48 protein-coding genes, 3 pseudogenes and 2 riboswitches (1 of these 53 running past the window's edge) are annotated in these 57,671 nt (G+C 71.4%); of the genes and pseudogenes, 28 read left to right on the forward strand and 23 right to left on the reverse strand.

Features of this window, described 5'->3' with window-relative positions:
• Positions 1–757, reverse strand: a 757-nt coding sequence (locus RM812_RS03755) for a maltotransferase domain-containing protein (RefSeq protein WP_311570948.1), incomplete at its 3' end; no start/stop codon positions are given.
• A gap of 312 nt (positions 758–1,069) precedes the next feature.
• Between RM812_RS03755 and RM812_RS03760 the strand changes: the two genes are divergently transcribed.
• Entirely contained in the window at positions 1,070–3,688 is a 2,619-nt protein-coding gene (locus tag RM812_RS03760) for a glycosyltransferase family 1 protein (protein WP_311570949.1), read from the forward strand.
• A gap of 4 nt (positions 3,689–3,692) precedes the next feature.
• On the opposite strand, the gene RM812_RS03765 is transcribed toward RM812_RS03760, so the two are convergent.
• The 9 genes from RM812_RS03765 to glgX all read right to left on the reverse strand — a co-directional run bounded on the left by RM812_RS03765 (position 3,693) and on the right by glgX (position 18,379).
• The gene (locus RM812_RS03765; RefSeq protein ID WP_311570950.1) at positions 3,693–4,202 is read right to left on the reverse strand and encodes a DUF1990 family protein; all 510 of its coding nucleotides are present in this window, start codon (positions 4,200–4,202) and stop codon (positions 3,693–3,695) included.
• Positions 4,203–4,347: 145 nt separating this feature from the next.
• Positions 4,348–6,390 carry a M4 family metallopeptidase gene (locus RM812_RS03770; RefSeq protein WP_311570951.1) on the reverse strand — a complete coding sequence of 681 codons (2,043 nt, stop codon included), beginning with the start codon at positions 6,388–6,390 and terminating at the stop codon, positions 4,348–4,350.
• Between the two features lie 290 nt (positions 6,391–6,680).
• Positions 6,681–8,483, reverse strand: coding sequence for an ABC transporter ATP-binding protein (locus RM812_RS03775; RefSeq protein ID WP_311570952.1), 1,803 nt, complete (start codon positions 8,481–8,483; stop codon positions 6,681–6,683).
• The gene (locus RM812_RS03780) at positions 8,480–10,426 is read right to left on the reverse strand and encodes an ABC transporter ATP-binding protein (RefSeq protein ID WP_311570953.1); all 1,947 of its coding nucleotides are present in this window, start codon (positions 10,424–10,426) and stop codon (positions 8,480–8,482) included. Before RM812_RS03780 ends, RM812_RS03775 begins: the two co-directional genes overlap by 4 nt.
• Before the next feature lie 28 nt (positions 10,427–10,454).
• A complete protein-coding gene (locus tag RM812_RS03785) occupies positions 10,455–12,323 on the reverse strand; it encodes an ABC transporter ATP-binding protein (protein ID WP_311570954.1) in 1,869 nt (622 codons plus the stop codon).
• A complete protein-coding gene (locus RM812_RS03790) occupies positions 12,320–14,278 on the reverse strand; it encodes an ABC transporter ATP-binding protein (protein ID WP_311570955.1) in 1,959 nt (652 codons plus the stop codon). Before RM812_RS03790 ends, RM812_RS03785 begins: the two co-directional genes overlap by 4 nt.
• 171 nt (positions 14,279–14,449) lie before the next feature.
• Positions 14,450–15,850 (reverse strand): sulfatase family protein, encoded by a 1,401-nt coding sequence (locus RM812_RS03795; RefSeq protein WP_311570956.1) that lies wholly within the window; start codon positions 15,848–15,850, stop codon positions 14,450–14,452.
• 95 nt (positions 15,851–15,945) lie between these two features.
• On the reverse strand, positions 15,946–16,041 hold the full coding sequence (locus tag RM812_RS43010) for a putative leader peptide (RefSeq protein ID WP_394816419.1): 96 nt from the start codon (positions 16,039–16,041) through the stop codon (positions 15,946–15,948).
• Positions 16,042–16,096: 55 nt separating this feature from the next.
• Complete coding sequence (glgX, locus tag RM812_RS03800; RefSeq protein WP_311570957.1) at positions 16,097–18,379, reverse strand: glycogen debranching protein GlgX; 2,283 nt, start codon at positions 18,377–18,379, stop codon at positions 16,097–16,099.
• A gap of 347 nt (positions 18,380–18,726) precedes the next feature.
• On the opposite strand from glgX, the gene RM812_RS03805 reads away from it, so the two are divergent.
• From RM812_RS03805 to RM812_RS03820, 4 genes are all read left to right on the forward strand, one after another.
• Positions 18,727–19,983 carry a L,D-transpeptidase gene (locus RM812_RS03805; RefSeq protein WP_394816420.1) on the forward strand — a complete coding sequence of 419 codons (1,257 nt, stop codon included), beginning with the start codon at positions 18,727–18,729 and terminating at the stop codon, positions 19,981–19,983.
• A gap of 152 nt (positions 19,984–20,135) precedes the next feature.
• Entirely contained in the window at positions 20,136–20,903 is a 768-nt protein-coding gene (locus tag RM812_RS03810; RefSeq protein ID WP_311570958.1) for an enoyl-CoA hydratase/isomerase family protein, read from the forward strand.
• A 295-nt stretch (positions 20,904–21,198) separates the two neighbouring features.
• Complete coding sequence (locus tag RM812_RS03815) at positions 21,199–21,702, forward strand: ATP-binding protein (protein ID WP_311570959.1); 504 nt, start codon at positions 21,199–21,201, stop codon at positions 21,700–21,702.
• 98 nt (positions 21,703–21,800) lie between these two features.
• A complete protein-coding gene (locus tag RM812_RS03820; protein WP_311570960.1) occupies positions 21,801–22,412 on the forward strand; it encodes an ADP-ribosyltransferase in 612 nt (203 codons plus the stop codon).
• A 54-nt stretch (positions 22,413–22,466) separates the two neighbouring features.
• Here RM812_RS03820 and RM812_RS03825 read toward each other — a convergent pair whose 3' ends face one another.
• Positions 22,467–23,105 (reverse strand): GNAT family N-acetyltransferase, encoded by a 639-nt coding sequence (locus RM812_RS03825; protein WP_311570961.1) that lies wholly within the window; start codon positions 23,103–23,105, stop codon positions 22,467–22,469.
• Positions 23,106–23,151: 46 nt separating this feature from the next.
• On the opposite strand from RM812_RS03825, the gene RM812_RS03830 reads away from it, so the two are divergent.
• From RM812_RS03830 to RM812_RS03840, 3 genes are all read left to right on the forward strand, one after another.
• Positions 23,152–24,066: a helix-turn-helix domain-containing protein gene (locus RM812_RS03830; protein WP_311570962.1), complete on the forward strand. Its 915-nt coding sequence runs from the start codon at positions 23,152–23,154 to the stop codon at positions 24,064–24,066.
• 70 nt (positions 24,067–24,136) lie between these two features.
• On the forward strand, positions 24,137–24,349 hold the full coding sequence (locus tag RM812_RS03835) for an EF-hand domain-containing protein (protein ID WP_311570963.1): 213 nt from the start codon (positions 24,137–24,139) through the stop codon (positions 24,347–24,349).
• A 50-nt stretch (positions 24,350–24,399) separates the two neighbouring features.
• Positions 24,400–25,188: an NADPH-dependent F420 reductase gene (locus RM812_RS03840; RefSeq protein ID WP_394816421.1), complete on the forward strand. Its 789-nt coding sequence runs from the start codon at positions 24,400–24,402 to the stop codon at positions 25,186–25,188.
• Here the strand turns inward: RM812_RS03840 and RM812_RS03845 are convergent.
• From RM812_RS03845 to RM812_RS03865, 5 genes and pseudogenes are all read right to left on the reverse strand, one after another.
• Positions 25,185–25,742 carry a glycoside hydrolase family 25 protein gene (locus RM812_RS03845; RefSeq protein WP_311570965.1) on the reverse strand — a complete coding sequence of 186 codons (558 nt, stop codon included), beginning with the start codon at positions 25,740–25,742 and terminating at the stop codon, positions 25,185–25,187. The genes RM812_RS03840 and RM812_RS03845 overlap by 4 nt on opposite strands.
• A 145-nt stretch (positions 25,743–25,887) precedes the next feature.
• Positions 25,888–27,306, reverse strand: coding sequence for an MFS transporter (locus tag RM812_RS03850; RefSeq protein WP_311570966.1), 1,419 nt, complete (start codon positions 27,304–27,306; stop codon positions 25,888–25,890).
• A 109-nt stretch (positions 27,307–27,415) separates the two neighbouring features.
• Positions 27,416–27,568 (reverse strand): hypothetical protein, encoded by a 153-nt coding sequence (locus RM812_RS03855; RefSeq protein WP_311570967.1) that lies wholly within the window; start codon positions 27,566–27,568, stop codon positions 27,416–27,418.
• Positions 27,569–27,613: 45 nt separating this feature from the next.
• Complete coding sequence (locus RM812_RS03860) at positions 27,614–29,995, reverse strand: NACHT domain-containing protein (RefSeq protein ID WP_311570968.1); 2,382 nt, start codon at positions 29,993–29,995, stop codon at positions 27,614–27,616.
• Positions 29,996–30,180: 185 nt separating this feature from the next.
• Positions 30,181–30,333: pseudogene (locus RM812_RS03865) on the reverse strand (IS5 family transposase); the annotation flags it as partial.
• A 325-nt stretch (positions 30,334–30,658) separates the two neighbouring features.
• Between RM812_RS03865 and RM812_RS03870 the strand changes: the two are divergent.
• A complete protein-coding gene (locus RM812_RS03870) occupies positions 30,659–31,267 on the forward strand; it encodes a hypothetical protein (protein WP_311570969.1) in 609 nt (202 codons plus the stop codon).
• Between the two features lie 206 nt (positions 31,268–31,473).
• Here the strand turns inward: RM812_RS03870 and RM812_RS03875 are convergent, their stop codons facing one another.
• From RM812_RS03875 to gcvT, 4 genes are all read right to left on the reverse strand, one after another.
• Positions 31,474–32,841 carry an L-serine ammonia-lyase gene (locus RM812_RS03875; RefSeq protein WP_311570970.1) on the reverse strand — a complete coding sequence of 456 codons (1,368 nt, stop codon included), beginning with the start codon at positions 32,839–32,841 and terminating at the stop codon, positions 31,474–31,476.
• Between the two features lie 99 nt (positions 32,842–32,940).
• Complete coding sequence (glyA, locus tag RM812_RS03880) at positions 32,941–34,203, reverse strand: serine hydroxymethyltransferase (RefSeq protein WP_311570971.1); 1,263 nt, start codon at positions 34,201–34,203, stop codon at positions 32,941–32,943.
• Between the two features lie 14 nt (positions 34,204–34,217).
• Entirely contained in the window at positions 34,218–34,595 is a 378-nt protein-coding gene (gcvH, locus tag RM812_RS03885) for a glycine cleavage system protein GcvH (RefSeq protein WP_311570972.1), read from the reverse strand.
• Positions 34,596–34,720: 125 nt separating this feature from the next.
• A complete protein-coding gene (gcvT, locus tag RM812_RS03890; protein WP_311570973.1) occupies positions 34,721–35,839 on the reverse strand; it encodes a glycine cleavage system aminomethyltransferase GcvT in 1,119 nt (372 codons plus the stop codon).
• A gap of 40 nt (positions 35,840–35,879) precedes the next feature.
• Positions 35,880–35,996, reverse strand: a riboswitch (glycine riboswitch).
• Positions 35,997–36,091, reverse strand: a riboswitch (glycine riboswitch).
• A 156-nt stretch (positions 36,092–36,247) separates the two neighbouring features.
• Between gcvT and RM812_RS03895 the strand changes: the two genes are divergently transcribed.
• The 9 genes from RM812_RS03895 to RM812_RS03935 all read left to right on the forward strand — a co-directional run bounded on the left by RM812_RS03895 (position 36,248) and on the right by RM812_RS03935 (position 46,262).
• Positions 36,248–36,916, forward strand: coding sequence for an AAA family ATPase (locus RM812_RS03895; RefSeq protein WP_311570974.1), 669 nt, complete (start codon positions 36,248–36,250; stop codon positions 36,914–36,916).
• Positions 36,917–36,991: 75 nt separating this feature from the next.
• Positions 36,992–37,759 carry an enhanced serine sensitivity protein SseB gene (locus RM812_RS03900; protein ID WP_311570975.1) on the forward strand — a complete coding sequence of 256 codons (768 nt, stop codon included), beginning with the start codon at positions 36,992–36,994 and terminating at the stop codon, positions 37,757–37,759.
• 163 nt (positions 37,760–37,922) lie between these two features.
• Positions 37,923–38,720 (forward strand): enhanced serine sensitivity protein SseB C-terminal domain-containing protein, encoded by a 798-nt coding sequence (locus tag RM812_RS03905; protein WP_311570976.1) that lies wholly within the window; start codon positions 37,923–37,925, stop codon positions 38,718–38,720.
• 314 nt (positions 38,721–39,034) lie between these two features.
• Positions 39,035–40,042 carry an ABC transporter permease gene (locus RM812_RS03910; RefSeq protein ID WP_311570977.1) on the forward strand — a complete coding sequence of 336 codons (1,008 nt, stop codon included), beginning with the start codon at positions 39,035–39,037 and terminating at the stop codon, positions 40,040–40,042.
• A gap of 70 nt (positions 40,043–40,112) precedes the next feature.
• Positions 40,113–41,909 carry an ABC transporter substrate-binding protein gene (locus RM812_RS03915; RefSeq protein WP_311570978.1) on the forward strand — a complete coding sequence of 599 codons (1,797 nt, stop codon included), beginning with the start codon at positions 40,113–40,115 and terminating at the stop codon, positions 41,907–41,909.
• A 108-nt stretch (positions 41,910–42,017) separates the two neighbouring features.
• Complete coding sequence (locus RM812_RS03920; protein WP_311570979.1) at positions 42,018–43,016, forward strand: ABC transporter permease; 999 nt, start codon at positions 42,018–42,020, stop codon at positions 43,014–43,016.
• Entirely contained in the window at positions 43,013–44,110 is a 1,098-nt protein-coding gene (locus RM812_RS03925; protein WP_311570980.1) for an ABC transporter ATP-binding protein, read from the forward strand. Before RM812_RS03920 ends, RM812_RS03925 begins: the two co-directional genes overlap by 4 nt.
• Positions 44,111–44,172: 62 nt before the next feature.
• On the forward strand, positions 44,173–45,531 hold the full coding sequence (locus RM812_RS03930; protein WP_311571167.1) for an ABC transporter ATP-binding protein: 1,359 nt from the start codon (positions 44,173–44,175) through the stop codon (positions 45,529–45,531).
• Between the two features lie 71 nt (positions 45,532–45,602).
• Entirely contained in the window at positions 45,603–46,262 is a 660-nt protein-coding gene (locus RM812_RS03935) for a trimeric intracellular cation channel family protein (RefSeq protein WP_311570981.1), read from the forward strand.
• 4 nt (positions 46,263–46,266) lie between these two features.
• Here RM812_RS03935 and RM812_RS03940 read toward each other — a convergent pair.
• Positions 46,267–46,425: pseudogene (locus tag RM812_RS03940) on the reverse strand (erythromycin esterase family protein); the annotation flags it as partial.
• A 1-nt stretch (position 46,426) separates the two neighbouring features.
• On the opposite strand from RM812_RS03940, the pseudogene RM812_RS03945 reads away from it, so the two are divergent.
• Positions 46,427–46,813, forward strand: a pseudogene (locus tag RM812_RS03945) (TioE family transcriptional regulator); the annotation flags it as partial.
• A gap of 45 nt (positions 46,814–46,858) precedes the next feature.
• On the forward strand, positions 46,859–47,719 hold the full coding sequence (locus RM812_RS03950; RefSeq protein ID WP_311570982.1) for a thioesterase family protein: 861 nt from the start codon (positions 46,859–46,861) through the stop codon (positions 47,717–47,719).
• 58 nt (positions 47,720–47,777) lie between these two features.
• Here RM812_RS03950 and RM812_RS03955 read toward each other — a convergent pair whose 3' ends face one another.
• Positions 47,778–48,404, reverse strand: a complete 627-nt coding sequence (locus tag RM812_RS03955) for a TetR family transcriptional regulator (RefSeq protein WP_311570983.1) — start codon at positions 48,402–48,404, stop codon at positions 47,778–47,780.
• Between the two features lie 115 nt (positions 48,405–48,519).
• On the opposite strand from RM812_RS03955, the gene RM812_RS03960 reads away from it, so the two are divergent.
• The 3 genes from RM812_RS03960 to RM812_RS03970 all read left to right on the forward strand — a co-directional run bounded on the left by RM812_RS03960 (position 48,520) and on the right by RM812_RS03970 (position 50,307).
• Positions 48,520–48,687 carry a hypothetical protein gene (locus RM812_RS03960; RefSeq protein WP_311570984.1) on the forward strand — a complete coding sequence of 56 codons (168 nt, stop codon included), beginning with the start codon at positions 48,520–48,522 and terminating at the stop codon, positions 48,685–48,687.
• Between the two features lie 84 nt (positions 48,688–48,771).
• On the forward strand, positions 48,772–49,041 hold the full coding sequence (locus tag RM812_RS03965) for a DUF4190 domain-containing protein (protein WP_311570985.1): 270 nt from the start codon (positions 48,772–48,774) through the stop codon (positions 49,039–49,041).
• Positions 49,042–49,137: 96 nt separating this feature from the next.
• Positions 49,138–50,307, forward strand: a complete 1,170-nt coding sequence (locus RM812_RS03970) for a cysteine desulfurase family protein (protein WP_311570986.1) — start codon at positions 49,138–49,140, stop codon at positions 50,305–50,307.
• A 28-nt stretch (positions 50,308–50,335) separates the two neighbouring features.
• Here the strand turns inward: RM812_RS03970 and RM812_RS03975 are convergent, their stop codons facing one another.
• A complete protein-coding gene (locus tag RM812_RS03975) occupies positions 50,336–51,058 on the reverse strand; it encodes an N-acetylmuramoyl-L-alanine amidase (protein ID WP_311570987.1) in 723 nt (240 codons plus the stop codon).
• 60 nt (positions 51,059–51,118) lie between these two features.
• Here RM812_RS03975 and mnmA point away from each other — a divergent pair, with 60 nt between their 5' ends.
• From mnmA to RM812_RS04000, 5 genes are all read left to right on the forward strand, one after another.
• On the forward strand, positions 51,119–52,249 hold the full coding sequence (gene mnmA / locus RM812_RS03980) for a tRNA 2-thiouridine(34) synthase MnmA (protein ID WP_311570988.1): 1,131 nt from the start codon (positions 51,119–51,121) through the stop codon (positions 52,247–52,249).
• Positions 52,250–52,369: 120 nt separating this feature from the next.
• Positions 52,370–53,665: an AAA family ATPase gene (locus RM812_RS03985; RefSeq protein WP_311570989.1), complete on the forward strand. Its 1,296-nt coding sequence runs from the start codon at positions 52,370–52,372 to the stop codon at positions 53,663–53,665.
• Between the two features lie 22 nt (positions 53,666–53,687).
• Entirely contained in the window at positions 53,688–54,455 is a 768-nt protein-coding gene (locus RM812_RS03990) for an RloB family protein (RefSeq protein ID WP_311570990.1), read from the forward strand.
• 121 nt (positions 54,456–54,576) lie between these two features.
• The gene (locus RM812_RS03995) at positions 54,577–57,174 is read left to right on the forward strand and encodes a type I restriction-modification system subunit M (protein WP_311570991.1); all 2,598 of its coding nucleotides are present in this window, start codon (positions 54,577–54,579) and stop codon (positions 57,172–57,174) included.
• On the forward strand, positions 57,164–57,671 hold the start of the coding sequence (locus RM812_RS04000) for a restriction endonuclease subunit S (protein ID WP_311570992.1). It continues 695 nt past the right edge of the window; the window shows 508 of its 1,203 coding nt (coding positions 1–508); its start codon is at positions 57,164–57,166; the stop codon falls past the right edge of the window. Before RM812_RS03995 ends, RM812_RS04000 begins: the two co-directional genes overlap by 11 nt.

Here is a 57,671-nt window from a genome sequence, read left to right on the forward strand (position 1 = left end):
GGAGGTAGACGACGTCGAAGCCCATCGCGGCGATGGCGGGCAGGCGGCGGGCGGCGGTGCGGAAAGTGCCGTGGGGCCGGTCGGGGGTGCCCTCGGAGCGGGGGAAGAACTCGTACCAGGCGCCGTAGAGGGCGCGTTCGCGTTCCACGAGCAGGGGCAGCGGGTCGGAGGTGGTGACCAGCTCCCGCAGCGGATGCCTCGCCAGGACCGCGTCCACCTGGGGCGTCAACGCCGCCGCCAGCCGCGACGCGGCCGGGCGGGTCTCGTCCCGCAGCGCGTCGACGGCGGCGAGGAGTTCGCGCCGGTCCGCGCTCGTCGGTACGTCCGCGGCGGCGCGCTCGTACAGCCGGGCCCCCTCCTCCAGGACCAGGTCCGTGTCCGACCCCGCCGGGATCTTGATCCCCGCGTGGTGCCGCCAGGTGGTGACCGGGTCGCCCCACGCCTCCACGGTGTACGACCACGGTCCGGGCTCACCGGCGGTGACGGTGGCCCCCCAGCGGTCGGTGCCGGGGGCCAGCTCCCGCATCGGCGTCCACGGGCCCGGCCGGCCCCGTGGGTCTCTGAGGACGACGTTGGCGGCGACCGCGTCGTGGCCCTCACGGAACACGGTGGCCGAGATCTCGAACGACTCGCCGGTGACGGCCTTCGCGGGCCTGCGTCCGTGCCGGACGATCGGGCGGACGTCCAGGACGGGGATGCGTCCGACGACGGTGGTGCCGTCCGAGGGGGGTGCTGACGAGTGGTGCGTGGCGGGCATGACCGCTCCTGTCCGCGTCAACGTGGGTGGGCGGATGACTCTGGGGAGGTGGGTCCTGCTGGGGTGCACGTGGGGTGTACCGCAGGAGCCTTCCCACACTCCTCGGGTGGGCAATCCGGCACTTTGTTAACTACTCCCGCGTATGTCGACACACGCGGCGACGCTGACCGGACACCTTCCCCGCCCGGAGATCGTCACGCCGGTGGTTATTAGCCCGTCCGGCGATCGGGGACGACGCCTTTCAGGCCGAATCGGAGGTCTTGGGGCGAAGCCCCCGGCGAGGGACACATCAACGCCGGTAACGTCGGGAGGGTGAAGGCGATCCGTCGACTGACCGTCCGTCCCGTTCTCCCCGACCCCCTCCGGCCGCTCAGTGATCTGGCCCGTAATCTGCGCTGGTCCTGGCATCCGGACACCCGCGACCTCTTCCAGTCCGTCGACCCCGAGTGCTGGGCCTCGTCCGCCTGCGACCCGGTACGGCTGCTCGGCACCGTCGCGCCCACGCGCCTCGCGGAGCTGGCCGAGGACCGGCGCTTCCTGCGCCGGCTGACCGCGGTGGCCGACGACCTCGACCGCTACATGACCGGCGACCGCTGGTACCAGGCCCAGTCCGGCCGACTCCCCGCCGCCGTCGCCTACTTCTCCCCCGAGTTCGGCATCACCGCCGCCCTGCCCCAGTACTCCGGCGGCCTCGGCATCCTGGCCGGCGACCATCTGAAGGCCGCCAGCGACCTGGGCGTGCCCCTCGTCGGCGTCGGCCTGCTCTACCGCCACGGCTACTTCCGGCAGACCCTGTCCCGGGACGGCTGGCAGCAGGAGCACTATCCCGTCCTCGACCCCCACGAGCTGCCCCTCGCCCTCCTCAAGGAGCCCGACGGCACCCCCGCCCACGTCGCGCTCGCGCTGCCCGGCGGCCGGGAGCTGCGCGCCCGCGTCTGGCTGGCCCAGGTCGGCCGCGTCCCGCTGCTGCTGCTGGATTCGGACGTGGAGGAGAACGACCTCGGCGAACGCGGCGTCACCGACCGGCTCTACGGCGGCGGCAGCGAGCACCGGCTGCTCCAGGAGATGCTGCTCGGCATAGGAGGTGTCCGGGCGGTACGGACGTACTGCCGGCTCACCGGCCACGCCGCGCCGGAGGTGTTCCACACCAACGAGGGCCACGCCGGCTTCCTCGGTCTGGAACGCATCGCCGAACTCTGCGACGACGGGCTCGCGTTCGACTCCGCGCTGGAGGCGGTGCGGGCCGGGACCGTCTTCACCACCCACACCCCGGTCCCGGCCGGCATCGACCGCTTCGACCGCGAACTGGTCGCCCGCCACTTCGGCCCCGACGCCGAACTCCCGCGCATCGACGGCGAACGCGTCCTGCGGCTCGGCATGGAGTCCTACCCAGGCGGCGAGCCGGGCCTGTTCAACATGGCCGTGATGGGCCTGCGCCTGGCCCAGCGGGCCAACGGCGTCTCCCTGCTGCACGGCGGGGTCAGCCGGGAGATGTTCTCCGGACTGTGGCCCGGATTCGACGCCGACGAGGTGCCGATCACCTCCGTCACCAACGGGGTGCACGCCCCGACCTGGGTCGCCCCGGAGGTGTTCCGGCTCGGCGCCCGGCAGATCGGCGTCCAGCGGGCCGAGGACGCGCTGACCGTCGGCGACTCGGACCGCTGGGACTCGGTCGCCGACATCCCCGACCAGGACATCTGGGAGCTGCGCCGCACCCTGCGCGAGCAGTTGGTGGCGGAGGTGCGGGAGCGGCTGCGGGTCTCCTGGCGGCAGCGCGGCGCCGGGACGGCCGAGCTGGGCTGGATCGACGACGTCCTCGACCCCGACGTCCTCACCATCGGGTTCGCGCGGCGCGTCCCCTCGTACAAGCGCCTCACGCTGATGCTGCGCGACCGGGACCGGCTGACGGACCTGCTGCTGCACCCCGAACGGCCGGTCCAGATCGTCGTGGCGGGCAAGGCGCACCCGGCGGACGACGGCGGCAAGCGGCTGGTGCAGGAGCTGGTGCGGTTCGCGGACGACCCCCGGGTGCGGCACCGCATCGTGTTCCTGCCGGACTACGGCATGGCGATGGCGCAGAAGCTCTACCCGGGCTGCGACATCTGGCTGAACAACCCCCTGCGGCCCCTGGAGGCGTGCGGGACCAGCGGCATGAAGGCGGCGCTCAACGGCTGCCTCAACCTGTCCGTGCGGGACGGCTGGTGGGACGAGTGGTTCCAGCCCGACTTCGGCTGGGCGATCCCCACCGCCGACGGCGTGGGCACCGACCCGGACCGGCGCGACGCCATAGAGGCCGCCGCCCTCTACGACCTTCTGGAGCAGCGGATCACCCCCCGCTTCTACGAGCGGGACGCGAGCGGGCTGCCCGACCGGTGGATCGAGATGGTGCGCCGGACCCTGAGCCTGCTCGGGCCCAAGGTGCTGGCCGGCCGCATGGTCCGCGAGTACGTCGAGCGGCTCTACGCACCGGCGGCCGAGGCGCACCGCGCGATGGACCCGGACGCCGCCCGCGCACTCGCCGAGTGGAAGGCCCGGCTGCGAAGGGCCTGGTCCGGGGTGAGCGTCGACCATGTGGAGACGACCGCCGCCACCGCCCTGGCCGAGCTCGGCACGACGCTCGGACTGCGGGTGCGGGTGAACCTCGGCGACCTGGCGCCGGAGGACGTGGAGGTGCAGGCGGTCTCCGGCCGGGTGGACTCCGAGGACCGGATCACCGACGCGGGGACCGTGCCGCTGAAACCGGTGGGCGGACCCGACCTGGAGGGCCGCTGGGTGTACGAGGGGCCGCTGGCCCTGGACCGCACCGGCCCCTTCGGCTACACGGTCCGGATCCTGCCCGCACACCGGCTGCTGGCGTCCGGCGCGGAGGCCGGGCTGGTCGCGGTGCCGTCGGACGAACTGGCCCAGGCGGCGGGGCTGCTGATGAGGTGAGCGCTCAGTCCGTTTCGTCGCCGCCGCTCAGCCGCCGCAGGACGGCGCCGCAGCGTCGGGCGTACGCGTGCTGGAAGGCCCGGTTGGCCGGTCCGCCGGCCTTGGCGTACCACTTCGCCGGGCGGCTGAAGGCGTTCACGGTCAGCCAGACCGTGCCGTCCCCGGTGCGGTCCACGACGAAGGCCTCCTCGCCGGACTCGGGGTGGCCGGGCAGCGTGCCGTAGGCCCAGCCGGCCCGGCGGGGCTCCTCCAGCGTCCACACCACCCGGCACGGCGCCTTGATCATCCCGGCGAGGGTGACGGTGACGTCGACGCCGGGCGCGGCACGCTCCGCGCTCGCGTCGATGCCGACGCCCATCTCCCGGTGCATCTGCCAGGTCAGCACGGCCTCGACCGCGCGCTGGAACACCGGTTCGCCCTCCCCGAGGCGCGTGCGGACGTGCAGGGGGCGAAAGCCGGGCGGGCAGTGGCCCGGCTCGCGGGTGGCGCCGACGTCGTCGTACGTGAAGGACATGGGCACCAAGGGTAGGGCGGCACCCTGGAACCTGTGGTTCCGGGTGCCGCCGACAGGCCGTGGAGAGGGCGCCGCCCCGGGAGTCGAACCTCCGGAGACGGCGCCCCGTCTGGGTGGACCACTACGGGCCCACGGTCCTGCGCGCCTACGGGAAGGTGAGGCGCCAGGCGTCGATGTAGCCGGTGTCCTGCGCGCCCTTGTCCTGGACACGCAGCTTCCACGTGCCGTTGGCCGTTTCGGACGAGGCGTTGACCGTGTAGGTCTCGTGCACGTCCTCCGCCGGGTCGTAGCCGCTGTTCTTCAGGCGGTACGTCGACCCGTCGGGCGCGACCAGGTCGATCTGGAGGTCACCGCGCCACGAGTGCACGATGTCCACGCCCACCTGGAGGTTGCTCGGCGCGTTGCCGGTGCGGCCGGAGACCGTGAGCGAGGAGGTCACCGCCGACCCGTAGTCGGGGATGTTGACGTCGGTGGTGCTCTCGAAGGTCGTGCCGTCGCCGCCACCGCCGTCACCGGGGCGCGCACCGACGTTGATGCCCGCCCACGCGTGCTGGACCGCCGTGTACTCGGCGCTGTCGGTGCCGTACAGCTCACCGGCGGCCGCGAGGGTGCCGGTGCGGGCGCCCGCGTAGTTGGTGGTCGACGTGAACTTCGTGGTCAGCGCGCGGAACCAGATCTTCTCCGCCTTGGCGCGGCCGATACCGGTGACCGGGAGGCCGTCCGAGGTGGGCGAGTCGTAGGTGACACCGTTGATGGTCTTGGTGCCGCTGCCCTCGCTCAGCAGGTAGAAGAAGTGGTTGGCCGGGCCCGACGAGTAGTGGACGTCGACCCCGCCGATCCCCGAGTACCAGTAGTCCTTGGACGCGCCGTCCTTGCTCGGCTTGTCCATGTAGCGCAGCGGGGTGCCGTCACCGTTGATGTCGATCTCCTCGCCGATGAGGTAGTCACCGACGTCGGAGGAGTTGTTCGCGTAGAACTCGACGGCCGCGCCGAAGATGTCGCTGGTGGCCTCGTTGAGGCCACCGGACTCGCCGCTGTAGTTGAGGCCCGCGGTGTTGGAGGTGACGCCGTGCGTCATCTCGTGCGCGGCCACGTCGATGGACGTCAGCGGGTTGGCGTTGCCCGAGCCGTCGCCGTACGTCATGCAGAAGCAGCTGTCCGACCAGAAGGCGTTGACGTAGTTGTTGCCGTAGTGGACGCGGGAGTAGGCGGCCACCCCGTCGCCGCGGATACCGGACCGGCCCTGGACGTTCTTGTAGTAGTCCCAGGTGAGCGCGGCCCCGTAGTGGGCGTCGGCGCCGGCGGTCTCCGCGTTGGAGGCGCTGCCGTTGCCCCACACGTCGTCGGAGCCGGAGAAGAGCGTGCCGGTGCCGGAGGTGCCCCGGTTGAGGTTGTACGTCTTGTGGTTGCCGCGCGTGGTGTCGGTCAGGGTGTACGACGACCCGGACTGCGCGGTGCCCAGCGTCACCGTGCCGCTGTACAGGGTGTTGCCGGTGCCGTTGTGGATCGCCTGGTACTCGTGGAGCTTCGCGCCGGTGGCGGCGTCGGTGACCACGTGCAGTTCGTTCGGGGTGCCGTCCTCCTGGAGGCCGCCCACGACCGTCTCGTACGCCAGGACCGGGGTGCCGTTCGCCGCCCAGATCACCTTGCGGGGGGCGCGCTCGGCGTCCGGCGCCTTGGCACCGGCGGCCTTCGCGGCGGACACGGCCTGCGTCTCGGCCTTCGCGGCGGAGATCTTCGGCGTCACGGTGGCCGGCTTGATCGCCTTCTGCGTGGCCTTCACGACCCGCTCGGTCTTGCCGGCGTCGGTGGTGACGACCAGGTCGCCGCCGAGGACGGGCAGTCCGTCGTAGGTGCGCTCGTAGCGGGTGTGCAGGGTGCCGTCGCGGTCCTTGAGCACGTCGCGGACGACCAGCTTCTCCTTGGCGCCCAGCCCCAGTTGGTCGGCGGTCCTCGCCGTGGTGGCCTGGGCGTCGGCGATCAGTTCGGCGCGCTGGGCCGGGGTGAGCTTGACCGACTCGGCGCCCGGCACGGGGGCCTGCCCGGGGGCCGCGGTGGCGGCCCCGGACTGGACCGCCGTGGCGATCAGCGCGGCGACACCGGCCAGGGCGACGGCCGCGGCGCGGCGGTGCGTGGTGCGGCGGGACGGGGTGTGGGAGGTGCGTCTGTGGGGAGTACTGCTGCTCAACACTGACTCCTTCTGCGTGGCCGCGGGTCGCGCGGCCAGGGAAGACCGGACGGCGGGTGGGCCGGCCGGGCGGTACTGTGCGGTACGCAGTAACCACGTGCTGTGAGCCGGCCGCGGCACAGCGCTGGTGAGGAAGCTGCGGGGCGCTGCGGAGCGGCCGTGGGAAGACTGGCAGGAGAACGACACTCTTGTCAGGAGCGCGTCAGCAAGTTGGCCGGAAATCGTTCGTTGTCCGGGCGTTCATGTTCGATATACGAAACAGATGCCTTGATGTCGTACTGACTGCCCGGTCAGTCAGTAACCGGCTGGGGCGACGGTTCCCCGTGCCAGGACCCCCACAGGGCCGCGTACGCCCCGCCGGCCGCCACCAGCTCGTCGTGCGTGCCCAGTTCGGTCAGCCGGCCGCCCTCCATCACGGCCACCCGGTCGGCGTCGTGCGCGGTGTGCAGGCGGTGCGCGATGGCGATGACCGTACGGCCCCGCAGCACGGCGGCCAGGGCGCGCTCGGTGTGCCGGGCCGTCGCCGGGGCCAGCAGGGCGGTGGCCTCGTCCAGGATCAGCGTGTGCGGGTCGGCCAGCACCACCCGGGCCAGGGCGAGTTGCTGGGCCTGCGAGCCATCCGTCCGGTGACCGCCCGTGCCCAGCTCGGTGCCGAGGCCGTCGGGCAGCTCCCGCACCCACTCCTCGGCGCCCACCGCGGCCAGCGCGGCCCACAACCGCTCGTCCGTGGCCGCCGGTTCGGCGATCAGGAGGTTGTCGCGGACCGTGCCGAGGAAGACGTGGTGCTCCTGGGTGACCAGCACGACCTGGCGGCGCAGCCGCTCCGGCCCGAGGCCCGCCACGGGCACCCCGCCCACCGTCACCGAGCCCTCGGTCGGCGCGTCGACGCCCGCCATCAGCCGGCTCAGCGTTGTCTTGCCCGCCCCGGACGGCCCGACGACCGCCAGCCGCTCACCCGGCCGCACGGTCAGGTCCACGCCGTGCAGCACCTCGCCGCCCCGGTCGTAGGCGTACCGCGCGCCGCGCACGTCGATCCGGTCGTCCGCCGGGACCAGCGAGTCGTCCGGCGTCGCCCGCGGGGCCCGCGCCAGCCCCTCCACCCGGGCGAAGGAGGCGCCGCCGCTCTGCAACTGCTCGATCCGCATCAGCACCTCGTCGAGCGGCCCCGCCAACTGCTGGAGGTACACGGCACACGCCACCACCGCCCCGAGGCTCACCGCCCCGTGCCTGAGCAGCGCCCCGCCCACCAGCAGCACGCCCGCCACGGGCAGGACGTACGACACGTCCACCGTCGGGAAGAACACGCTGCGCAGGTACAGGGTGTGGAACCGGGTCCGCCGCGAGACCTCCAGCGCCTCCCGGTTGGTCGCCACGCGCCGGTCGCCCAGCCGGAACGCCTCGACCGTACGGGCCCCGGCGACCGTGGCGGCGAGGCTCTCGGCGACGTCCGAGGTGGCCGCGCCCTCGGCGAGGTAACCGGCCCGCGCACGGCGCAGGTACCAGCGCAGTCCGAAGCCGACCGGCGTCAGCCCCAGCACGCCGACCAGGCCGAGCAGCGGGTCGAGGAAGAACACCGCCACGGTGAGGAACAGGGCCTGCACGGCGTTGACCAGCAGCTCCGGCCCGGCGTCGCGCAGTGTGGTGCCGACGGTGGACACGTCGCCCGTGCCGCGCGTCGTCAGGTCCCCGGTGCCGGCCCGTTCCACCACGGAGGCGGGCAGGGCCAGCGCCCGGTCCACGAACCGCTCCCGCACGCGGGCGAGCGTCCGTTCACCGAAGCGGTGCCCCACGTACCGTGCCCAGCGGGCCAGCAGCAGCTGGGCCAGCGAGCACGACAGGATGGCGAGGGCCATCCGGTCCACGGCGTCGACCCCGGCCCCGGCGCGCACCTCGTCGACGATCCGGCCGAGCAGCCACGGGCCCGCGAGCCCGGCCAGGGCCGCGAGCGCGTTCAGGCCGAGGACGAGCGCGAAGGCCCGGCGGTCGGCGCGCACGAGCCGGGCCGCCGCCCGCCGCACGTCGGCGCGCTCGGCGACGGGCAGTTGTCCCGGCGCGTCCCGCGCGTCGGGCGTACCCGGTGCCCCCGAGGTCATCGGACCGCCTCCTCTTCCTCGCCGCCCCGCGCGACGAGGGCCCGGTAACCCGGCTCGGCGTCGAGGAGTTCACGATGGCTGCCGGTGGCCGTGACCTTGCCGTCGACCAGGTAGTGCACGACGTCCGCCCGGTCGAGCACCAGCGGCGAGGTGCCGGCCACCACGGTCGTACGGCCCTTGCGGGCGTCCCGGAGCCGGTCCGCCACGGTGGCCTCGGTGTGGGCGTCGAGCGCGGAGGTCGGTTCGACGGCGAGCAGGACCTCGGGGTCGGCCAGCAGGGCCCGGGCCAGCCGGACGCGTTGGCGCTGGCCGCCGGAGAGCGTCCGGCCCTGGGCGGCGACGGGGGTGTCCAGTCCGTCGGGGAGGCCTCGGACGATGTCGTCGGCGGCGGCCGCGTGGACGGCTCGGGACAGGCGCGCCGTTGAGTGCGCTTCCCCGGGTCGTCGGGCGGCCACGGGCTCGTTCTGGCCGGACGCGCCCACGCGGCGGCGCCGCAGACCGCCCTGGCCCGCGCCCCCGCCGAGGCTTTCCACCGCGCCGATCAGAGCCGGTTCCCCGCCCGTGTGGGTCTCGGTGTGTCGTTGGGCGGGTGTCGGTTCGTCGTGGGGGGTCGTCGCCGTGCGGCGGGGTTGTGCGTCGGTGCGGCCCACGTCGTCCGGGTGCGGTGCCGGCGCGCCGATCACCTCCCGCAGTGTGCCCGCGAACAGGTCGGCCTCCGCGTCCGCGACCAGGATGCGTTCCCGCACCCGCGCGAGCGGCACCTCGTCCAGCCGTACCTCGCCCCAGGTGACGTCGGACGGCGCGTACCGGCCGAGCCGGTCGATCACCGCGGCGGCGTCGGCGGGCCGCGCACCGGCCAGCGCGGTCAGCCGGCCCGGCGGTACCCGCACACCGGAGACCGGGTCGTACAGCGCCGAGGGCTCCGCGGGGGCGTCGCGCGTGCCGTCGTCCGCCTCGGGCTCCAGCCGCAGGAAGGCGACGACGCGCCGGGCGGCCACCACACCCCGGCTGAGCTGGTGGCCCATCTCGATGAGGAACGCCACCGGCCAGCCCAGCGCCACGACATAGCCGTACACCGAGACCAGTTCGCCCACGCTGATGTGCCCCTGCGCGGCCAGCCGGGCCCCCAGCCAGGTCACCAGCGCCAGGAACAACATCGGCAGCCCCACGCCGAGGGCCTGGATCCAGCTCGTCACCGCCCCGACCTCGTAGCCCTGCGCCCGCAGCCGCGCCGAGTCCCGGCGGAAGGCGTCCGCGACGAGGCCCTTGCCGCCCAGCCCGTTCAGCACCCGCAGACCGCCCGCGAGGTCGCCGATCCGCGCGGTCAGCACCGCCTGCCGCTCCCGGTACTCGGCCTCCCTGCCCTGCAACCGTCCCATCAGCGGCCCCAGCAGCACACCGAGGACCGGCACACCGAGCAGCACCACGAGCGCGAGCTGCGTCGAGACCGACAGCATCAGCGTGCCGACGGCCGCGTAGGCGACGACCGCTCCGACGCCGGGCCCCACGGCCGTCAGCGACTGGCTGATCGTCTGCACGTCGCCGACCCCGATCGTGACGACCTCCCCGGTCCCCACCTGCCGGCGCAGCGCCGCACCCAGCCGCACGGAGTGCCCGACGACGACCTTGACCGTGCGGAAGTTGGCGTCCATCCGGACCCGCGTCATCACGCGGTGCCGCATGACGCCCAGCCAGGCGTTGAGCACCCCCACGACGACCAGCGCCCCGGTCCACAGCGCCAGCGCGCCCGGGTCACCGGGGACCAGACCGTGGTCGATCGCCCGGGCCATCAGATACGGCGTCGCCGCCAGCAGCACCATCCAGACACTGGCGAGCACCGCGCCCGCCGCGCACCGCCGCCACTGCCGCCGGACCAGCCACCCCAGATAGCGCCAGCCGCCCCGGGGGTCGGGCGTGCCGGGGTCCTCGTACGCGTCGATCACCGTGCCCGCCCGTCCTCTCGGCCGCCGCTCACGCCAGACTGTCCCGCCACGCCCGGTGCAGGTCTGCGAACCGGCCCGTACCGGCGATCAGTTCGTCCGGCGCACCGTCCTCCACGATCCGGCCGTGCTCCATCACGAGCACCCGGTCGGCGATCTCCACGGTGGAGAGCCGGTGCGCGATCACGACCGCCGTACGGCCCTTCAGCACCGTCGCCATCGCCCGCTGCACCGCCCGCTCCCCGGGAACGTCCAGCGAGCTGGTCGCCTCGTCCAGGATCAGCACCGCCGGGTCCGCGAGCAGCGCCCGCGCGAACGCCACGAGCTGCCGCTGGCCGGCGGAGATGCGGCCACCCCGCTTGCGTACGTCGGTGTCGTAGCCGTCGGGCAGCGCGCCGATGAAGTCGTGCGCGCCGATCGCCTTCGCGGCGCGCTCGATCTCCTCCCGGGTGGCCTCCGGCCGGCCGATGGCGATGTTCTCCGCGACCGTGCCGGAGAACAGGAACGCCTCCTGCGTCACCATCACCACCCCGCGCCGCAGCTCGGGAACGGCCAGGTCGCGCAGGTCGGTGCCGTCCAGCAGGACCCGCCCCTCGGAGGGGTCGTAGAACCGGGCGAGCAGCTTGGCCAGCGTCGACTTGCCCGCGCCGGTCGAGCCCACGACGGCGACCGTCTGCCCCGCCGGCAGCGTCAGGTCGAAGCGGGGCAGCACCTCGCCGCCGGTGCGGTAGCCGAAGCGCACCCCGTCGAAGACGACCTCGCGCCCGGGGTGCTGCGACTTCAGCGGCGGCAGCTCCTTCGGCGCGGTCGGCTCGGGCACCGACGGCGTCTGGGCCAGCAGCCCGGCGATCTTCTCCAGGGAGGCCGCCGCCGACTGGTAGGAGTTCAGGAACATGCCGAGCCGGTCGATCGGGTCGTACAGCCGGCGCAGGTACAGCACCGCCGCCGCCAGCACGCCGAGCGCCAGCGTGCCGTCGGCGACCCGGTAGGCGCCCCACAGCACGATCCCCGCGACCGCCGTGTTGGCGACCAGGCGCGAGCCGACGACGTAACGGGCCATCTCGAGCAGCGCGTTGCCGTTGGTCCGTTCGTGGCGCCGGTTCAGTACGGTGAAGTCGGCGTCGTTGGCGGCCTCGCGGCGGAAGGCGCGCACCGGCCGGATGCCGTTCATCGTCTCCACGAACTTCACGATCACCGCCGCGATCGCCGTGGACCGCTCCCGGTACACCCGGTCCGCGCGCCGCCGGTACCTCCGCACCAGCCCGTACAGCGGCACGAACGACGCCACCGCGAAGGCGCCCAGCCCCAGGTCCAGCCAGAGCAGCAGCGCCGCGATGTAGACGAAGGAGAGGACGACCGTCACCAGCTCCTGCAGCCCCTCGTCGAGCAGCTCGCGCAGCGACTCCACGTCCGTGGTGGAGCGCGAGATGAGCCGCCCCGAGGTGTACCGCTCGTGGAAGTCGACGCTCAGCGCCTGCGCGTGCCGGAAGATCCGGCCCCGCAGATCCAGCAGCACGTCCTGGCTGACGCGGGCCGCGACGGTGACGAACGCGTACTGCAGCCCGCCCGCGCCCAGCGAGCAGAGCAGATAGCCGGCACCCACCGCGACCAGCGGACCGTGGTCGTCGTCCCGCAGGGCCGGCACGGCGTGGTCGATGGCGTACGCCACCAGCAGCGGGCCCGCCTGCACGGCCGCCTGCTGGAGCAGCAGGAGGAAGGTGGTGAGGGCGACGCGGGCCCTCAGCGGCGCCAGCAGGGAGCGCAGCAGGGCGGCGGTCGCGCCAGGCGGGCTGGGCAGGACGTCCCGGTCGAAGTCGTCGCCGGTGTGCTCCGCGCCCCGGGACCGGGGCGGATCCTCCGCCTCGCCGGGAGCGGGCGGGGACGTGAGGGGGGCCGTCATCGCCGGTCGTCCTCCTGTTCCTCGGCGCCGGACATCAGGTGGGCGTACTCGGCGTTCGTACGCAGCAGTTCGTGGTGGGTGCCGACGGCGGCGATACGGCCCCGGGACAGCAGGGCCACCCGGTCGGCGAGCAGGACCGTGGAGGGACGGTGCGCCACGATCAGGGCGGTGGTGTCGGCGAGCACGCGGCGCAGGGCGGCCTCGACGGCGGCCTCCGTGTGCACGTCCAGCGCGGAGAGCGGGTCGTCCAGGACGAGGAACCTCGGCCTGCCGACCACGGCCCGGGCGAGGGCGAGGCGCTGCCGCTGCCCGCCGGACAGGCTCAGGCCCTGCTCGCCGACCTGGGTGTCGGTGCCCTGCGGGAGGGCGTGCGCGAAGTCGGCCTGCGCGACGGCGAGCGCCCGCTCCAGCGCGTCGGGGCCGGTGCCCTCACCGGCCCCCATGAGCACGTTCTCGCCGACGCTCGCCGAGAAGAGCGTGGGCTCCTCGAAGGCCACGGCGACCATGGCGCGCAGCTCCTCGCGGGGCAGGGCGGTGATGTCCTGGCCGTCCAGCGTGATCCGTCCGGACGTCACCTCGTGCAGACGAGGGATCAGCGCGGTCAGCGTCGTCTTGCCGCTGCCGGTCGCACCGACCAGCGCCATGGACTCGCCGGGGCGGATGTGCAGGTCGATGCGGTCGAGGAGGGGCGGGGAGCCGGGGGGTGCGTCGGGGTAGCGGAACCGGACGTTCTCGAACCGCAGGCCTTCGAGGCGCCCCGCGTCGCCGCCGGCCCGCGGGGTGGCGCGCTGCCCGGCGCCGCGAGGTGCCTTCTCCCATGCCTGAACGGCCTGGGGGGTGCCTCCCTCGCCCGCCCTCCCCGGCTCCCGGTCTTGGTCCCGGTCCCGGTCTCGCTCGAGCGGGGGAACCCCCGTCGGCCCGGCGGCACGACTGCCCGTAGCCGCGTCGGACTCGACCTCCGCGTCCAGCACCTCGAAGTACCGGTCCGTGGCCGTCGCCGCCTCCTGACTCATCGCCAGCAGGAAGCCGATCGACTCCACGGGCCACCGCAGGGCCAGCGCCGTCGACAGGAACGCCACCAGCGTCCCCGCCGACAGCGACCCGTCCGCCACCTGCACCGCCCCCACCACCAGCGCGGCCCCGATCGCCACCTCCGGCAGCGTCACGATGACCGCCCAGATGGCCGCCAGCAGCCGTGCCTTGCGCAGCTCCGTCCCGCGCAGCGTGTGCGACAGCTCGTGGAAGGCCCGTGCCTGGCTGCGGTGCCGCCCGAACCCCTTGATGATCCGGATGCCGAGCACGCTCTCCTCGACCACGGTCGTCAGATCCCCGACCTGGTCCTGGGCGCGCCGCGCCACCGCGGAGTACTTCTTCTCGAAGACCGCGCAGGTGATCACCACGGGCACGGCGGGCCCGAGGATGACCAGCCCCAGCGTCCAGTCCTGGACCAGCATGATGCCCACGCCGACCAGGATCGTGACCCCGTTGACCAGCAGGAACGTCAGTGGGAAGGCGAGGAACATGCGCAGCAGCATCAGGTCCGTCGTCCCGCGCGACAGCAACTGCCCCGAGGGCCACCGGTCGTGGAAGGCCACCGGCAGCCGTTGCAGATGCCGGTACAGATCCGCCCGCATCCCCGCCTCGACCCCCGCCAGCGGCCGGGCCACCAGCCACCGGCGCAACCCGAACAGCAGCGCCTCCGCCAGTCCGAGGAGCAGCAGGTACAGCGCGCCGAGCCACACCCCGGCCGGGTCCCGGTCGGCGACCGGCCCGTCCACCATCCACTTCAGGACCAGCGGGATCACCAGCCCCACACAGGAGGCGAGGACCGCGACGAACGCCGCGGACCCCAACCGCGCCCGCACGGGCCGCACATACGGCCACAACCGCAGCAGCGCGCGCACGGTGGAACGGTCCTCGGCGGGATCCTTGCTGGGGGCGAGTGTGGTGGGCATCAGCAGCGAGCCTACGGTTCACCACTGACAGTGCCCACCGAGTTTTCGACCTCACCGGGGTCGTACGGGCGCATCAACCGATCGGCCGATGCGCCGTCGAGCGCACCGGCGGAGGTGCCGTGCCCCGGGCCCGGGCCCCGTGCCCCGGGCCCCGTGCCCCGGGCCCCGCGGTCAGGAGACCGGGTACGGCAGCAGCGTGCCGTCCACCTCCTCCCAGGCCGCCCTCAACGCGGCCAGCAGCTCCGGCCGACCGTCGGCGAGGTCGGCCTGCTCGCGGGCGTCGGTGGCGAGGTCGTACAGGTGGTCCCGGCCGTCGGCGTCGCGGTAGTACTTCCAGTCGCCGCGCCTGAGCGCCCGGTTGCCCCGCACCCGCCAGAACAGGTCGCGCTCGGGCACCTTCTCGCCGCGCACCAGGTAGCCGGCGAAGCTGTGCCCGTCGAGCGGGTACGACGGGTCGGGCCGGGCGCCGCCCAGCTCCAGCAGGGTCGCCGTCCAGTCGGGGGAGTAGACGGGCTCGTGGCTGACCTGGCGGGCGTCGACGCCGGCCGGCCAGCGCAGGATGGTCGGCACCCGGATGCCGCCCTCCAGCAGCTCGGACTTGCCGCCGCTGAGCGGCCACTGGTACGAGAACCGCTCACCGCCGTTGTCGCTGGCGAAGACGACGACCGTGTTCTCCTCCTGGCCGGAACGGCGCAGCGCGGCCAGCACCCTGCCGATCGAGGCGTCCAGGTCCTCGACCATCTCCTTGTACTTCTCCACCGAGCCGCCGTCGTCGTGCCGCAGCGCGCCCAGCACCTTCCCGGAGCGGATCTTCGCGGCGATCTCCGCGCCCTTCTCCTCGTCGTCCGCGGTGAGCCAGGGCCAGTGCGGGGTGGTGAAGTTGAGGTTGAGCAGCCAGGGCCTGCCGTGGTCGCGGGAGACGTACTCGACGGCCCGCTCGGTCAGGATCGTGGTGTAGTAGCGCAGGTCCTCGTAGGTGGCGTCGCCCTCGTACAGGTCGTAGTCGCCGAGCTGGCCCAGCTTGGAGAAGTACTCCAGGGCGCCGCCGAAGTTGCCGAAGAACTCGTCCCAGCCGGACTTGGTGGGGCTGTAGTCCGGCAGCCAGCCGCAGTGCCACTTGCCGATCAGGGCGGTGGCGTAGCCGGCCTGCTTCAGCAGGGAGGCGAGGGTCGGGTGGCCGGGGTCGAGGCCCTGGGTGCGGTTGCCGAGGGGCTCGGCGAGACCGCCCTCGGCACGTCCCGGGTAGCGGCCCGTGTAGAGGCTGAACCGGGTCGGGGAGCAGGTGGCCGAGCCGGAGTAGGCCTGGGTGAACCGCACGCCCTGCGCGGCGAGCCTGTCCAGGTTCGGCGTCCGGATGTGCGGGGCGCCGTACGACGACAGGTCGGCCCAGCCGAGGTCGTCGCCGAGGATGAACAGGACGTTGGGACGTCTGCGGGGCCGGGCGGAGGCGGGTCGGGAGCGGAACGGCCGTTCGGTGGGCGCGGCCGACGCGGTGGCGGACGTACCGGCGACGGCCGTCACGGCTCCGCCGCCGACCAGACCACCGAAGACACGACGGGATATCTCGGGCATGCGTGATCCAGGGGAAGAGGAAGGAAGGGAAAGGAGGAAGGGGGGACCGGAGGAGGAACGACCGGAGGAGGGAGGAGGACGTGCGCGGGCGCGGGTCAGCGACAGACGGCGCTGGACTGGCGGCACAGGTCGACGTGGCGGCGCTCCACGAGCGCGACGCACACGCACCGGCGGGCGGCGGTGGGCCTCATGACCCGGGACGTTGTCAGTCCGCCCGGCCCCGGGTCAAGAAGATCGCCGCCGAGTTCACGGAGCCGCAACGAGAGGTCGGCCGACGGCCTTGAGGACCAGGACCGTGCGGGCCGCCACGGTGATCTCCGTCCCCGCCGGGTACGTCCGTTCCGGTGCCTCGGCCTGCTCCTCCGGGCCGGTGTCCACGACCACCTCGTACCGCTCCGCCCACGGGGGCCCGGGCAGGGCGAACCGCACCGGGCGGTCACCGGCGTGCAGGACGGCCAGGAAGCTGTCGTCGACGATCGGGGCGCCGCGCTCGTCACGCCCCGGGATGTCCCGGCCGGACAGGTACATGCCGAGAGTGGCGGCCGGGGCGTACCAGTCCCGCTCCGTCATCTCCGTGCCCCGGGCCGTGAACCAGGCCAGGTCGCGCAGGCCGTCGGCGGAGTGCGCGCGGCCGGAGAAGAACGCCCGGCGGCGCAGCACGGGATGCCGGTGGCGCAGCGCGATCAGCCGGGAGGTCAGGTCGAACAGCGGCCGCCATTCGGGGTCGTCGAGCAGACTCCAGTCCACCCAGCTGACCTCGTTGTCCTGGCAGTAGGCGTTGTTGCTGCCACCCTGGGTGCGGCCCATCTCGTCGCCCGCGACCAGCATCGGCACGCCGGTCGACAGCAGCAGCGTGGTCAGCAGGTTGCGGAGCTGGCGCCGCCGGAGCGCCCGTACGTCCTCGTCGTCCGTCTCGCCCTCCGCGCCGCAGTTCCAGGACCGGTTGTCGTCCGTGCCGTCCCGGTTGCCCTCGCCGTTGGCCTCGTTGTGCTTGCGCTCGTACGACACCAGGTCCCGGAGCGTGAAGCCGTCGTGCGCGGTGACGAAGTTGACCGACGCGTACGGGCGGCGACCGCCCCACGCGTACAGGTCGCTGGAGCCCGACAGGCGGTAGCCCATTTCCCGCACGTCCGGCAGGGCGTGGCGCCAGAAGTCCCGTACGGCGCCCCGGTAGCGGTCGTTCCACTCCGTCCACAGCGGCGGGAACGCACCCACCTGGTAGCCGCCCGAGCCGACGTCCCACGGCTCGGCGATCAGCTTCACCCGCCGCAGCACCGGGTCCTGCGCGATCACCGCGAGGAACGGGGACAGCATGTCGACGTCGTGCATGGAGCGGGCCAGCGCCGCCGCCAGGTCGAAGCGGAAGCCGTCCACGCCCATCTCCGTGACCCAGTAGCGCAGCGAGTCGGTGATCAGGCGCAGGACGTGCGGCTGGACGACGTGCAGGGTGTTGCCGCAGCCGGTGTAGTCGGCGTAGCGGCGCGCGTCCGGCTGGAGGCGGTAGTAGCCGCGGTTGTCGATGCCCTTCAGGGACAGGGTCGGGCCCAGCTCGCCGGCCTCCGCCGTGTGGTTGTAGACCACGTCGAGGATCACCTCGATGCCGGCCGCGTGCAGCGCGCGCACCATCCGCTTGAACTCGCCGACCTGCTCACCGGTGGTGCCGGAGGCGGCGTAGGCGGCGTGCGGGGCGAAGTAGCCGATCGAGTTGTAACCCCAGTAGTTCCTCAGACCCCGCTTCAGCAGGTGGTCCTCGTGCGCGAACTGGTGCACCGGCAGCAGTTCGACGGCGGTCACGCCCAGCTTCACCAGGTGCTCGATCGCCGCCGGGTGCGCCAGGCCGGCGTAGGTGCCGCGCAGCTCCTCGGGGATGCCGGGGTGCCGTCGGGTGAAGCCGCGCACGTGCAGCTCGTAGATGACGGAGTCCGCCCACGGCGTCTTGGGGCGGTGGTCGTCCGCCCAGTCGTCGTCATCGTGGACGACGACCCCCTTGGGGACGTACGGTGCCGAGTCCCGGTCGTCGCGCACGGTGTCGGCCACATGCTGCTCGGGCCAGTCACGGACGTGCCCGTACACCTCGGGCGGCAGGGCGAAGTCGCCGTCCACCGCGCGCGCGTACGGATCGAGCAGCAACTTCGCCGGGTTCCAGCGGGCGCCGGTCCACGGGTCCCAGCGGCCGTGCACCCGGTAGCCGTAGCGCCGCCCGGGCAGCACCCCCGGCACGAAGCCGTGCCAGATCTCGTGCGTCAGCTCGGTCAGCCGCACCCGGCTCTCCCCACCGCCGGGACCCCGCTCGTCGAACAGGCACAGCTCCACCGCCTCCGCGCCGCCCGCCCACAGCGCGAAGTTGGTCCCCGCCACCTGGTCCGGACCGGTCCGGAACCGGGCGCCCAGCGGCACCGGTGTGCCCGGCCAGGCCGGCACGGCGGGCGGTGACGCGGCTCGCCGCGCGCCGTTCACCACGACGGCGGGGCGCCCGTCCTCGGCGGCCTGCTTCCCGGCCACCGCCTCCTGCTCGGCTGCGCTGGACACCTGTCAGCCTCCTGCGGCTCGTGGAACGACGCGGCGAGGACGGGAAGAAGGGCGCACGGTGTCCCGACCGCTGCTCCCCGTCGCGTCGTCCTCCCCACTGTTCTGCCCACCGCATGGCTCGCACTCACGTTTCCCCCGTGCGGACCGGTCGCCACGGGTGCACCGGGCGCGCGCCGGCACCCCGCGGCGGGCAGCGCGGTGAAGCGAACATCGCCCCGGCCGCGAACTCGGTACGGAACAGTGACAATTCCCCTGTCCCACGCGCTCCTGGCCTGCGGTTACGATGCGCCGGTGCGCGCAGGCGCACTGGGGCGCGGGCCGGACCAGGCCCGGCGAGGGGAGACAAGTTGAACGTGCGTCCGATATCGGGGGCGTCACCGGCGGGCATCCGGGGGCGGGGCGGCAGGGGACGCGGCAGGGCGCTGCCGGCGTTGGCACTGGGGGCGTTGCTGACACTGACCGCGTGCGGCGGGGGCGGGTCCGGCTCGGGAGCCGGGGACGGCGACAAGAACGCCAAGGACTCCACCGCGGCACAGAGCCAGCAGTCCGAGGCCGTCGTCACCATCGCCCCCGACGACGGGGCCAAGGCCGTCGACACCAGCGGCGCCCTCAAGGTCGGCGCCGCGAAGGGCAAGCTCACGGAGGTCGTGGTCAAGGACGCCGAGGGCGAGAAGGTCGACGGGAAGATATCCGGGGACGGCGCCACCTGGACGCCGTCCACCCACCTGGCCGCCGCCACCACGTACACCGTGCACGCGGTCGCCAAGGACTCCGAGGGCCGCACGGCGGCCGAGGACTCCCGCTTCACCACGCTGACGCCGAAGAACACCTTCACCGGCTCCTTCACACCCGAGGACGGCTCGAAGGTCGGCGTCGGGATGCCGTTCTCGATCCGCTTCACCCGGGGCATCACCAACCCGGAGGACGTCGAGAAGGCCATCCGCATCAAGACCGAGCCGGCCGTCGAGGTCGAGGGCCACTGGTTCGGCAACGACCGTCTCGACTTCCGCCCGGAGAAGTACTGGAAGGCCGGCACCAAGGTCACCGTCGACCTCGACCTCGACGGCGTCGAGGGCCGCGACGGCGTCTACGGCAAGCAGGCCAAGACCGTCTCCTTCACCGTCGGCCGCAGCCAGGTCTCCGTCGTCGACGCCAAGAAGCTGACGATGTCGGTCGTGCGGGACGGCAAGACCATCAAGACCATCCCGGTCACCACCGGCGCGCCCGGCTACGAGACCTGGAACGGCCAGATGGTCATCACCGAGCGGCTGGCCGTGACCCGCATGAACGGCGAAACGGTCGGCTACGGCGGCGAGTACGACATCAAGGACGTCCCGCACGCCATGCGCCTGTCCACCTCCGGCACCTTCATCCACGGCAACTACTGGGGCGGCGACGCCTTCGGCAACCGCAACGCCAGCCACGGCTGCATCGGCCTGCGCGACGTGCGCGGCGGCTGGGACGAGAAGGCGCCGGCCGCCTGGTTCTTCGAGAACTCGCTCATCGGTGACGTGGTCGTGGTGAAGAACTCCGACGACGCGACCATCGCCCCGGACAACGGCCTCAACGGCTGGAACATGTCCTGGGAGAAGTGGAAGGCGTAACAAGCCGGATCGTGAGCCCGCGCCCCTGCAGGGGCGCGGGCTCTTTCGTCGTGCGGCCCCGCCGCGTGGACGTGGGCAACCCGCCACCGGACGCGGGCCGACGGCGAACCCGAGACTGCCGCGGCGCGTGAACGGCCGCTAACCTGCGGGGCATGACCGTACATCTGGAAGTCGCGGACGGCGTCGGTACGCTGCGCCTGGACCGCCCGCCCATGAACGCGCTGGACGTCGCCACGCAGGACCGGCTGAAGGAACTCGCCGAGGAGGTCACCCGCCGCGAGGACGTACGCGCCGTCGTGATCCACGGCGGCGAGAAGGTGTTCGCGGCGGGCGCGGACATCAAGGAGATGCAGGTGATGGACCACGCGGCGATGATCCTGCGCGCCCGTGCCCTCCAGGACTCCTTCACCGCGGTGGCCCGCATCCCCAAGCCGGTCGTCGCGGCCGTGACCGGGTACGCGCTCGGTGGCGGCTGCGAACTCGCGCTCTGCGCCGACTTCCGCATCGCCGGGGACAACGCCAGGCTGGGCCAGCCGGAGATCCTGCTCGGCCTGATCCCGGGCGCCGGCGGCACCCAGCGGCTGTCCCGGCTGATCGGCCCCTCCAAGGCCAAGGACCTGATCTTCACGGGCCGTCAGGTGAAGGCCGACGAGGCGCTCACGCTCGGCCTCGTGGACCGGGTGGTGCCGGCCGCCGAGGTGTACGAGCAGGCGCACGCCTGGGCCGCCCGGCTCGCGAAGGGGCCCGCGATCGCGCTGCGCGCGGCGAAGGAGGCGATCGACACGGGCCTGGAGACGGACATCGAGACCGGCCTCGCCGTCGAACGGAACTGGTTCGCGGGGCTGTTCGCCACCGAGGACCGCGAACGCGGGATGCGCAGCTTCGTGGAGGAGGGCCCGGGGAAGGCGAAGTTCCTCTGACGGGTCTTTGGAGCTCCTCCGGCGCGGCTCGGCACACGTGCAAGTGACGCGGTGTCCGGTCCGGATCCCCCGATGGGACGGTTTATGGCAGCCTTAACGCGCCCTTAAGCGCGTCCGGTCGAGGGATCCCGCCGCTTTTCGGCGGCCGTGCCGTCCGCGCAGGTCAGTGGGGCCGTTGTCGGCCCCGAAGTGCCAGTGGCATATGCCGAAGGGCCGTCGTCGGGTGGGGGCTTTGCAGGGGCGCATTCCCCGGGATCGGCCCCGGAGCCCCCCGGGGACGGCCATGATGGGGGGCATGGCGGGGCTGGAGGGTACGGAACAGCCGCGGGGAGCCGGACGTGCGACCGCGGCGCGCTGGTCGCCGGCGGTCGAGGACGAACACGCGCTCAGGGCACTGGAGTTGTTCGGCAACCCGACGGAGCGTGAGGTGCGGTTGCCGTCCCTGCCCGAGTCCGCCGCCACCGCCCGCCGACTGGCCCAGGTCGTGGCCCTGCGTCAGTGGAACCTCGGACCCAAGGTCACGGAGGACACCGTCCTGCTCGTCTCCGAGCTCGTGGGCAACGCCGTACGCCACACCGGCGCCCGTGCCTTCGGCCTCCACCTGCGCCGCCGCCCCGGCTGGATCCGCGTCGAGGTCCGCGACCCGTCCAGGGGGCTGCCGTGTCTGATGCCGGTGCAGGTGACGGACATCAGCGGGCGCGGCCTCTTCCTCGTCGACAAGCTGTCCGACCGGTGGGGCGTCGACCTGCTGCCGCGCGGGAAGACGACGTGGTTCGAGCTGCGGGTGGTGGACCGCTGAGGGGCCATCTTCCACTGGGATCAACCCCGTTCGGTGGACACGCCACCTACGGGTGACGGTCCACGACCCGGCGGCGCGGAACCGGGATCCTACCCCGCATGATCACCACTCGCCTGCGGCGGCGGACCGTCGCCGCCGTCCTGTCCCTGTCCGCCGTCTTCGCCACCTCGGCCGCCACCGTCCCCGGGACGGCGGCCCCGATGACGGTTCCGGCCAAGGCCGCCCCCGCCTGCCCCCAGTTCGACGACAAGATCAAGGCCGCCGCCGACCGTGACGTCGACGTCGACCGCATCACCCCCGAGCCCGTCTGGCGCACCACGTGCGGCACCCTCTACCGCAGCGACAGCCGGGACCCGCAGGTCATCTTCGAGGAGGGCTTCCACGCCAGGGACGTCGAGAACGGCCAGTACGACGTCGAGAAGTACGTCCTGGTCAACCAGCCCTCGCCCTACGTGTCGACGACCTACGACCACGACCTGTACAAGACCTGGTACAAGTCCGGCTACAACTACTACATCGACGCCCCGGGCGGCATCGACGTCAACAAGACCATCGGCGACACCCACAAGTGGGCCGACCAGGTCGAGGTCGCCTTCCCCGGCGGTATCCAGCGGCAGTACGTCATCGGCGTCTGCCCGGTCGACCGGCAGACCAAGACCGAGATCATGAGCGAGTGCGAAAGCAACCCGCACTACGAGCCCTGGCACTGACAGCTCTGGCGCTGACAACCCCGGCACTGACAGCTCTGGCACCGACGCCGTGACTCAGGGCTGGAGGAACAGCGCCTCCGAGCCCGCCGGCCGGTAGTCCGCCGCCTGGAACGCCCGCAGACTGCGGGCGTTCCCCGCCGACACCTGGGCCCACACCGGCTCGCCCCCGGCGAGCTGCCGCGCCGCCGTCACCAGGCGCCGCCCCAGGCCCCGGTGCCGTGCCCCCTCCGCCACCTCCACGGCGACCTCCAGCCGTCCGGCGACCCCGCGGCCCAGTACGAGCACCCCGCCGTCCGCCGCCCACACCCGTACGTCGTCGCGCCGCCGCCGGGCCGAGACCACCCGGGGATGCCCGGGATCGGCGACCTCCGTCAGCGCGAGCGACGGACGTCCGGCGAGCGGCGCCCCGGTCAGCAGGACGTCGATCGTGTCGGTCGCCCGGCCCGTGCGCTCCGCGAGGGCCGTCAGGAACCGCGCGTTCATCGTCGCGGCGAGCGCGTCGCACCGCAGGGCACCCAGCGTCTCGCGCACCCACCCCTCGTCCTCGTCGGTGAAGACGACCGAGTGCGCCGTGAAGGCGATGACACCCGCGTCCCGGGGACCGGGCTGCGGCACGACGGTGGTGCCGCCGTCCGCCGCCGGGAAGACGCCCCGCGCCGCCGCCTCCAGAATGTCCCGCAGGCTCTCCGCCACACCGCTCCTTGAGTCTCCACCCACTGGAAGGCCCAGACTCCCAGACATGACCGACGACGGCACCGGACTCATGACCATCGGCGCGCTGGCGCGGACCACCGGACTCACGGTGCGCACCATCCGCTACTGGTCCGACGAGGGCGCCCTGCCCCCGGTGACCCGCTCCGCGGGCGGCTACCGGCTCTACGACGCCGGCTCCGTCGCCCGCCTGGAACTGATCCGGACCCTGCGCGAACTGGGCCTCGGCCTGGACGCCGTACGCCGCGTCCTGGCCGGCGAGACGACGGTCGCGCAGGTCGCGGCGGCGCACGTGAGTGCGCTGGACGCGCAGATCAGCTCGTTGAGGGTGACCCGTGCGGTGCTGTCGACCGTGGCACGACGCGGCTCGACCGCTGAGGAGATGACACTCATGAACAAGCTGGCGCGACAGTCCGCCGCCGAACGACGGCGGATCATGCAGGAGTTCGTGGACGAGATGTTCCACGGGCTGGAGACCGCCGACCCGGAGATCCGCGAGCGGATGCGGACCTTCGCCGTCGACCTGCCGGACGACCCGACGCCCGAGCAGGTCGACGCCTGGGTGGAGCTGGCCGAACTGGTCCACGACCCCGGTTTCCGGGCGCACATGCGCAAGGTGGCGGAGTTCAACGCCGCGGACGGCGAGGCCGGCGCGCCCGAGGGGGCGTCCATGTGGTTCGCCAAGCGGCTCGTGGAACTGGCGGGGCAGGCCCTTCGGCGTGGCATCGCGCCCGAGGCGCCGGAGGCCGATCCCGTGCTGCGGGAGCTGGTGGGTGACGGTGACCGGGCCGCCGTACTCGAACGCCTGCGGGCGCCCTTCAGCGACCAGGTGGCCCGCTATCGCGAGTTGCTGGCCACCGTGCGGGGCTCGGGGCCGCTGCCCGCGCACCGGGAGGAGTTCGGGTGGGTGGTCGCCGCGCTGGAGGCTCGGGCGGGCGGCTAGTCTGACCTGCGTCAGTTGCGTCCGTAGGACGAGCAGAGCACGACCGGTGCACGGAATGAGGGGCGGTTCGGTGGCGGACATCGAGGAAGCACGCAAGCAGTTCGAGCGGATCGACACGGACGGTGACGGCTTCATCACCGCGGCCGAGTTCAAGTCTGCGCTGGCCCAGGGCGGCGACTGGAACGTCACCGAGTCGGTGGCCGAGGCCATCATCGCCGGCCGCGACCTCAACGGCGACAAGCTGCTGTCGTTCGACGAGTTCTGGGCGCACCTGAACAAGTGACGGCCTGAGAAGGGGCGCCCGGCCGGTCACCCGGCGGGCGCCCCTTGCGCATGCCCGGAACCCGGCGGAATAGCCCGTGGCGGCCCGAGGTTGGTGCTGATCACCGGAGCGAGCCCCCTCGGGGCTCCGTACGACAGACCCGAAAGGCCAGGCGAGTCATCATGAAGATCGGCATCATCGGCGCGGGCAACATCGGCGGCAACCTCACCCGGCGGCTGACCGCCCTCGGGCACGACGTCTCCGTCGCCAACTCCCGCGGGCCGCACACGCTGACCGCACTGGCCGAGGAGACCGGCGCCACCCCGGTACCGGTCGAGGAGGCGGCGCGCGGCGCCGAGATCGTGGTCGTCACCATCCCGCTGAAGGCGGTCCCCGACCTGCCGTCCGGCGTCCTGGACGGGGCGGCCGACGGCGTGGCGGTCATCGACACGAACAACTACTACCCGCAGCAGCGCGACGGGCGCATCGCCGCCATCGAGGACGAGGGCCTCACCGAGAGCCGCTGGGTCGAACGCCACCTCGGCCACCCGGTGATCAAGGCCTTCAACGGCACCTACGCCCAGGACATCGTGGACCGCCCGCGCCCGGCCGGCGACCCCGACCGCCTGGCGTTCCCGGTCGCCGGCGACGACGAGGCGGCCAAGGCCAAGGTCCGGTCCCTGATGGACGAGCTCGGCTTCGACACCGTCGACGCCGGCGGCATCGACGAATCCTGGCGCCAGCAGCCCGGCACCCCGGTGTACGGCCTGCGCGACGGCGTCGAGAGCGTCACCAAGGCGCTGGCGGAGGCGTCCCCGGAGCGTCCGGCGGACCACCGGGGCCAGGGCCAGGTCGCCTAGGCGGCCTCGGCCCACTTCTTCAGCGCGGACCTGCTCGAGAAGTCCGCCACGTTGGTGTCGACCGGGTCGTCGGTGTACTGGTGGAAGCGCCACTCGGCCTTGATCCTGGGCTTGCCCGCCGCCACGTAGTCGGCGATCCACAGACCGTCGCCCGCGTAGGACGTGGTGTCGACGTTCAGCCAGAAGTTCCGGTTGCAGTAGAGGAGGACCCGGTTGTCCGGCCGCAGCTCCCTCACCTTCCGGATGAACCGGTCCTTCTCCGAGTTGCTCGCGTGGGTGCCCTCGCTCGTCGTCTCCCAGTCGACGGCGAGGATGTCACCGGCGCGGTCGGGCGCCTTGGAGACGAAGTACTCGGCCTGGGCGGTGAGGTTGCCCGGCCACAGGAAGTGGTAGAAACCGACCACGAGGCCGGCGTCGCGGGCCCGCTCCGTCTGGGCCGCGAGCTTCGGGTTGACGTACGAACGGCCCTCCGTCGCCTTGACGAAGACGAAGGAGAGGCCGTCCGTGCCGTAGGTGGATGACTGGTACGCGCTCACGTCGATGCCGCGCAGCATGACGACTCCCTCGGATGCCGATGGGGCTGAAGTGCCCTGGGGGCGTGGGTAGTTGTTATGCCCGGGGATCTGCGGCCGTACGCCGGGCGTGAGGGTGCTCGGCGTACGGCGGTGGTGAACGCCGGTGGGACCGGGGGGGCGGAGATCAGGGGGCGGAGGAGGCGACCGCGGCGCGGGTGTCCTCGTCGGCATCGGCCGGGGCGGCTTCGCCCTCGTCCAGGGAGACGTCCTTGGTCTCCTTGCCGAGGAGCAGGGCGATCAGCGTCAGCACCGCCATCGCGGAGAGGTAGACGCCGACCAGCCACGGTGAGCCGTCACCGGCCTCCCACAGCGCCACCGCTATGAACGGGGCGACGGCCGCTCCGAGGATCGAGCTGACGTTGTACGAGATGCCGGAGCCGGTGTAGCGCACACTCGTCGGGAACAGCTCCGGCAGCAGCGCGCCCATCGGGCCGAACGTCATGCCCATCAGCGTGAAGCCGAGCACCAGCCACAGCACCACGCCCAGCGTGCCCAGACCGATCAGCGGCACCCACACCAGACCGAAGACCACGATCGCGGCGGTGATCCAGATCAGGGTGGCGCGGCGTCCGTACTTGTCGGCGAGCGGCCCGGAGACCAGGGTGAACACGGCGAAGAAGAGCACACCGAAGATCATCATCAGGACGAACGTGGTGTAGCTGTACCCCAGACCCGGCACGTCGGCGTCCTTCGCGGCGCGCCCGTAGCTCAGCGAGAACGTGGTCATGAGGTAGAAGAGCACGTACGTCGCCAGCATGATGAAGGTGCCGAGGATCAGCTGCTTCCAGTGGCCCTGGACCACGGTGGCGAGCGGCAGCTTCCGCACCTTCCCGGCCTCGCGGGTCTTGGCGAACACCGTCGACTCCACCAGCCGCGAGCGCACCCACAGGCCGATCGCGACCATCACCGCGGAGAACAGGAACGGGATGCGCCAGCCCCAGCTCGCGAAGGCTTCGGAGGGCTGGGTGGGGTCGGCGCCGGCCGTGGACGGCAGCAGCGCACCGATGATCAGGAACAGGCCGTTGCCGATGATGAAGCCGAGCGGGGCGCCCAGCTGCGGGAAGGTCCCGTAGAGGGCGCGCTTGCCGCGGGGGGCGTTCTCGGTCGCGACCAGCGCGGCCCCGCTCCACTCGCCGCCGAGCGCGAAGCCCTGGGCGAGCCGCATCAGCACGAGCAGCGCGGTGGCGACCCAGCCGGCCTGCGCGTAGGTGGGCAGCACGCCGATGAGGAACGTGGCGATACCCATGGTGAGGAGCGAGACGACCAGCGTCTTCTTGCGGCCGAGCCGGTCGCCGAGGTGCCCGAAGAAGATCGCGCCGATCGGCCGGGCGACCATCGCGGCGCCGAAGACCGCGAAGGACGACAGCAGTGCCGTGGTGGGGTCACTGCTGGGGAAGAAGAGCTTCGGGAAGACGAGGACTGCGGCGGTCGCGTAGATGTAGAAGTCGTAGAACTCGATCGTCGTGCCCATGAGGCTGGCGATGAGGACCCGGGACCTCGGGTTGACGGGTGCCGGGGCTGAACCGGTGGCTGCTGCGGGCATGGTGCGGTCTTTCACGTGCGACGTGTGTGCCCTGCAACGATCTCAGGCGTCTTGCCTGACGGAAAGTCGATGCCACCATGTGAGACGCGCGATCGCTCCCCGAGTGCCCTCAGCACTCGATGACGTCGACCGCCGGCCCGTCCCGCGCCGTCTCCTCGCACTTCACCTTCGTGCCGGCCCCAGATGCGATCAGTTCCCCGACCTGCGGGTTAGGGATGACCTTCTTGGTCCAACCGGCCGGCAGGGACTTCTCAGGGAACAACGGGCCTTCTCACGGGGGAAGGCCCGAGGACTCCTCTTCGTCGGGTCAGCTTCTGCCAGGGGCAGGGTGGTCCGGATGATCGGTGAGCCACTGCTGGAGTTCACGGTGGCGGAACTGGTAGGCGGTGCCTGAAAGTCGCAGCAGCCCGGCGGTGCAGCACCAGTTGAGGAACTGGCCCAGACGCCACGGCAGGGCCCCTCGGGCGCAGATCAGGAAGACCACGTAGCGGCGAAGGGGGGCAGCCTTGACCAGCGTGACAGCCAGTCCGACGACCAATCCCACAGCCACACCGCAGAAGGCGGCCACATTGATGGAGGACGGCAGGAACGCTTCTATTCCTACGATCTGCAGAGAGGGGATGAGCGTGGGCTCCATGGTGCTCAACAGGAAGATCCCGAGCAGAGCGCCTGAGAAGCCGCTCGCGACCCCGGCCATGACGGCATGCGGCATGCCCCTCCGCATGACGGTGTGCGGTAAGGCCGTCCCGGCGGGCTCACCAGAGGCTCCGTCCACCAGCCCGCCGAGGACGCCGGTCACGATCCCGCCCAGAGACCCGAGCGCGAGGCCGAGCTGCGCCAGAGCCAACGGGTTCTGGAATGAGTCCCTGTAGAGATCGCCTGGGCTCACCGGCGCAAAAGCATCGCTGGGCATCTCTAAAAGGGAAGCCAGAGAGCCTACGTCTATCCGAGCAAGAAAACCCACGTACGCCGGATACAGATAAAGCACGGCGAGCGCGCCGCCGATCCCCCATTGGAGCCCCATCAGCAGCCTCCGCCCCAGCCCGGCCCAGAATCGGCGCAGGCCACTGCGGGTCTTCAGCAGTCTCCATTCAAGGTGTTTCGGTACGGGCTGCCGAGCACGTGCTGCTGCCAGACCTGCGAAGACACCGAACACCAAGACCGTGCCCAGAACCATGAGAACAGCGACCAGCAGGTACATGAAAAACTCCCCGCGGGCGAGATCCACCTGGACACGTACGGCGATATCTACTCCGACATCGGTGGCGGGCGGGTCAAGGCTGGCGGGCAGAAGCCGGAGCAGGGGCAGGAGGGCGATCCACGGCAGGAGGGCCGCGGTGGCGGTGAGCAGGGCGTCGGCCGCGCGCACGCGGAGCCGTCCGGCCAGCGGCCAGAGTTCATGGAGCACCACATCGGTGCCCGGGTGGGCGCCAGGTGGCCCGGTCGAGCCCGACGGGGTGTCGAGGTGGGCCGCGAGGCGAGCGAGCCAGTGGTGGACGCGGGCGGCGTCGTAGCGGCGGTGGGGGTACAGGGAGCCGGCGGCAGGGATGAAGCGGGCCAGCAGGTGCGCGTCGAGTTCCTCGGGGGTGGTGTGCTGCAGAAGTTCGGCGGGGTCGCCGTCGCGGGCGTACACGGTGGCCGCGAGGCACAGCCGCCACGGTGTCGACAGCGTGGTCGACAGCGGGCCGGCCGGATCGTCGCGCAGGGCTGTCAGGACGGGTTCCCAGCGTGCGGGAGTGCTGGTCCGGGCCCGGAGATAGGTGCATGCGTCCAGAGCGGGGACGGCGTCGATGTCGACGCGCGCGGCATCCAGCAGCCGGGTGTGCGGCGCCAGGGCGTCGTAGTGGGCGGTACGGCAGGTCAGTACGAGAGGGCCGGCGTCGCGGCCTTCCTGGTAGGCGTTGAGGGCATCCAGTGCGGCCAGAGCACGGGGAACATCGGGAGAAGGAGTGCCGTCCGGCCGGGTGGGGTCCATCTCGTCGAGGCCGTCGAGCACGGGGAGCACCCGGTGGTGACGGACGAGTGCGTCGGCTCTCGCCGGGTCCCAGTCGTACACGTCGACGAGCCGGCCAACGAGCAGTTCGGGCAGCGGGGTGCGGGTGTCCCACTCGGCCGGCGACACTCGCACCGGCACTGGTTCGTCCTCGCCGCGCTCTTCGAGCAGGGCCAGCATCAACTCCAGGACCAGGACGGTCTTGCCCGCGCCCGGGGCACCGGTGACGACCAGGCGGCGCGGGTGGGTCCGCCGGTAGTAGGCCGCCACGTCCGGAACGGTCGGCGTGCCGTCGAACAGGCGCCCCGCATCCGCGGGCACCGTCGCGGTACGGGTCGGGGCCGCCCGGACGGTGAAAGCGAGATTGATGCGCTGCGTGTCATCTCCGAGGAGCTGCCGCCACTGCTTCTCCTCGGAATTCCTGACCTGTGTCGCCAGCGTGGCCGCCCAGCCGCGTGAGAGGTTCGCCAGATCGCCCTCCGGTGCCCGGCGCAGAGCCAGGACCCCGGCCAGCAGCGCCGCGACCGCGACCGGCAGCCCGAGCAGCGCGGCTGTGTCCGCGGGGTCCAGCTTCTGGCCCCCCGACACCTGCCGGACCGCGTAGGCGAGACTCGCCACCAGAAGCACCGCGGCGCAGACGCCCAGCCACATCCACCGACGCCGATGCCTGCGGCCGCCGATCCCCTCCCCTGCCACGGTTCACCCGTTCCCACTGGTAAGCACCGCACCGCGCGCGAGGCTCGTTGTCCAGCAACCAGCATCCGGAGACAAGTACATGTCGGGACCTTAGAGCGGTGAAGACTCAGTGGTCCACCGCGGCAACGCGGGGATGAACCAGCCCCCTGACGTTGTCCAGCCGCGTCGCTACGACCCTCGTCCTGTCTGCGGGCCACCCGGCGTCGCGGGATCACCTTGCAGCCTTTGATGCCGGGTTGGCGTTGGACGACTTGCACGTCGATGCGGAGGCGGGTGCCGTGTTCGATGGCTTTGGTGCGGTAGCCGGTGTCGGCCCAGGCTTTGGTCACGCGAGGGTGGGCCCCACACCAGACGCGTCAGCCCCGAAGGCCCCCTGCCGGATCGACCCGCGAACCAACACCAAACAACCCTGCCGGGACAAAACACTCTTTTGGCTCCTCCCTGCTACCCAACGCACCGAAATGCAATCGCCGGTTGATCCCCAACGTCACGGCGGGGGATACTGCCTGGCGGATGCGTGTTCCCGACCGAGTGGCACTCGCTTTAATATCCTCCCGTGCAGGTCATCGGAGGCCATTTACCCAAAGATTACTGGGCAGTTGACCTCAAGGTTTCATGGTAGCGTTCTTACTCGGAGGGACAGTGCAACCTGAAAGGGAAATCGTGAACACGGAGAAGATCGCCGCTCGCCGCCTCTCGCTGGAAGAGGTGAGGAAGCTCAGCGTGAAGGACAGGATCTTCGTTTCCGCCGACACGGCAGAACTCAAACTTCCCGACTGTTATGTCCCTGCTTTTCTGACCAAGTCCGGTGAGGATTTCGAGGGCGGCTCGGTCACGGCGAGAACCGTATTCCAGGAAGAGGTCTCCTGCCTTCCCGGCGACGAGAACGAAGCCGGAATCTACTTGGCCGACGAGAACGGCTCGGTGACCATCGAGGTCCTCCAGTCCGCCGGTGTCGTGCTGGACCTGGCACTGTTCGTCCCTGGTGGGGACAAGGGGTCCCTCACGGCCCTTTACGCTGCGGCCCGGCAGGCGTTCGGTGCCGACGTCGTGCAGATCTGGCGACAGGGCCTCAAGGAGGTTCCCGACGTGAAGGTCGACATCTTCGAGGAGCAGATTCCCCGGGGGCGCAAGGGGAGCGACAGTCCCAAGCGTGACCGTCGCGCGATCGACACCTACCCCACCCGCGCGGACTTCATCGAGTTCTCCGCGGGGTGGAAGCCGGTCGTTGAGATTCACAGGCCGATTGTCGACGACACCCCGACCATCTGAGGCGGCGCTACCTCTCGCGAGACGGCCCGCCTGACCAGGCTCAAAGCCCAAAGGACCCTGGCAGCCGGATGACGAGGCGAGTCCCAGGGACTTCTCAGGGACCTGCACGTCTGTCCCAGGGAGGTTCCAGGGACATTCCACCGCGTCAGCAGGGAAGGCCCGGACAGCGCTGAAAGATAGAAACGCGCTGGTCAGGGCCTACTTGCTCAGCACTCGATGATGTTGACCGCGAGCCCGCCCCGCGCCGTCTCCTTGTACTTCACCGACATGTCCGCGCCGGTGTCCTTCATGGTCTTGATGACCTTGTCGAGGGACACCTTGTGGGAGCCGTCGCCCCGCATCGCCATCCGCGCCGCCGTGACCGCCTTGACCGCGGCCATGCCGTTGCGCTCGATGCACGGGATCTGGACGAGACCGCCGACCGGGTCGCAGGTCAGGCCGAGGTTGTGCTCCATGCCGATCTCGGCCGCGTTCTCCACCTGCTCCGGCGTGCCGCCCAGCACCTCGGCCAGCGCGCCGGCCGCCATCGAACAGGCGGAGCCGACCTCGCCCTGGCAGCCGACCTCGGCGCCGGAGATGGAGGCGTTCTCCTTGAAGAGCATGCCGATCGCGCCGGCCGCGAGGAGGAAGCGGACCACACCCTCCTCGTCGGCGCCGGGTACGAAGTTCACGTAGTAGTGCAGGACCGCCGGGATGATGCCCGCCGCACCGTTCGTCGGGGCCGTGACGACCCGGCCGCCCGCCGCGTTCTCCTCGTTCACTGCCATGGCGTAGAGGGTGATCCACTCCATGGCCAGGGCCTGCGGGTCGCCCTCGGAGCGCAGCTTGCGCGCGGTGTTCGCGGCGCGGCGGCGGACCTTCAGGCCGCCGGGCAGGATGCCCTCGCGGGACATGCCGCGGTCCACGCAGGCCCGCATCACCCGCCAGATCTCCAGCAGGCCCTCGCGGATCTCGTCCTCGTCGCGCCAGGCCCGCTCGTTCTCCAGCATCAGGGCGGAGATGGACAGGCCCGTCTCCCGGGCCAGCCGCAGCAGCTCGTCGCCGGTGCGGAAGGGGTACTTCAGCACCGTGTCGTCGAGCACGATGCGGTCCGCGCCCACCGCGTCCTCGTCGACGACGAAGCCGCCGCCGACCGAGTAGTACGTCTTGGAGAGCACCTCGCTGCCGGAGGCGTCGTACGCCCACAGCGTCATGCCGTTCGCGTGGTACGGGAGCGCTTTGCGGCGGTGCAGGACCATGTCGTCGTCGTAGGAGAAGGCGATCTCGTGCTCGCCGAGGAGACGGATGCGGCCCGAGGTCCTGATCGTCCCGACGCGTTCGTCCGCCGTCTCCACGTCCACCGTGCGCGGCGAATCGCCCTCCAGGCCGAGCAGCACCGCCTTGGGCGTGCCGTGGCCGTGGCCGGTGGCACCGAGGGAGCCGTACAGCTCGGCGCGGACCGCGGCGACGGAGGCCAGCAGTTCCTCGTTGCGCAGCCGGCGGGCGAACATGCGGGCCGCGCGCATGGGGCCGACCGTGTGGGAGCTGGACGGGCCGATGCCGATCGAGAACAGGTCGAAGACCGAGATGGCCACGGGGGGACTCCTCACAAGGGGTGGTGCAGAGGGCGGTGCGCGGGTGGGGCGCCGTGCCTGCTTGTGGCGGGCACGGCGCCCCCGGTCGTGCGGTGGGCCTTACTTGTTCAGGCCCGGGTACAGCGGGTGCTTGTCGGCCAGGGCCTTGACCCGGGCCTTCAGCGCCTCGGCGTCGTAGGACGGCTTCAGCGCCTCGGCGATCACATCCGCGACCTCGGCGAAGTCCTCGGCGGTGAAGCCGCGGGTCGCCAGGGCCGGCGTACCGATGCGCAGACCGGACGTCACCATCGGCGGACGCGGGTCGTTCGGGACGGCGTTGCGGTTGACCGTGATGCCGACCTCGTGGAGGCGGTCCTCGGCCTGCTGCCCGTCCAGCTCGGAGTCGCGCAGGTCGACCAGGACCAGGTGGACGTCCGTGCCGCCGGTCAGGACCGACACGCCCGCCGCCTTCGCGTCGTCCTTCACCAAGCGCTCGGCGAGGATGCGGGCGCCCTCCAGCGTACGACGCTGGCGCTCCTTGAAGTCCTCGCTCGCGGCGACCTTGAAGGCGACGGCCTTGGCGGCGACCACGTGCTCCAGCGGACCACCCTGCTGACCGGGGAAGACGGCAGAGTTGATCTTCTTCGCCAGCTCGGCCGTGGAGAGGATCACACCGCCGCGCGGGCCGCCCAGCGTCTTGTGCGTGGTGGTCGTCACCACGTGCGCGTGCGGGACCGGGTTCGGGTGCAGGCCCGCCGCGACCAGACCGGCGAAGTGCGCCATGTCGACCATCAGGTACGCGCCGACCTCGTCCGCCACCTTGCGGAACGCGGCGAAGTCGAGCTGACGCGGGTAGGCCGACCAGCCGGCGACGATCAGCTTCGGCTTGTTCTCCTTGGCGAGGCGCTCCACCTCGGCCATGTCGACCTGGCCGTCGTCGCCGACGTGGTAGGCGACGACGTTGTAGAGCTTGCCGGAGAAGTTGATCTTCATGCCGTGGGTCAGGTGCCCGCCGTGGGCGAGGTTCAGACCCATGATCGTGTCGCCCGGCTTGAGCAGCGCGAACATCGCGGCGGCGTTGGCCTGGGCACCCGAGTGCGGCTGCACGTTGGCGTGCTCGGCGCCGAAGAGCGCCTTCACGCGGTCGATGGCGATCTGCTCGATCACGTCGACGTGCTCGCAGCCGCCGTAGTAGCGGCGGCCGGGGTAGCCCTCGGCGTACTTGTTGGTGAGGACCGAGCCCTGCGCCTCCATGACCGCGACCGGGGCGAAGTTCTCCGAGGCGATCATCTCGAGGGTGGACTGCTGGCGGTCCAGCTCGGCGTCGACGGCGGCGGCGACGTCGGGGTCGAGCTCGTGCAGGGGGGTGTTCAGAAGCGACATGCGTCCGTGACTCCTCAGGCGCCGGCGAATGCGGTGTACTCGGCGGCGGAGAGCAGGTCGCCCGGCTCCTCGCCCACCCGCACCTTGAACAGCCAGCCGCCCTCGAAGGGCGCGGAGTTCACCAGCGACGGGTCGTTGACGACGTCCTCGTTGACCTCGGTGACCTCGCCGGAGACGGGGGAGTACAGGTCGGAGACCGACTTGGTCGACTCCAGTTCGCCGCAGGTCTCGCCCGCGGACACGGTGGCGCCGACCTCGGGGAGCTGGACGAAGACGACGTCACCGAGCGCGTTGGCCGCGTGCTCCGTGATGCCGACCGTCGAGACGCCGTCCTCGGCGTCCGACAGCCACTCGTGCTCCTTGCTGTAGCGCAGCTGCTGGGGGTTGCTCATGGCCTGGATTCTCCTGTACGCGCGAGAGTGCTGGTGAACGGGGGGAGAGGAACGGGGGACTGCTGAAACCGCTGGTGACGGCGAGGAGGCGCGCGGAACGGCAGGCGCTCCGCGACGCCCGGTGCCTACTTCTGGCGCTTGTAGAACGGCAGGGCCACGACCTCGTACGGCTCGTGGGTGCCCCGGATGTCCACGCCGACCCCCGGCGTGCCCACGGCCGCGTGCGCCGCGTCGACGTACGCCATGGCGATCGGCTTGCCCAGCGTCGGGGACGGCGCGCCGGAGGTGACCTCGCCGACCACCTCGCCGCCGGCGACGACCGCGTACCCGGCGCGCGGGACCCGGCGGCCCTCGGCGACCAGGCCGACCAGGACACGGGGCGGGTTCGCCTCGGCCCGGGAAGCGGCCTCCTGGAGGGCGGCCCGCCCCACGAAGTCGCCCTCCTTCTCGAACTTCACCACCCGGCCGAGCCCGGCGTCGAAGGGCGTCAGCCCGGTCGTCAGCTCGTGCCCGTACAGCGGCATGCCGGCCTCCAGGCGGAGCGTGTCCCGGCAGGACAGACCGCACGGGACCAGCCCGACGCCCTCGCCCGCCCGGGTCAGCGCCTGCCACAGCTCCACGGCGTGCTCGGGCCTCACGAACAGCTCGAAGCCGTCCTCGCCGGTGTAACCGGTGCGCGCGACGAGCGCCGGGACGCCGGCCACGGTGCCGGGCAGGCCCGCGTAGTACTTCAGGCCGTCCAGGTCGGCGTCGGTGAGGCTCCTGAGGATCCCGGGGGACTCGGGGCCCTGCACGGCGAGCAGCGCGTAGGCGTCGCGGTCGTCGCGGACCTCGGCGTCGAAGCCTGCGGCGCGCTCGGTCAGCGCGTCGAGCACGACCTGGGCGTTGGAGGCGTTGGCGACGACCATGTACTCGGCCTCGCCCAGCCGGTAGACGATCAGGTCGTCCAGGATGCCGCCGTCCTCGCGGCAGATCATGGTGTAGCGGGCCCGGCCCGGCTTCACGCTCCCGATGTTGCCGACCAGCGCGTGGTCGAGCAGGGCCGCGGCCTGCGGGCCGGTGACCGTGATCTCACCCATGTGCGAGAGGTCGAAGAGACCGGCCCGGGTGCGCACGGCCACGTGCTCGTCGCGTTCGGAGCCGTAGCGCAGGGGCATGTCCCAGCCGGCGAAGTCGGTCATCGTCGCGCCCAGCGCGCGGTGCGTGGCATCCAGCGCGGTACGGCGGAGTTCTGTACTGCTCATCGGTCGGTCGTCTCCCAGGGAACAGGACGGGCGAGGGCGGTCCTCCCCATCTGTCATCGGAACCTGAGAGGTTCGCCACGACCACCGGAGTACGGCGGTCGGGACTTGCACCTTGGGTGGGGCAGCCGTCGAGCGGCGGCCCGCTTTTCAGATGTGCCTCGCCCGCGCGGTAACGGGGCCTGAGAGATTCAAGGGAGGGACTTGCTCCTTCGGCGCCCCGACGACAGCCGGGGACTCTCCCGCGCGGATTCAAACGGCCGGTATGCAGTTGGCGCCGCCACAGTAGCACCGCCGTTGTGACCGGCCTGTGGCAGTAAGCGCACCAAAACACGAGACCCGCGTATTACCTTCTCTTTACACTCGACGGGGATGGGAACTCGTGAACCGCCCCAGGGGAGGACGATCACGGTGAACAGGACCACGGCGTACGCCACCACCTCGGGTCTCGCGCTGCCCAAGCAGCCCGTCGTCCCGGCACCGGAAGCATGCGCCGCACCGACCGCACCCGTCGTTCGCGACCTGCGGGACCGGGACGGCCGCAGCCCGCACGCCCTGCTCTTCGGCCCCCGCGACGTGGTGGTGATCACCGGCCTGCCCGGCAGCGGCAAGTCCACGCTGATGAAGCGGACCGTGCGCGGCCCGCGCATCGACTCCCAGGACACCCGGGACCGCTGGGACCGCCGCATGCCGCGCTTCCTGCCGTACGCGCTCTACCGCCCCCTCGTCCGCCTCGCCCACTACGCCGGACTGCGCCGCGCCCTGCGCTCCGGCGAGGGCGTCGTCGTGCACGACTGCGGCACCCAGGCCTGGGTGCGCGCCTGGCTGGCCCGCGAGGCCCGCCGCCGCGACGGCACCCTGCACCTGCTGCTGCTCGACGTCGACCCCGGCGAGGCCCTGGCCGGCCAGCGCGAGCGCGGCCGGGGCGTCTCCCGGTACGCGTTCCTGCGGCACCGCTCGGCCAACACCCGACTGCTGCGCTCCGTCGCCGAGGGCACGCTGCCCGGTGGCTGCGTCTCGGCGATCCTCCTGGACCGGGCGGCGGCGGACACGCTGCGCCGGATCGCCTTCACGGGGTGACGGTGCGTAGGGCCGCGGGGCCGAACGGGTTAGCCTGTCCAGCCACAGCAGTGGCACCAGGCAGGCGGTAGGCAGATGGACTTCCCGGCACAGGCGCACCCCCACCCGCACGGCGGATGGCCCGGCAACGAGCTGGAGGAGGTGCTGTCCGCCTCCCTGGGCGTGCCGGGCGCCGGCGGCCGGATCGTCGAGGTGCTCGGCCGCAGCTTCCTGTGGATACCGCTGCCGAACGGCGGCGGCCCGCACAGCGGCCCCCTCGACCTGCCCTCGCTGGAGATCGACGGCCAGGCCTACGTGCCGGTCTTCAGCTCCGAGGAACAGCTCCGCCAGGTCACCGGCCCCCACATGGCGTACACCGTCGCCCCCGCCGCGGAGTTCGCCCGCGGCCTGCCCCCGCAGATCGGCATCGCCGTGAACCCCGACGGCGTGGTCGGCATCCCGCTGCCGCCGCCGGCCGTGGCCGAGCTGTGCCGGACCGGCCGCACCCCGCTGGACGGGCCCGCCTCCGGCGGCCGGGTCCGCCTCTTCGAGCCGGACTGGCAGGACGACCCGGTGGACTTCCTGGCCGCGGCCTCCGCCGAGTTCGCCGCCGTCGGCGTGGTCCGCACCGCCCGTCGCTGCCTCGCCGCCGTCGAGACCGCCGACCCGGCCCTGTTCGTCGGCGTCGAACTCACCCACTGGGAGGGCGACGCCCGCGCCCTGCCCCTGGACGCCCTGGGCCGGGCCCTCGCCAAGGCCCCCCTGGAATGCCAGGTCAACCTGGTCCTCCTGGAGGCGGCCCAGGACCCGGTCTGCGACTGGATGCGGGCGAACGTCCGCCCGTTCTACGACCGGGACTTGTAAGCACCGGGTGGGGAAACGTCCCCGAGGGGCGCGGGGCTGTGACATGTGCGGCTCCGCCGCGCGGGGGCGCGGGACGACAGCACCCCGCGCTCATGGGCGCCCCCTGTCCGCGGAGCCTTAAGCTGGTTTCATATCCGGGGAACTTCTCGAAGGGGCGATACGCGTGAGCGCCAGCGGCACCACGACCGGGCAGGTCGAGCACATGCTGCGCCAGGTGACGCCCGGGCGCTACGACGCCTACGAGGCCCTCCTCCGCGCGCTCGCCACCCCCACCTCCGGCCAGGTCTGGATGCTGCTGTGGCACGGCCAGGCCGGCTCCCCGGACGCCCAGTACGGGAACATGGAGGTCGACGGCTACGGCTACGCGCCCTGCGTCACCTCCGCCCAGGAGCTGTCCGCCAGCGGCTGGAACCGGTCGTACGAAGTGGTCGACGGCCTGGAAGTGGCCCGCGCCCTCTACCCGGACCACTACGGCCTCTGGCTCAACCCGCACGCCCCCGGCGGCGGCGTCGGCATCCCCTGGCTGGATCTGCGCCGCATCGCCTCCGGCCTGGACCGCCAGCCCGCCGGGCCCCTGCGCCTGTCCGAACCGGCCATCGAGATCCCCCAGTTCTACGCCCTGCTCGCGCAGAACGCCCACCGCACCCCGGCGGTCCGCGCGCTGCGCCGGGCCTGGGTGCAGCCGGCGCTGGGGGCGCCGTACCTCGCCATCGGTCTCGACGTGTACGACACGTCCCCGCCGGCCGTCGACGCGGTGCGCGCGATGATGCAGCAGTCCGTCGGCGCGGTGCCGGACGGACTGCCGGTCTCGACGGTGGCGATGACCGACACGCACGACCCGGTCGCCATGTGGCTGCGCGCCCACGCCCGCCCCTTCTACGACCGCGAGGCCCACGCGGCCGCCCCCGCGCAGGCACCCGCGGGCGGGTACGGATACCCTCCGGCCCCAGGCCGGTTCTGACCCTCGCAGGGTCCGGACGGCACCGGTGACCGGACATCTTCGCGCGTAGAGGAGGGCGTAAGGCCCCGCTCCGTCCTCGATGTCCAACTCGTCCGTGTCCGGCCCCCGTTACCCACTGTCCGGATAACGGAACACCACAAACAGCATCACGGTTGCGCATCCTTTCCCCGCCAAGTCTGGCTACAGATCGCCAAAGCGTTGAAGACTCCCGCAGCAAGGGGTGCAATGGTCGCCCCTGAGTACGACGGACTGATCACGCCGCTACAGCGGCAAGTGCGGGCCGGCTACCGCCGGTTGAGAGGGGTCCCTGCCAGATGACGGCACCATTGCACGAGCCGACCGCGGAAGCGGCCCCGAGTGCGGCCGAGGAAGCGGCGGTTGCCGGCGCCGAGACCAAGGCGGTACAGGGGCGTTCCCTGGGCCGGATCGCCTGGGAGCGCCTGAAACGGGACAAGCTCGCCCTGACGGGCGGCGTCGTGGTGCTCTTCCTCGTCGTGGTCGCGCTGCTCGCCCCCGTGATCACCAGCCTGGTCGGGCAGGACCCCGAGGTGCACCACGAGGACCTGATCGACCCGCTGTTCGGCACCCCCACGGGGTCCCTGGGCGGCATCAGCGGCGAGCACTGGCTGGGCGTCGAGCCCGTCAACGGCCGTGACATCTTCGCCCGCATCGTCTACGGCGCCCGGATCTCCCTGCTGGTCGGCTTCCTGTCCGCGATCGTCGCCGTGGTCATCGGTACGGTGCTGGGCATCCTGGCCGGCTTCTTCGGCGGCTGGGTCGACTCCCTCATCAGCCGGATCATGGACGGCCTGCTGGCCTTCCCGCAGCTGCTTTTCATCATCGCGCTGGTCTCCGTCATGCCGAACGAGATGCTGGGACTCACCGGCACGGGCGTGCGTCTGTTCGTGATGATCCTGGTCATCGGCTTCTTCGGCTGGCCGTACATCGGCCGCGTGGTACGCGGTCAGACACTCTCGATGCGCGAACGGGAATACGTCGAGGCGGCCCGCTCGCTGGGCGCCGGACGGATCTACATCCTGTTCAAGGAACTGCTGCCCAACCTGGTCGCGCCGATCATCGTCTACACGACGATGATGATCCCCACCAACATCCTCACCGAGGCGGCACTCAGCTTCCTGGGCGTGGGCGTCAAGCCGCCCACGGCCTCCTGGGGCCAGATGCTTTCGAGCGCGGTCGACTACTACGACTCGGACCCCATGTACATGGTGGTCCCGGGTGTGGCGATCTTCATCACCGTTCTTGCCTTCAACCTCTTCGGCGACGGCGTACGCGACGCGCTGGACCCGAAGGGCTCCCGCTGAACTGCCGTACCGCAAAGCGACCCGTGGCACCTGCACGGGGTCTCTCATCTAATCCGGAGGATCCGAGATCGTGACTACCCAACGCACCTCAGGGCGGCGCAAGCAGGCTTTGGCCGCTGCCGCAGTGGTCGCCGCGCTGCTGACCACGGCGGCGTGCGGCGGCGGCGATGACAGCGACGGCGGGGGATCGAAGAACGGCGCGGCCGGCTTCGACGCCGCGAACAACAAGGTCGCCCAGGCCGACCAGGCCAAGAAGGGCGGCGAGCTGAAGTTCGCCAGTGCCCAGGACGCCGACTCGTGGGACACCACGCGTGGCTACTACGGCTTCATGTGGAACTTCTCCCGCTACTACTCGCGCCAGCTCGTCACGAACGCCACCGAGCCGGGCAAGGCCGGCGCCGGCGTGACCCCGGACCTCGCGACCGGGCTCGCCAAGGTCTCGGACGACGGCAAGACCTACACGTACACCCTGCGTGAGGGCATCACCTGGGAGGACGGCAAGCCGATCACCTCCAAGGACATCAAGTACGGCATCGAGCGCGTCTGGGCGCAGGACGTGCTGGCCGGCGGCCCCACGTACCTCAAGGACGTGCTCGACCCCAAGGGCGAGTACCAGGGTCCCTACAAGGACACCTCCAAGGACAAGCTCGGCCTGAAGGCGATCGAGACGCCGGACGACAAGACCATCATCTTCAAGCTGCCGAAGGCCAACTCGGACTTCGAGGAGATGCTGGCGCTCACCTCCGCGTCCCCGGTCCGCCAGGACAAGGACACCAAGTCCAAGTACCAGCTGCACCCGTTCTCCTCGGGCCCGTACAAGTTCCAGTCGTACAGCCCGGGCAAGGACCTCGTCCTGGTCCGCAACACCGAGTGGAAGCAGGAGTCGGACCCGGTCCGCAAGGCGTACCCGGACAAGATCTCCATCAAGTTCTTCTCCAACGCCAACGACCTGGACGCCCGCCTCATCGCCGGCGACTACGACCTGGACCTCGCCCAGACCGGTCTGTCGCCGCAGGGCCGCACCACCGCCCTCAAGCAGCACAAGAACAACCTGGACAACCCGGTCTCCGGCTACGTCCGCTACGCGGTGTTCCCGCAGAGCGTGAAGCCGTTCGACAACATCCACTGCCGCAAGGCCGTGCTCTACGGCGCCGACCACGTCTCCCTCCAGACCGCGCGCGGCGGCCCGGTCGCCGGTGGCGAGATCGGCACCAACATGCTGCCGCCGTCCGTGCCGGGCGCCGAGGGCCAGAAGTACGACCCGTACGAGATGGCCGGTGCCAACAAGAACGGCAACGTCGCCAAGGCCAAGGAAGAGCTGAAGGCCTGCGGCCAGCCCAACGGCTTCAAGACCACCATCGCGGTCCGCAACAACAAGCCGGTCGAGGTGGCCACCGCCGAGTCGCTCCAGGCGTCGCTGAAGAAGATCGGCATCACCGTCGACATCGACCAGTACGACGGTGCCCAGACCGCCGGCATCATCGGCAGCCCCTCGAACGTGCAGAAGAAGGGCTACGGCATCATCATCATGGGCTGGGGCCCGGACTTCCCGTCCGTCCAGGGCTACGGTCTGCCGCTGTGGAACAGCAGGTACATCCAGGAGAGCGGTAACAACAACTACGCGCTCATCAACGACAAGTCGATCGACGGCCTGTTCGAGGACTACGTCAACACGCTGGACGACACCGGCAAGGCCAAGATCGCCACGGAGATCAACCACAAGGTGATGGAGGGCGGCTACTACCTGCCCTTCGTCTTCGAGAAGTTCATCAACTGGCGCTCGAGCCGGCTGGCGAACGTGTACACCACCGACGGCTACAGCGGTATGTACGACTTCGTCAACCTCGGCCTGAAGTCCGCGAAGTAACCGGTACACCCGCCGTACGGCACGAAAGGCAGGTGAAGGCCGGCGCGGCGTGACCGCGGGCCACCGGACGACCTCCGGTGGCCCGCGGTCCGCAGCGGGCCGTTAGCTGTGCTCGCTTACCTCATCAGGCGGTTGTTCGCCGCCGCAGTGATGCTCGTGGTCATCGTCATGGTGGTCTTCAGCATCTTCTTCCTGATCCCCAAGTGGGCAGGCGTCGACATCGCCACGAGCTTCGTGGGCAAGCAGGCCGACCCGGCCGCGGTCAAGGCCGTGGGGGAGAAGCTGGGTCTCAACGACCCGATCTTCGCCCAGGTCTGGGAGTTCTTCCGGGGCATCTTCGTGGGCCGCACCTACTCGGCCGGCGGCGATGTCACGGACTGCGCAGCCCCGTGCTTCGGCTACTCCTTCCGGAGTGAGCAGGCCATCTGGCCGGTGCTGACCGACCGCTTCCCGGTGACCCTGGGTCTCGCGCTCGGCGCCGCCGTCCTGTGGCTGATCTTCGGTCTGGCCGCGGGTGTGCTCTCGGCCCTCAAGCGGGGCACCCTGTGGGACCGCGGCGCGATGATCGTCGCCCTGGCGGGTGTCTCCCTCCCCATCTACTTCACCGGTCTGCTCAGCCTGGCGGTCTTCTCCTACGGACTGGGCTGGCTCGACGCGCAGTACGTGCCCATGGAGGAGAGCTTCACCGGCTGGCTCGGCGGCATGATCCTGCCGTGGATCACGCTGGCGTTCCTGTACGCGGCGATGTACGCCCGTATCACCCGTGCGACCATGATGGAGATCCTCGGCGAGGACTACATCCGCACCGCCCGGGCCAAGGGACTGAAGGAAGGCGTCGTCATCCGCAAGCACGCCATGCGCTCGACGATGACGCCCATCCTGACGATGCTGGGCATGGACCTGGGTGCCCTCATCGGCGGCGCGATCCTGACCGAGACCACGTTCAGCCTCCCCGGCCTCGGCCAGGCCGTGCTCAACGCGATCAAGAACCAGGACCTGCCCGTCATCCTGGGCGTCACCCTGATCACTTCTCTCGCGGTGCTGCTCGCCAACCTCGTGGTGGACGTCCTGTACGCCGTGATCGACCCCCGAGTGAGGCTCACATGACCGAACTCAGCAAGAGCGGAGCAGCCGTGGGCGAGCCCACCGGCTCCTCGCCCGCGCCGAGCGCCTTCCTGGAAGTACGCGACCTGAAGGTCCACTTCCCGACCGACGACGGCCTGGTCAAGTCCGTCGACGGGCTCAGCTTCCAGCTGGAGAAGGGCAAGACCCTCGGCATCGTGGGCGAGTCCGGCTCCGGCAAGTCGGTGACCTCGCTCGGCATCATGGGGCTGCACACCGCCGGCCAGTACGGCAAGCGCAAGGCGCAGATCTCGGGCGAGATCTGGCTGGACGGCACCGAGCTGCTGTCCGCCGACCCGGACCACGTGCGCAAGCTGCGCGGGCAGCAGATGGCGATGATCTTCCAGGACCCGCTGTCCGCGCTGCACCCGTACTACACGATCGGCCAGCAGATCGTGGAGGCGTACCGCATCCACCACGACGTGGACAAGAAGACCGCCAAGCGCCGTGCCGTGGAGATGCTCGACCGGGTCGGCATCCCGCAGCCGGACAAGCGGGTGGACAGCTACCCGCACGAGTTCTCCGGCGGTATGCGCCAGCGCGCGATGATCGCGATGTCGCTGGTCAACAACCCCGAACTGCTCATCGCGGACGAGCCGACCACGGCCCTGGACGTGACTGTCCAGGCGCAGATCCTCGACCTGATCCGCGATCTGCAGAAGGAGTTCGGCTCCGCGGTCATCGTCATCACCCACGACCTGGGCGTCGTCGCCGAGCTCGCCGACGACCTCCTGGTGATGTACGGCGGCCGCTGCGTCGAGCGCGGCCCGGCGGAGAAGGTGTTCTACGAGCCCCGGCACCCCTACACCTGGGGCCTGCTCGGCTCGATGCCGCGGCTCGACCGCGACCAGCAGGAACGCCTCATCCCGGTCAAGGGCTCCCCGCCCTCCCTCATCAACCTGCCGTCCGGCTGCGCCTTCAACCCGCGCTGCCCGTACGCCGACGTGCCCAAGGACGACATCACCCGCACGGTCCGCCCCGAGCTGACCGAGGTCGGCAGCAAGCACTGGGCCGCCTGCCACATGTCGCAGGAGCAGCGGGAGCGTATCTGGACCGAAGAGATTGCGCCGAAGCTGTGAGCGACAACAGCGCGAAAGCCAAGGACGAATCAGCCAAGGACGAAACAGCCAAGGACGAAGCAGTGGCCATCCCGGCACAGAGCAGCGGTGCTGCGACCCTCACCAAGGACGCCGCCCCCGGCGAGACCCTGCTGAAGGTGACCGGGCTGCAGAAGCACTTCCCGATCAAGAAGGGCCTGCTGCAGCGCCAGGTCGGCGCGGTACGCGCCGTCGACGGCCTCGACTTCGAGGTCCGGGCCGGTGAGACCCTCGGTGTCGTGGGCGAGTCGGGCTGCGGCAAGTCGACCATGGGCCGGCTGATCACCCGGCTGCTGGAACCGACGGCCGGCAAGGTCGAGTTCGAGGGCAAGGACATCACCCACCTCGGGGTCGGCGGGATGCGTCCGCTGCGCCGCGACGTGCAGATGATCTTCCAGGACCCGTACTCGTCGCTGAACCCCCGCCACACCATCGGCACGATCATCAGCGCCCCCTTCAAGCTCCAGGGCGTCGAGCCCGAGGGCGGGGTCAAGAAGGAGGTGCAGCGGCTGCTGTCGGTGGTCGGTCTCAACCCCGAGCACTACAACCGCTACCCGCACGAGTTCTCCGGCGGCCAGCGCCAGCGCATCGGCATCGCCCGCGCGCTCGCGCTGAACCCCAAGCTGGTCGTGGCCGACGAGCCGGTCTCCGCGCTCGACGTGTCGATCCAGGCCCAGGTCGTCAACCTGCTCGACGACCTCCAGCAGGAGCTGGGCCTGACGTACGTGATCATCGCGCACGACCTGTCCGTCGTCCGGCACGTCTCGGACCGGATCGCGGTGATGTACCTCGGCAAGATCGTGGAACTGGCCGATCGCGACCTGCTCTACAAGACGCCGATGCACCCGTACACCAAGGCGCTGATGTCGGCGGTGCCGATCCCGGACCCGGCACGCAAGTCGGCCAAGAGCGAGCGCATCCTGCTCAAGGGTGACGTGCCCTCGCCGATCTCCCCGCCGAGCGGGTGCCGCTTCCACACGCGGTGCTGGAAGGCGACGGAGATCTGCAAGACGACCGAGCCGCCGTTGAAGGAGCTGCGGCCCGGCCAGCAGGTGGCCTGCCACCACCCGGAGAACTTCGCGGACCAGGCCCCGCAGGACGTCGTCCTGCTCTCCGACGCCAAGGAGGCGGCGGAGCTGGTGTCCGAGGAGGCGCTGGCCGAGTCGGCGGAGACCTCGGCGGCGTTGGCCGCGCAGGTCGAGGCCGAGTCCGAGCCCGAGTCCGAGCGTGCGGAGGACGCCGCCGACGGCGAGGGCGGCGAGGGCGGCGAGGGTGGCGACAAGTCCGCGGCCGAGGGCGGCGACAAGCCCGCGGCCGAGGGCGGCGACAAGCCCGCCGCCGAGCCCGCCGCCAAGGGCACGGACGACGGCGCGGACGAGGAGCCTCCCGCCAAGGAGAAGTGACCTTGCCCCCACCAGTGAGCCCCCGCCTTCATTTGTAAGGCGGGGGCTCACTGGCAGGTGAGAATGGAAGGGTGTACGAGCAACTCTTCACCCCCACCGTCCAGCACACGCTCGACCTGATCGGCATCTTCGTCTTCGCCATCTCCGGCGCGCTGCTGGCCGTCCGCAAGAACTTCGACGTGTTCGGCATCGCCGTCCTCGCCGAGGTCACCGCGCTGGGCGGAGGGCTGTTCCGGGACCTGATCATCGGGGCGGTGCCGCCCGCGGCCTTCACGGACCTGGGGTACTTCGTCACGCCGCTGCTCGCGACCGTGCTGGTCTTCTTCCTCCATCCGCACGTCGAACGCCTCCAGACCGGCGTGAACGTCTTCGACGCGGCCGGCCTCGGCCTGTTCTGCGTCGCCGGCACGACGAAGGCGTACGACTACGGGCTCGGCCTGACCGCCTCCGCCTGTCTGGGCCTGGCCACCGCGGTGGGCGGCGGCGTGCTGCGGGACGTGCTCGCCAACGAGGTGCCCTCACTGCTGCGCTGGGACCGCGACCTGTACGCCGTCCCGGCGATCGTCGGCTCCGCGATGGTCGCCCTGTGCATCCGCTACGAGGCCCTGACCCCGTTCACCAGCGGGCTGGCGGTGGTCACGGCCTTCGTCCTGCGCCTGCTCGCCCTGCGCTTCCACTGGCGGGCGCCGCGCGCCTGGAACCGGCGCTCGACGGTGGTGGAGGGCGAGTGAGCCGCTACCGGTCCGGACGGTCCGGCACGTCCTTGAGGAAGACGAGGCCGTCGATCGCGGCGAGGTGGCCCGGGTCCAGCGGGGCGTAACCGAACCAGGGGGACACGCGGGGCGCGGGCTCCATGTCGCCGAGGGCGGAGGCCAGCCGCCCGGGGTCGACGACGGCCGGGCCCGTGCCGGGGGCCGGTGCCGGGTTCGTCGGGCCGCTGGCCAAGGAGCTGGGTGTCCGGCCCGCGACCCTGCGCAAGTGGGAGCGTGCCGGGCTGGTGCGCCCGCGCCGTGACCCGGTGACCGGATACCGTCTCTACACCGAGACCGACATGCGGGATGTCCGGCTGGTCCACCAGCTCAGAAGGGGCGGCTATCCGCTGGAGCGGATCGCTCCCGTGATCGACCAAGTGCGGTCGGCCGGTGGACTGGAGCCGCTGGAGGCCACCCTGCGCGACTGGCACGGTCGCGTCACCGCCCGCGGTCGCGCGATGCTGACGGGGGCCGCCGTCCTGCAGGAGTACCTGCGTGAGCGGGAACGGACCGGCGCCTCGGAGGATTAACAAGCAAAGCTACCGCTTAGTAGTCCCCTGTTGTACCGTGCAGCCATGCCAGAAGCAGCCTCCGCACCGGCCGTACGGGCCACCATCGGCGACAGCGAGTTCGACCGGGACATCGCCGTCACCCGGCGTGCCCCCGGCGTGTACGACATCGACCTCTCCGCCGGCTGGACGATCATCAACGCCGTCAACGGCGGGTATCTGCTGGCCGTCCTGGGTCGCGCCCTCGGGGACGCCCTCCCGCACCCCGACCCGTTCACCATCTCGGCCCACTACCTCACCGCGTCCCGGCCGGGCCCGGCGGTCGTGCGCACCGAGACCGTCCGCACCGGGCGCACCCTCTCCACCGGCCAGGCCTCCCTCTTCCAGTACGACGACGAGGGCAACGAGGTCGAGCGGATCCGCGTCCTCGCCTCCTACGGCGACCTCGCCACGCTGCCCGACGACGTCCGGACCTCGGCCGAGCCGCCCGCGATCCCGCCGATGGACCAGTGCTTCGGCCCGGAGGACGGCCCCGCGCCCGTCGAGGGCAGCTCGGCCATCGCCGACCGGCTGAAGCTCAAGCTGGACCCGGCCACCCTGGGCTGGGCGCTGGGGCAGCCCTCGGGCCGGGGTGAGATGCGGGCCTGGTTCGGGCTCGCGGACGGCCGCGACGCGGACCCGCTCTCGCTGCTCCTCGCGGTGGACGCGCTGCCCCCGACCGCCTTCGAACTCGGGCTCAAGGGCTGGGTGCCGACGGTCGAGCTGACCGCGCACGTGCGGTGCCGCCCGGCGCCGGGCCCGCTGCGGGTCTGCATCACGACCCGCAACCTCGCCGGCGGCTTCCTGGAGGAGGACGCCGAGGTCTGGGACAGCGCCGACCGCCTGGTCGCCCAGTCCCGTCAGCTGGCCCGGGTCCGGCTCGGCTGACCCACGCCGTCCCGGCCGCCGTGCGGAGCCCTGCCCCGCCCGGCGGCGGGTCCTGTTCTCAGTCCAGCCAGTGCGTGCGGCCGACGCTGATCAGCCGCAGCTGCCGGGTCGCCGTCTCGGCGGCACGCCGGCGCTCCTCCTCCGGGGCGTCCAGCGCCTCCAGGAACAGGGAGGCCGTGATCAGCATCTGGTCGACGTAGAGGCCCGCCAGCATCCGCAGGTCGGCATCGCTCCAGCCCGCCGACGTCGTGTCCTTGGCCAGCTCGGCCTTCACCTCCTCGGCGAACCGCGCCAGCTGCTCCCGTATGGCCTCCCGTACCGGTTGCACCCCGCCGTGCCGCTCGCGCGCGATGAAGCGGACGTGGGCGGGGTGCGCGGCCACATGGCCGGCGATCAACTCGACCGCGCGGGCGATGCGTTCGTCGCTGTCCTCGGCCGGCGACACCGTGGTGCGGATCATCGGGTGCAGGCTGCCCAGCGCCTCCTCCACCAGCGCCACGCCGAGGTCGGCCGTGGAGCGGAAGTGGCGGTAGAAGGCGGTCGGGGCGACGCCCACCGCACGCGTGACCTCGCGCAGCCCCAGGCTGCTCAGACTCTGCTCCTCGAGCAGCCCGAGCGCCGCGTCCAGGAGCGCCCGCCGGGTCCTCTGCTTCTGCGCCTGCCGAACGCCGGACGTGTGACTCATGCCATGCAGTTAACAACTGTTCTCCGGAATTGGAAAGCCGCGAGGCGCGTTAGGCTGGAAAGTCAGTGAACAACTGTAACTACAACCGTTCACCGAAGGTTGGGAGATCCGCTCCGTGCTGTTTCTCGTCGCCGCACTTCTGCTCTTCGGCGTGGTGCTGGGCACCGTCGCCCACGCGCCGCTCACCTTCTCCGTCGCGATCGGCCTGGTCATCGCCGTCTGGCTCGGCATCTTCGCGATCCGCGAGCGCCACGGCCGCGGGCGGAGCACCTCCGCCCACTGACGCGCGGCCTCCGCCCACTGGCCTGCGGCCTCCGCCCACTGACGCACGGGCCACCGCCCACTGACGCACGGTAGGGAGAACATCATGCAGCTCACCGCACCGGCCACCACCCGCCGGACCGGCATCCGGGACGCCGACGGAATGGCCGTCGCCTCCTTCGTCCTCGGCCTGCTCGGCCTGCTCGTCCTCAACGTCTTCCTGGGCCCCGTCGCCATCGCCCTGGCCGGCGTCGCCCTGTGGCGCGGCACCGCCCGCCGTGGCAGGGCACTCCTCGGCCTCGGTCTGGGCGTCGCCGACCTGCTCGTCCTCGCCGCGTTCATGGCCATGGACAACACGATGTCCTGGAGCCTTTGAGCCACCGGGCCCCGCGCACCCTCCGCGCGGCGCGCGCGCAAGAGGCCAACCTTGACCTGAGTCCGGGCGGGCCCGCCCCGTAGAATCGGCCTCACCATGGCTTACCTCGACCACGCCGCGACCACCCCGATGCTCCCCGAGGCGGTCGAGGCACTCACCGCGCACCTGGGCGCCACCGGCAACGCCTCCTCCCTCCACGCGGCCGGCCGTCGCGCACGGCGCACCGTCGAGGAGGCCCGCGAGACCCTCGCCGAGGCCCTCGGCGCCCGCCCCAGCGAGGTGGTGTTCACCTCCGGCGGTACCGAGGCCGACAACCTCGCCGTCAAAGGCCTGTACTGGGCCCGCCGCGACGCCGACCCGGCCCGTACCCGGGTCCTGGCCAGCCCCGTCGAACACCACGCGGTCCTCGACGCCGTCCACTGGCTCGGCGAGCACGAGGGCGCGACCGTCGAGTACCTGCCGGTCGACGCCCACGGTCGCGTCCACCCCGAGGCGCTGCGCGAGGCCATCGCCCGAGACCCCGCCGACGTGGCCCTCGCCACCGTCATGTGGGCCAACAACGAGATCGGCACGGTCATGCCGGTCCGTGAACTCGCCGACGTGGCCGCCGAGTTCGGTATCCCCCTGCACGCCGACGCCGTCCAGGCCGTCGGCCAGCTCCCCGTCGACTTCGCCGCCTCCGGGCTCGCCGCGATGACGGTTTCCAGCCACAAGATCGGCGGCCCCTACGGTATCGGCGCGCTGCTCCTCGGCCGCGAGTACACCCCGGTGCCCGTCCTGCACGGCGGCGGCCAGGAGCGCCACGTCCGCTCCGGCACCCTCGACGTCCCCGCCGTCGCGTCCTTCGCGGTCGCCGGCCGCCTCGCCGCCGAGCAGCGCGAGTGGTTCGCCCGCGAGATCGGCGCGCTGCGCGACGACCTGGTCGACGCGGTCCGTACGGCGGTCCCGGACGCGATCCTCGGCGGGGACCCGGCACCGGAGGGCCGCCTCCCGGCCAACGCCCACTTCACCTTCCCCGGCTGCGAGGGCGACTCCCTCCTCCTCCTGCTCGACGCCCAGGGCATCGAGTGCTCCACCGGCTCCGCCTGCACCGCGGGCGTCGCCCAGCCCAGCCACGTCCTGCTGGCCACCGGCACCGCCCCCGACCTGGCCCGCGGCACCCTGCGCTTCTCCCTGGGACACACCTCCACGGACGCCGACGTGAAAGCCCTGGCCAAGGCGATCGGCCCGGCAGTGGAACGGGCGCGGGCGGCGGGGCTGACCTGAAGGCCCTGTCTCAGGCCCCAGCTCTGTCTCAGACGCCGGTCCCGCTCGGCGTCGGGCCCGTGGGTCCGCCGGAGGGCGGCCCGCTCGTGGCCGCCCGTCGCACCAGCTTCATGTACCGGTCCCAGTCCCAGTGCGGCCCCGGGTCGGTGTGGTCGGTGCCCGGCACCTCCACGTGGCCGATGATGTGCTCGCGGTCGACGGGTATCTCGTACCGCGCGCAGATCCCCGCCGTCAGCCGCGCCGAGGCCGCGTACATCTCGCCGGTGAAGTCCTGCGGCCGGTCCACGAACCCCTCGTGCTCGATGCCGACACTGCGCTCGTTGTAGTCGCGGTTGCCCGCGTGGTACGCCACGTCCAGCTCCCGGATCATCTGGGTGACGCGCCCGTCCTGCCCGACGATGTAGTGCGCGGCCGCCTTGTGCCCCGGGTCCTGGAACGCCCGCACCGCGCTCGCGAAACTGCCCTGCGTGACATGGACGACCACCATGTCGATGCCGAAGTCGTCGGGCCGGTCCGCCCGCCGCCAGTTCGCGTCCGACGCCGCCACCCACCGGGCTCCGGTGTAGTCGACCGCCCCCTGTTCCCGCGGCTTCTCCACGCCGGGCGCACGCCACCACAGGCGGGCCAGCTCGTCGCGCGCCAGCACCGCCGTGCCCACGGCCGCGGCCGTGCCGCCGACGAGCAGCGCCCGCCGCCCGAGGCGCCGGTCCGCGTCCTTGGATCCGCTCGTGGATTCCTGCTTCGCCCCCATGCGATCTTCAACGCATACTCGCGGGCTCCGGTTCCCGGCTCCCCGTACTCTGGAAGGGTTATGACTCACATCCCGCAGCCCACCCGGCCCCTCCGCGTCCTCGCCGCCATGTCGGGCGGAGTCGACTCCGCCGTCGCCGCCGCCCGCGCGGCCGAGGCGGGGCACGACGTGACCGGCGTCCACCTCGCGCTCTCCGCGAACCCGCAATCCTTCCGCACGGGCGCGCGGGGCTGTTGCACCATCGAGGACTCGAGGGACGCCCGCCGCGCCGCGGACGTCATCGGCATCCCCTTCTACGTGTGGGACCTCGCCGACCGCTTCCGGGAGGACGTCGTCGAGGACTTCGTCGCCGAGTACGAGGCCGGCCGCACCCCGAACCCCTGCCTGCGCTGCAACGAGAAGATCAAGTTCGCCGCGCTGCTGGACAAGGCGCTGGCCCTGGGCTTCGACGCGGTCTGCACCGGTCACTACGCGAAGGTGATCCTCAAGGAGGACGGCACCCGCGAACTGCACCGCGCGTCCGACATGGCGAAGGACCAGTCGTACGTCCTCGGCGTGCTCGACGACCGGCAGCTCGCGCACGCCATGTTCCCGCTCGGCGACACGGTCACCACCAAGGACGAGATCCGCGCGGAGGCCGAGCGCAGGGGCCTCGCGGTGGCCAAGAAGCCCGACTCGCACGACATCTGCTTCATCGCCGACGGCGACACCCAGGGCTTCCTGGCGAACCGGCTGGGCCGGGCCGAGGGCGACATCGTCGACGAGACCGGCACCAAGCTCGGCACCCACGAGGGCGCCTACGGCTTCACCATCGGCCAGCGCAAGGGCCTGCGCATCGGCACCCCGGCCCCCGACGGCAAGCCGCGCTACGTCCTGGACATCTCCCCGGTGGACAACACCGTGACGGTCGGCCCGGCCGAGGCGCTCGACGTCGACGCCCTCCGCGCGATCAAGCCCCGCTGGTGCGGCGCCGCCCCCACCGGCCCCGGCACCTACACCGCGCAGCTCCGCGCCCACGGCGGCGAGACCGAGGTGCGGGCGGAGCTGGTCGACGGCGTCCTGGAGGTGTCGTTCACCGAGCCGGTGCGCGGCGTCGCCCCCGGCCAGGCGATCGTGCTGTACGACGGCACCCGCGTGGTGGGCTCGGCGACGATCGCCACCACGGCTCGCCGGGAAGCTGCCACGGTCTGATCACCGAGGGCTCGCAGCGGCTGGCACGGTCCGACCACCCGGGCATAGGCTGGCCGTCGCGGAAGGCCCGCGCAGTGTGAGCCGGTGGCGGGGCCTCCCCGCCCCTTCGGGAGGTGGACGGTGCTTCTGCGCTTTCGAGTGGCGAATCACCGCTCGATCCGGGACGAGGCCGAGCTGACACTTGTCGCTGCGGGCGGTGCTGACAGTCCCGACAGCATTGCGCGGGACAGCGGGATCGCGCAGGTCGATGGCGGGCAGGTGCCGGTGCTGCCCGTGGCCGGGCTCTTCGGTGCGAACGCTTCCGGCAAGAGCAACATGCTCAGCGCGTTCCACGCCATGCGGGAGGCGGTACGTACCTCCTTCGCGGACTGGGCCAAGTATCCCGGGGTACCTCACCGGCAGCCCTTCAAGCTGGACGCGGCCGGCGCCGAGGAGACCACCCTCTTCGAGGTCGATCTGGTCCTTGGCGCCCGCACACCCGTCCGCTACACCTACGGCTTCGAACTCTCCGACGACCGGGTGGAGGCCGAATGGCTGCACGCCTACCCGGACGGCATCCGGGAGGTGTGGTTCGACAGGGAGGCGGACCGCCCGGCGGAGGACGGCGACGAGTACCTCTTCGAGAGCCCGGCATTCACCGGACGCAGCCACGACATGGTCGCGCTCACCCGGCCGAACGCCCTCTTCCTCTCCACCGCGGCCACCCTCAACGACCCTCAGCTGTCCGCCCTGCACCGCTGGTTCCTGAACAACCTGTGGTTGATGACCCCGGGGGAGGACATCAGCCACCGCACCGACTGGACCAAGCGCCGTCTCACCGAACTCCGCGACGACACCGGCTACCGCGAACGACTCGTCCAGCTCCTGGCCGCCGCCGACCTCGGAGTCACCGGCTTCGATCTCGATCCGGACACCGGTACGGTCTCCCTTCGGCACCGGACGGAGGGGGCGGAAGCGGTGCCGCTCGACTTCCTCACCGAGGAGAGCTTCGGCACACACGCGTGGTTCGCCTTCCTCGGCCCGATGCTCACCGTCCTCGACAACGGGACGACGCTGCTGGTCGACGAGCTCGACTCCAGTCTCCATCCCACGCTGGCCGCCGAGGTCGTCCGCCTCTTCCAGGACCGTAAGGCCAATGCCAAGGGTGCCCAGCTGATCTTTACCACCCATGACGCCACGCTGCTCGGCAACGCCGTGCTGGACCGTCCGCTCGGCCGCGACCAGGTATGGCTCACCGCGAAGACGAAGTCCGGCGCGACCGAGCTGTATCCGCTGGTCGCCGCACACCCGGAGGCCGGCGAGGACCTGGAGCGCGGCTATCTGCGTGGCCGGTACGGAGGGGTGCCCCGGGTGACTCCGGGCGAGATCGCCCGTGAGGTGTCCTGGCTGGAGGAGAAGGCGGCAGCGACGGCGTGAGCGAGCGGGGTGGGCACGGAGCATGAGCAGCAGACGCAGGTCGAAGAAGGACGCGGCCAGCACGGTGATGCCGCCGCAGGCGCCTCCGTCGCAGTACTCACGTCGCGAGCGGGTGCTGTACGTGGGATGCGAAGGCGAGGTGACCGAGTACGACTACCTGCGCTACCTCAACAAGGAGTACGGGAGCGGCGACAGCGAGACCGGCCGGCCGGCCTTCACCATCAAGCCGGTCCGCAAGACCGACGGCCTGATCCCGTCCCGTACCGTCAAAGCGGTGGTCGAGGCCGCCCAGGGCGAGGACGAGACCTGGGTGCTCTTCGACCGGGACAGCCACCACGACATCCCGGAGGCCTTCGAGGCCGCAGCGGACTCGGACACCGAGGTCTGCTTCTCCCACCCCTCCTTCGAACTGTGGCTGCTGCTGCACTTCCAGCCGTTCGGCGGCGCCCAGGGCGCGGCGAAGAACACGCACGTCCTGGAGAAGCTGCGCAAGGCTGCCCCCGCGTACAAGCGGTTCGACAAGCCCGACAAGAGCCTTGACGCTGCCCGTACCAAGGCGCTGAAGGGCAAGGAGAAGACGGCGGTGCAGCACGCGCGAGCCCTGGTCGGTCAGTGCGAGCACGGTTCGTGCAAGCCCGCCAACGCCACGTTCGAGGCTCCGGAGTACGGTCGCTCGGCGAAGGAACGGGCCGCCCGCTCAGGGCACGCCAAGGACTGCGATGTCCTGAGCCGCGACCCGTCCACGGACGTGTGGCGACTCCTGGTCAGCCTGGGCATCGTCGAGGTCTGAGCGACGGCCGCGCCCCGGGGTGTACAGCGGCGGATGTCCGGGTTCCGCGCGGGTTAGCTCCTACACCGGCGGGCCGTCTAACCTTCCGTAGCACCTCCATTTCCGTACGAAGGATCCGCGCGTGGCCAGAATCACCCTGCCCGAGCTCGAGCGCCATCTCTTCTCGGCCGCCGACATCCTGCGCGGCCGGATGGACGCCTCCGAGTACCGCGACTTCATCTTCGGGATGCTCTTCCTGAAGCGGGCCTCGGACGAGTTCGAGCCGGAGTGGAAGCGGGTGTACGACGAGCGGCTCGCGCAGACCGGCGGCGACGAGGCGAGGGCATTGGCCAAGGCGAACAACCCGGCCGCCTACCCCCGCGTCTTCTACGTGCCGCCGCGGGCCCGCTGGTGGCGTGGACCACACCACGACCTGGAGAGGCCGCAGACCCCGGCGCCCGGCATCATGGCCCTGACCGAGAAGGTCGGCCAGGGCCTCGACGAGGCCTTGGTGGCGCTGCAGGAGGGCAACGACCTGCTCGCGGGCATCGCCTCGCACATCAGCTTCAACGAGGTGGTCGGCACCAAGCCGCGCTTCACCGACCCCGAGCTCCGTTCGCTGATCCGGCACTTCAGCCTCTACCGGCTGCGCAACGAGGACTTCGAGTTCCCCGACATGCTGGGCGCGGCCTACGAGTACCTTCTCGGCCGGTTCGCGGACTCGGCCGGCCAGCGCGGCGGCGAGTTCTACACGCCGCGTTCGGTGGTGCGGATGATGGTGCGCCTGGTCGACCCGCAGCCCGGGGAGTCGGTGTACGACCCGTGCGCGGGCTCCGGCGGCATGTTGATCGCGGCCCGCGAGCACGTCGAGGAACACGGCGGCGACCCTGAGGAACTGTCGGTCAACGGGCAGGACAAGAACGGCCCGTCCTGGTCCATGGCCAGCATGAACATGGTCCTGCACGGCATCCACACCTTCGACCTCCAGCACGGCGACACCCTCGCCGAGCCGCTCCACCTCGACAAGAACGACGGGCGGCTGCTCAAGTTCTCGGCGATCCTGTCCAACCCTCCGTTCTCGCTTCCCTACGACGAGGACGCCGTCGCCAAGGCCGACGAGGACCACGGCAAGCGGATGCACTGGGGCTGGACACCCGGGAGCGGCAAGAAGGCCGACCTGATGTTCGTCCAGCACATGGTGTCCGTCCTGGAGGAGGACGGCGGGCGAGCGGCCGTCGTCATGCCGTACGGGGTGCTCTTCCGGGGCGGCAAGGAACGCGAGATCCGCATCGGGATGCTCCGTGCGGACTGCGTGGAGGCTGTCATCGGCCTCGGCCCGAACCTGTTCTACGGCGCGGGCGTCCCGGCCTGCATCCTGATCCTGCGGCCCCCGCACGGGAAGACCGACCCGAAGCGTCTGGAGAAGGTCCTCTTCATCAACGCCGACCGGGATTTCACTCCCGGACGCAACCAGAACGAGCTCGGCCCCGAGCACGTCGAGAAGATCGTGACGGTCTTCCGCGAATGGCGCCTCATCGACGGCTACTCGCGCGAGGTCCACCGCGACGAGCTCCTCGCCCCCGACGCGAAGGGCGTCCCCGAGGCGAACTTCAACATCCGCCGCTGGGTGGACAACTCGCCGCCCGCAGAGCCGCAGGACGTGCGGGCGCATCTGTACGGGGGCGTGCCGGTCGCCGAGGTTGCGGCGAAGGAGGGGCTGTTCGAGGCGTACGGGGTCGACGCGGGTTCGCTGTTCACGCGCCGGGAGGGCTCAGGCGAGTACTACGACTTCCTGCCGGAGGGCGCGGAGGCCACGGCCGCCCGTATTCCGCGACTGACGTACGCGCGGGAGTCGGAGCTGCGCGAGACGTTCGACGGGTGGTGGTCGAAGTACTCCGGGCTCTTCGCGCAGCTCGCGGCGGACCGGAAACTGATGGACCTGCGCAGCGGGCTTCTCGACGGGTTCACTTCCGCGGTCGGCGGAGCCGGGGTCCTCGACGAGTTCACGACCGCCGGCATCATCGCCGCCTGGTGGACGGAGAACCGCTACGACATGAAGGCCCTCGCGGCGGGCGGCTTCGAGCGGGTCCTGGAAGGCTGGGTCGACTCCGTCGAGGCGATCGTCGACCCGGCGGTCCCCGGTGGCGACGCGGATGACGGGAAGCGCGCGTCGGTCTCCCCGGCCGAGCGCCGCAGGGCCCTCGACCAGCCGGTCGTCCGGGAGCTGATCCCGGAGTTCCTGGAGGCGGTCAAGGCGGCCGACAAGGCTGTCGCGGAGGCGGAGGCCGCGGCGAAGACGGCGGCTGAGGCGAGGGCGGAGGTGACGGATGCGGGCACGGACGACGAGTCCGAGTCCGCGTCCGGTGAACCGGCGGAGCCGGTCGCCCCGGAGGAGCTCGCCGCCCTGAAAACGGCGTTGACAGCGGCCAAGAAGGCCCTGACGGCGGCGCGCAAGAAGCGCAAGGCGCTGGACGACAGCTTCCTGCCGGAGTTGAAGCAGGCGGCTAAGCGGAAGCTGTCCGAGGTGGGCGGTCCGGAGGAGGTTGTCCTCGCGGTTCTGCGACGCGACCTGTCCGACCGCCTGAACGCGGCGTTGGCAGCGGGCCGCCGCGACATCGTCGCTTCTTTCCGACGTTGGGCAGAGAAGTACGAGGTGTCGCTGACGGACCTAGAAGACGCCAGCGACGACGCGGCGAAGGGGCTTGGGGAGTGGCTGGGGGTGCTGGGTTATGGGCGCTGATGGATGGGCCCTTCTGGGGTCGCTGCTGGCCGGCATCGAATCCGGGTGGAGCCCTGCATGCGACGCTGAGCAGCCTGGCCTCGATGAATGGGGTGTTGTAAAGGTCAGCGCGGTTACCTCGGGCCGGTTCATCGACGGCGAGGCCAAGCGCCTGCCGATGGGGCAGGTTCAGCGCCCGGAGCTGGAGATCAAGAGAGGCGACGTCCTGCTTGCGCGGGCCAATGGCGCCCGGTCTCTGGTGGGAGTTTCGTGCTACGTCACTGCGACCCGTCCGAGGCTCATGTTGTCGGACAAAGTGCTGCGACTCGCTCCTGACCGGACAGCGGTTGACCCCGTCTATCTGGCAATCCTGCTCGGTACTCCGGGAGTGCGGAGGCAGATTGGAAACCTGCTGAATGGTGGAACAGGCCAGAACAACATCACGCAGGACGACGTACGAACCCTGAAGATTCCGCGACTTCCGCTGCCCGAACAACGCGACATCGTCGCCGCGCACG

The organism is Streptomyces lancefieldiae (genome assembly GCF_031845825.1).
Lineage (GTDB): Bacteria > Actinomycetota > Actinomycetes > Streptomycetales > Streptomycetaceae > Streptomyces > Streptomyces lancefieldiae.

Bases quoted from the DNA above. Each gene is read 5' to 3' on its own strand.
- RM812_RS03765 (WP_311570950.1), bottom strand. From the start codon at position 4,202: ATGTCCTTCACGTACGACGACGTCGGCGCCACCCGCGAGCCGGGCCAC.
- RM812_RS03775 (WP_311570952.1), bottom strand. From the start codon at position 8,483: ATGACCTCGGGGGCACCGGGTACGCCCGACGCGCGGGACGCGCCGGGA.
- RM812_RS03785 (WP_311570954.1), bottom strand. From the start codon at position 12,323: ATGACGGCCCCCCTCACGTCCCCGCCCGCTCCCGGCGAGGCGGAGGAT.
- RM812_RS03790 (WP_311570955.1), bottom strand. From the start codon at position 14,278: ATGCCCACCACACTCGCCCCCAGCAAGGATCCCGCCGAGGACCGTTCC.
- RM812_RS03795 (WP_311570956.1), bottom strand. From the start codon at position 15,850: ATGCCCGAGATATCCCGTCGTGTCTTCGGTGGTCTGGTCGGCGGCGGA.
- RM812_RS43010 (WP_394816419.1), bottom strand. From the start codon at position 16,041: ATGAGGCCCACCGCCGCCCGCCGGTGCGTGTGCGTCGCGCTCGTGGAG.
- RM812_RS03810 (WP_311570958.1), top strand. From the start codon at position 20,136: ATGACCGTACATCTGGAAGTCGCGGACGGCGTCGGTACGCTGCGCCTG.
- RM812_RS03815 (WP_311570959.1), top strand. From the start codon at position 21,199: ATGGCGGGGCTGGAGGGTACGGAACAGCCGCGGGGAGCCGGACGTGCG.
- RM812_RS03820 (WP_311570960.1), top strand. From the start codon at position 21,801: ATGATCACCACTCGCCTGCGGCGGCGGACCGTCGCCGCCGTCCTGTCC.
- RM812_RS03830 (WP_311570962.1), top strand. From the start codon at position 23,152: ATGACCGACGACGGCACCGGACTCATGACCATCGGCGCGCTGGCGCGG.
- RM812_RS03840 (WP_394816421.1), top strand. From the start codon at position 24,400: ATGCCCGGAACCCGGCGGAATAGCCCGTGGCGGCCCGAGGTTGGTGCT.
- RM812_RS03845 (WP_311570965.1), bottom strand. From the start codon at position 25,742: ATGCTGCGCGGCATCGACGTGAGCGCGTACCAGTCATCCACCTACGGC.
- RM812_RS03850 (WP_311570966.1), bottom strand. From the start codon at position 27,306: ATGCCCGCAGCAGCCACCGGTTCAGCCCCGGCACCCGTCAACCCGAGG.
- glyA (WP_311570971.1), bottom strand. From the start codon at position 34,203: ATGTCGCTTCTGAACACCCCCCTGCACGAGCTCGACCCCGACGTCGCC.
- gcvH (WP_311570972.1), bottom strand. From the start codon at position 34,595: ATGAGCAACCCCCAGCAGCTGCGCTACAGCAAGGAGCACGAGTGGCTG.
- gcvT (WP_311570973.1), bottom strand. From the start codon at position 35,839: ATGAGCAGTACAGAACTCCGCCGTACCGCGCTGGATGCCACGCACCGC.
- RM812_RS03900 (WP_311570975.1), top strand. From the start codon at position 36,992: ATGGACTTCCCGGCACAGGCGCACCCCCACCCGCACGGCGGATGGCCC.
- RM812_RS03910 (WP_311570977.1), top strand. From the start codon at position 39,035: ATGACGGCACCATTGCACGAGCCGACCGCGGAAGCGGCCCCGAGTGCG.
- RM812_RS03925 (WP_311570980.1), top strand. From the start codon at position 43,013: ATGACCGAACTCAGCAAGAGCGGAGCAGCCGTGGGCGAGCCCACCGGC.
- RM812_RS03950 (WP_311570982.1), top strand. From the start codon at position 46,859: ATGCCAGAAGCAGCCTCCGCACCGGCCGTACGGGCCACCATCGGCGAC.
- RM812_RS03955 (WP_311570983.1), bottom strand. From the start codon at position 48,404: ATGAGTCACACGTCCGGCGTTCGGCAGGCGCAGAAGCAGAGGACCCGG.
- RM812_RS03965 (WP_311570985.1), top strand. From the start codon at position 48,772: ATGCAGCTCACCGCACCGGCCACCACCCGCCGGACCGGCATCCGGGAC.
- RM812_RS03970 (WP_311570986.1), top strand. From the start codon at position 49,138: ATGGCTTACCTCGACCACGCCGCGACCACCCCGATGCTCCCCGAGGCG.
- RM812_RS03975 (WP_311570987.1), bottom strand. From the start codon at position 51,058: ATGGGGGCGAAGCAGGAATCCACGAGCGGATCCAAGGACGCGGACCGG.
- mnmA (WP_311570988.1), top strand. From the start codon at position 51,119: ATGACTCACATCCCGCAGCCCACCCGGCCCCTCCGCGTCCTCGCCGCC.
- RM812_RS03990 (WP_311570990.1), top strand. From the start codon at position 53,688: ATGAGCAGCAGACGCAGGTCGAAGAAGGACGCGGCCAGCACGGTGATG.